This window comes from Halalkalibacter sp. HAAS-P013 (assembly GCF_056619925.1).
Window position 1 is genome coordinate 1 of the sequence record NZ_JBWQTU010000017.1, and the last position, 57,671, is coordinate 57,671.

Genomic DNA, 57,671 nt, shown 5'->3' on the forward strand with positions numbered 1-57,671 from the left:
AACGAAAAAAGAACCCAGTATAAACTGGGTCTCGTTACTCCGAAGAGATATTATTTAGATTATAAAATTGCAGGTTAATGTCGTATTTATCTTTGTCTATTATTAGGGGGCTTGACCACAGGCACTTTAACTCTGTGGTAAACGGCCGTTCTGCAATTGAATGGATTTCAATATCAAGTTAATACAGATAATCCGAATGGTTATTCTGATGATGAAAAATATTTTTTAATTTATTGCTTCGTATAATTAATGTGTCTGTTCAAACTGTCAATTTAGTCAAGAGTTTGTCGGCATTAGAAATAGAAGAATAAGTTGAACTGTCATAGAGCCTACAAATTAGCTCTATATTTTTTTAGTTTATAAAAGGAATTGGAAATAGAGAGAAGAATAATAATATGAAAGGGAGGGGAATAAATGCACTCAATAAAAGATATTATGCTTATTCAAGACTTGTTTAAATTAACTAAACCACTATTAAAGGATATAGCTGCTGATCTTAATATAGATACTTCACTTAACAAAAATGAGTTGGTAATGAGAATTTACCCAGAGCGAAATAGGTTTAGTGATCAAATAATTTCTAAAATTGAAAGTAGAATTTTAGCCACCAAATCAACTGCGGTTACATGGTATAGATTTGATGATGAATTATCAGCTGAAGAATTTCGAAGGCTTATTAGGGACAATTCAAACTTTAACCCATTTACTGAAATGAATGCAATTCAAGAAAGTGATGTTACCACGGCACCAGAATTATTAATTGGGTCATTAGCGATAAACGAATCAGGAACGTTTTTAAGGTATATATATAAAAGTGGTGTAAGGTATGAAACTACACCTACTATGATTAGAACAATTGCCAAATCTGCTATATCAACAGTTTATTATGATGCAAATATGGGGATTTTAGAAATTAGAGGAGACACTAGAAAGGCGCCTGACATCGCAAGAAAGGTTGCACAAACTCTTGGGTTACAAATTACTATGGAGCCAATTGAAGCACCGTTTGAGCAAGAAATGGGGACCATTGCTGATAATTTAGGAGGACAGCTAACAGAAGCCACTTCAAAACCAGAGTTATATTTTGAAGAGTTTAATGAAGAAGAAATGGAATCAGTAGTAAACGTGTTGAAAGCACTTGATGAATACATGCAAACAAAAGATACAGATGTTTTAGAAATGCACTTACAAAATGCAAGTGATTCCTTTATGCAAGGAGAGGCTATAGTTCCTTTTGCTGCCCTAGTATTGTCGGGTATGGAAACTGTAGGTATGGCTGGGAGTAGTGAAATAAGAACCCTCCCATTATTCAGCTATCTAAATCCTTATTTGCAGCATCAAGGTGGATTTATAAAATTTCCATTTACAATTGAGAATGTAGATGAAACTTTTACCATAAGAATAGGAATAACGACTAAGAGTGTAGTTTTTGTATCACAGGTCACAGAGTCCGTTATTGACTTTGTAAGGGCTCGTGTTATTATTTAGGTAATAATGAAAAAGGAGGTGCCCAGATGGTTAATATCTTTGAAATCCGGAAAAGATTAGAAGGTTTTATTGAACTGTTAGCATCAAATAGGGTTGATAGGTTTTATCCTTCAGCTTTAGCAAAACATTTGGGCATATCTTCTAGTGAAGCTTTTAATTACCTGATGGAAAGAACAGGTGTCGGCGATCAATTAATTTTAAAATGGGAACTTAGGTGTCCACATTGTTATAGAACTTTAAAATTAGCAAATGAGAAAGAGTATACTGAGGAATTTCAATGTATTTGTGGAGAAGAATTTGAGCTAAAACCATCGGACTTTTATCCGGTTTTTAAAATTAATCCTGATTATAAAGAGTATTTATCTGCCGAAATTAAAAAAAAAAGCAATCTAAGACGGAAAACCCTCCAACTGATTTAAGAGGAACTCCCGATTCCTTAGAGTCCATCTTACAAAATGGCTTTTTATCTGAAGAGGCATTAAGACACTTAGAAAGTCAGTCACCCAGTGTTATTATTTCTATAGTAAATCAATTTAATGGGGGAGACGGCCAAATGAACCAAAGAAAAATTGAAGGAAGTTTTAACAACTCAAACTTAAAAGGGAATAATGCTATACAAGCTGATAATGTTAATCAGATTCAAAATATAAACATAGATGATTCAGAAAAAGCGTTTAAAGAACTCTTTGAAGAAATAAGAAAAATTCCTGATGAACAACAAAGAGAACAAGCCCAGTTTAATGCTGAACTTTTAAAAGATGCATTTGAAACACAAGATAAAACTAAAGCGCAAAAAATTATAGGTTTTCTAAAAGGTTCCCTAGGTACTGTATCGTCATTAGTAACTATAGCAGGTTTTCTAGGACTGTCAATTTAATTTCTATGAAAAGCCCTTCTAAATTATCGGTAAGGGCTTCTTTATGTGTAAAAGGTTATTTTTTGACAAACTATACTTTTTAGTTACTTAGAAGAAACAGGGTAGGGGAAAGTTCGTGCTAGTTAATAAGAAATGCTCATAATTTTGCTCATAACTGTTTTTTTTTAATCTGTTTTAAAATATTTAAAGTGAAAGCAATAACCCCTGTAATATCAATAACTTTATAAGTCTATTTTCTTCTATTATATATCTTATCTTGATGAATGGGCGCATGATGTAATAATCCCAAAAAACTTTTTTAAATCAAAGTTTTTTGGGGATATAACAATTTAAATTTATCATTTATTTAACGGAGGTCTAAGCCTCAATGACACGAAGCTATCCTTATATGGAAAGGAAGTCATGATTCCAAGCAATCAAGTGTCACTACTAGAGTATCTTATGCGTCATCCAGAAGGGGTTCGACGCGAAAAGATGATTCAAAGGAAAATTCAACAGTCACGGGATCCGGAAAGTACCTTAAGGCAAAACATCCGAAGATTACGAGCGAGATTAGAAGCGTTAGATCTTCTACATGAGTTCATTCAAACGATTGATGGAGGTTATCGCTGGGAAGTGAACCATAAATATCGCATGTTTAAACATAATAGAGACGTTAGTACATATTTGCTTCTGGATTAATCCAGGGGCTTTTTGTTGTGACAGAGGTCAATACCATCTATTAAGTGGGAGGTTTTATAGAAGCAAAGATGTTTTTCTCCCTAATACAATAATGGAGTCATCTTTTTATAATAAGCACGTTTATGGAACGTGTTTGTAATCGTAATCCTTCCTTTAGACTCAAAAGGAGAAAAGGGGGCAACCACTGTCACTGCCGGAATTAGACGCGATTAACTGCCTATACCCAAGTGTATCCAATTCATATCGACAAAGTACAGTGGTGCCAGGCACTAGTATTATTGTTAACTGAATTCTAAGAAATAAGTTTCGTCGTTTAATTTATATATCCTAACGTAGTTTCTACCATAGGAGTTAAGGTCATTAATCGTTATTAAATTTCCTAATCCTACTCCTAAACGCATTCTAAAGTATTTTCCTAACTCACTCGTGTCTCTCGATGTTGTAATAGCTTTTGCATTATCTTGTGACATCATGCAAATAAAGTGGTACCCATCGTCAGTAACTAATGAAAATTTTTCTTTTTGATTTGGGAAAAAGTCAGGATGTGTATTTCGAATATGAGTTGGAACATTTATATACGCTTGATTTTGGTTTCTTCCTGATCTTTGCCCCCAATTCAGTCCACTTTTTAAGGGTACCTTTTTTTCGTCATTAGCTTCAGTTAACTTTAAATCAACGTAAGGTCTTCCACCTATATACTTTATTAGATCTAGGGTATTTATATTACTAGAATTACCTCTATTACTTAAGAATTTAATCTGATTATAAACATTTGGGTCGGTACAGTTAATAGTTTTTTGTAATCCAAGGAGTTCATTTTTTATTTCTAAAGGATTGACTCTTGTCATAACTTCTTTATACTTACTAAAGCTGTTCCTGGTAAATTTTGCAGAACCAATAAAGGCTAATTCTTCATTTTTTGATTTATTTGACCAAATGTAAATATTCGAATGTATCTGAGGAGACCCTAGATAATATTTAACAGATAGACGCCTAGTATTTTGAGACAACTTAACGTACTCGTTATGATCCCAGATAGGAATAGTTTTTTCGATTGCTAACCCAATAATTATCTTTAACTCTAACTTCTCCAATAAATATAACAAATGATGAATAAAAGCCGGCGATGTCTGTCCTGTTACTACAGAAAGTTCTTGTAACCCTTCTCTATAAGGTTTTATAATAATATCTTCTAATAAGTTTTCTGTATAGATCATTTTTAGCCCTCCGTAACTCAAATATTATCCATAAAATAACATTTGCTTCTATGGGTTGCAAATTAAGAAGACATATAATCATAAATTTTATTGAAACGGAACATACGATCGTATATCATTTAAAATATAGGTGAAGTTCCATACTTTAGATTGAATCTTAAACAAGGTGAGATTAGCCGATATAGTTTAGTTACTAAAATGGAGCTTAAGAGGTGATTAATTTGGAGAAATTAAAGGTGGTAGATTTATTTTCAGGTGCAGGAGGCTTAAGTGCTGGCTTTGAACAAACAGGTTGTTTTGAAGTAGTTGCTGCAGTTGAACTTGATAAGTATGCACGAAAGACATACAAAAGGAATCACAACCGGTTAAAAGATGATTTGTTTTTTAAAGACATACGCGATATAAAAGAAGCTCAAATAGAACAATTAAAGGAAACTGGTGTTGAGGTAGTAATCGGAGGACCGCCTTGCCAAGGTTTTTCTAATGCTAATCGTCAGAAAAATACAATTATCTCTAGTAATAACCAGTTAGTAAAAGATTATATAAAGGTTATTGAAAAACTTGAACCCTTAATATTTGTGATGGAAAATGTTAATACTATGCGCTCAGATAAACATAAATTTTTCCTTTCTTATTCTGATAAAGAAGAATTAAAAGATTTGAATTTAATCTATACTACTGAGAAAATAATAATTGGTGATTCTTCAATAGTTTCGGAACCATTCATAAAGTCACTTGATGAGATTAGCAAGATAAAACTTTATTTAATGGATGAGGACGTATTTTCAAAGATAGGTTCTTTATTAAGGCAAGGGTCAATTAATAAGGTGAAAACCTATTTGAAAAAGAAAGGGAACTTTAATTATTTTGAGAATGTAATACAAAAGTGGGAGAATCTGCATCAAGAGTATATTGGACAACATTATAGAGATGAATGGGATTCGCTTGGTAATTGTTTGGGGAAAATACTGCTCGGAGAAGACGAAAATAATATAATTGAACACTTATATTTTATTATCGAGACTCAAAAAACACTCATGAAATTAAGTGAATTACTTCACCATAAAATTGATTTTAAAATTGAAGTTAATGAAGGGAATATAGTAGTTAATCTTAAGACATATAATGTTTTTGAATATGTTAAAAAGAAGTTTAAGTCTATCGGCTACAGAATAAATGAAGATGAAAAGTATATTTTAAATGCAGCTAACTTTGGTGTGCCTCAATTTAGAAAAAGATTATTCATTGTCGGGGCAAAAGAACAATTTTTAAACGAAAACAATCAAATTATTAAGCTTCCATGTGAAATTATTACTAATGAAGAGAACTTTTACCGAATCGGTGATGCGATTCAAGATTTAGAGGAATTAGACACTAGTACGGATGTTAATGCCCCATCAATTTCTATTAAAGCGACTAATGTTAAGACGGGGATTAATAAATATTATAATGAAAACAATACTTACGAGATATACAATCATGTAAGAACTGATACAAGAGATACTGCGTTAAAACGCTTTGAAAAATTGCGTCCTGGTCAAAATTTTCATGATTTAGATGATTCACTTAAAACATCTTACAGTGATCATAGTCGAACTCAGAATACTGTATATAAACGTTTAAATTATAATGAAACTTCTGGGACAGTTCTAAATGTAAGGAAGTCTATGTGGATTCACCCTTCAAAAAATAGAGCAGTTACTATTAGAGAAGCTGCAAGACTACAGTCTTTTCAAGATAATTTTGTATTTGAAGGTACAAAAGATGCACAGTATCAGCAGGTAGGAAATGCTGTTCCTCCTTTATTAGCTAGATTCGTCGCAGAAAGTGTATTGAAAACACTCGGTAGAGATCCTTTAACAAGTGTTAGTGATTTTATTAAACAAGATTTATCTATGAGAAATAAAGAAGTTTTGGCTTTAAAATAAATCCAAGAGTAACGCCTTCCTTTGTAAGGGAGGCTGGCGATGCGTTAATGAATTTTACGTACCTCAAACAGAAACATGTTTTGCATTGGACCAACCTAAAGGGATCAGTACAGGTGTTGATTGTTTTTGCTGGCCATTAACTTGAACAATATAGAAAATTTATGAAAGTTAAACCTAAAAACTTAGTAATAGATGAATTTAGAAATAAGTAAGTTACATTAAGCTTAGAGGCATGGTATACTCTAGGCTTTTTTGTATACAAAACTATTTTCAACAATCATTTACAATTTCCAACATTTTTATAATCCGAAATTAGGTGGTTAAGCTGTATTTCCGTCTTTAACCTGCTAGAATAATATATATGGAATTCAAGTGGAAATAGGTGAACTTTATGGATGAAATAATTACACAACCATCGGCTGCTCCGGTAATCCAAGCTTTACGAAGTATTGGATACAACTCTCAGACAGCGATAGCTGATTTAATAGATAATAGTATTGATGCTAAAGCAACTAAAATTTGTCTCGAGTTTTCATATAACAAAGGAAATGGATCTATTAAAATAATTGATAATGGTATCGGCATGGATGAAATTGAACTACAAACAGCAATGACCGTTGGATCTAAGGACCCAAGAGATAAACGTGAGCGTGATGAATTAGGTAGATTTGGTATGGGGTTAAAAACTGCTGCTTTTTCTTTGGGAAAAAGGTTAACCGTTGTTAGTAAAAAGGACTCTAAGTTGTCTATCAGATGTTGGGACTTGGACTATGTAAGTAAAGAGAATGAATGGTTACTTTATAAATCAATACCTATAGATATTGCGTTAGATTTTAACGAAATACATGGGGATAACGGTACAATTGTGTTTATTGATAAACTAGATAGATTTTGCGGTTATGGGACTAATAATATTGTAAAGTCAGGTAGCTTCTTTAGCAAGGTGAATCGTATTCAGAAGTACCTAGAGATGGTTTTTCACGTCTTATTAGAAAGAGAAATTCTTTTGGAGATTAACGGTAATCAACTTCTACCATGGAATCCATTCTTAGAGGGAAATCCTAGATGTTATGAAGGAGAGATTCAATATCTTCAATCAAATAGAAAAAAGGTAATAGTTACTCCTTATGTACTTCCACACCCTTCAACTTTTAATAAAAGAGAGTATAGGGAGGCTGGGGGTATAAAAGGCTGGAGAGATCACCAAGGTTTTTACATTTATAGGGAGAATAGATTGGTATCATATGGTGATTGGTTTGGATTGTTTCCCAAGGATGCAATCTCAGAATTAGTAAGAATAAAAGTAGACTTTACTAATGAAGCCGATGAAGAGTGGAAGTTAGACGTTAAGAAATCTACTGTCACTATGCCGGAAGATATCAAGGTAGCATTGGAAGCAATAGCTAAATACTATAGACAACTCTCCCATGAAATAATGCTCTATAGAACTAGAGCATCAAGAACAGGGGAAAAAGTTAAAGGCTCATTAAACACATGGGAATTACACTCAGATGAAAATATTAGCAATTATGTGCTTAATAGAAACCATCCTGTTTTAACAAATATTTTGAAACAGTTAGATGATGGGGTGAAAAGGAAGGTAAATCTATATCTTAAGTTAATTGAGTTAGGATCACCCAACAATCTATTAAAGACGGAATCCATGGTTAAACAAGAGAGGCAAAAAATCGATGAGAACCAGAAGAAAACAATTATAGAATATGCAGAAATACTTGTAAATTCTGGTGTGGAAATAAGTTTAGATCAAATTTCCGAGTCCATATCATTAATGAATGGCTTTGAGGGTGTAGAGATTCATACTATAAAAGATATCGTAAAGAAAGAAGTTGTTGCTAGTGTCAAATTTTGATAGAGTTAGCTATTTAATTATGATTGATGAATTATTCAAAATGTACAAAAACTATGGTATGCAAGACCCTTTAATTCGAGCAATCAAGCAAACGGAAGAAAATTTTACTAACAAAGTAGGACAGCTAGAGGAAGATTTAAAAGAAAGTTTGGCCTTGGAAGCATACGCAAAGTACGGTTCTATTGATGTAGAAAAGCCCAATGTCTTAAAAGGGAGTGGATCATTTAATTGGGGTGATTGCTCTAAGGGATATTCATATTTCTGGCCTAGATATGAAAAATATCTTTTAAGTGAGAAGAAATGGGATGCTGATACGGTTAGCTCAATAGATATTTCTACCAATGAGATACTAGATTGTATTGGTAACCCAAAGGCAAAAGAAGATTTTGATAATAGGGGGTTGGTTTTGGGGTATGTCCAATCAGGTAAAACTGCTAACTTTACAGGGCTAATCAATAAAGCATTTGATGTTGGTTATAAGTTAGTAATAGTATTAGCTGGAATGCACAATGATTTAAGGACTCAAACCCAATTTCGACTAGAAAAAGAGGTTGTAGGGACCATAGATCCTATCACAAATGAAAAACAAGGTGTAGCTAAGATAAAAACTGGTGGTACACAAATAGAAACATGGACAACGCCACAAGAGGATATCTCAACAGCAAATGCCATTGGGATTAAGAACTTAGATAAGCCTATATTGGCAGTTGTAAAGAAACATAAAGATGTTCTTCCGAACCTTATCGATTTGATTAGGACAAGTATTAATATGTCAGATATTAATCCACCAACCTTAATTATTGATGATGAGGCAGACCAGGCTAGTGTTGATACAAGTAATAAAACCGCACCAAGTACTATAAATAAGCTGATCAGAGAGTTATTAAGTTTATTCGATAAAAAGGCATATGTGGGTTATACTGCTACGCCATTTGCGAACTTATTAATTGACGCTGGTGCGAATCACAATGATGTTGGAATAGACTTATACCCAAAAGACTTTGCAATATCTTTACCTAAACCTAAGGACTATTGTGGCCCAGACGAATTCTTTAACACATCTGGATATATGGAAGATAATAAGCCGGTGTACATTAGGTATCTTAGTGATATGGATGTTAGTTTACTAGATGATATTAAAAGTAAAGATGATAACGATTTATTCAAAGAAGTTCCACCAACTATGCAGGAGGCTATTCTTTCATTTTTATTAACTATTGCTATTAGAAATTTAAGAGGACAGAAGAGCGAACATAATTCTATGCTCATACACACTAGTAGGTTCACGGATGTCCAAAACTCAATGTGTAGTGTCATTGATAAGTTCTATAAGAAATTGTCTAACGAAGTACTTTACGACTCAGATAGTCAGTTTATAGATAAATTAAGGGTTTTATATGAAGAAGATATTTTACCAATTCAATCATTTAATGATATGTCTAATGAAAAACACGAAATTTATACTTGGATTGAAGTCTATAAAGAAGTTAGAAAGATTATTGGTAAGGTAGAAGTTATGGAAATAAATGGTGAAAGTGAAGATGCACTTGAATATGAAAAGCACAAAGAAAATGGACTAAACGTAATTGCAATTGGTGGTAACAAATTATCTAGGGGTTTAACCTTAGATGGTTTATCTATTTCCTATTACTATCGAAACAGTGCAATGTATGATTCACTAATGCAGATGGGAAGATGGTTTGGTTATAGAAAAGGATATATGGATCTGTGTCGTATATATACTAGTAAGGAATTAGCAGAGAACTTTGAACATCTTGCTTTAGTAATGAGTGAACTAAGAGAAGAATTCAAAAAATATGATAAGTCAACTGTTACACCTGAAGATTATGCTGCGAAAATGAAAGATCACAAGAGTATGAGTGTTACTAGTCCAAATAAAATGAAGGCAGCGGAAAAAACTCCAGATTATTCGAGTAGCCTTCAGCAAACTCGTATTTTTGACAAGGATAAGGCATTCTATGAAAAAAATATGGATGCAACCCTTAAATTAGTCAGAACTATAGCCAATAAATTTAAGATTAAAGAAGGATCTACTCGTTACCATATAGCTAAACAAATACCAAGCGCTACTATTATTGAATTTTTATCTAGTTATCAAACTAGCTCAACTGCTTCAAAGGTAAATAGTAAAAAAATAGCTAACTATATAACTGATTTAAACAATAAAGGTAAGTTGAATACGTTTAATGTAGCTATTGTAGATTTAACGTCTAGTACTTTAAATAGCCAACCAGTAAAAGCAATGGGAATAAAAAAATGGGAAGTCAACTTAGGCCCGATATTAATTCAAAGTGCAGTGTTAAGAAGTATAGACAAAGACAAAGGAAAAGCTAATAAACTGGTAGACTTAGGCGCAATTGTTGCTTCAAATCAAGAGTTTGTTGATATTGAGGGTAGTTCGAATAACAAAGCTAAAAATAAAGCACTACGGAACAAAGAGAACCCCTTATTGATGATATATCCGCTACATCCAGAGGTAGAACCATTTAGTAAATTAAATATAACCTTCAGTGAGAATTTTGTACCGATAGGGATCGCTGTATCATTCCCAGATGTAGAACTAGATTCTTCAATATCAGGTGATAAAACAGAAACTAGCTCTGGATACGTTCATAATCGAACAGTAGGAAAGGAATAATTAAGATGATAAATATATCCAATGGTTTTAATACACTAATGGAACGCGCATCAAAAGAAGAAAGTAAAGATGTGTATCAGCTAGAGCCAATTTATTTTCAAAAACCATACTTGTTGATAGGGTTAGACTTACTAAATAATCAAAAGCGATTATATATAGATATTACCAATGAAAGTTGGAATGTTGAGCAACTAAAGGCATTCCCTAAGTGGAGAGGAATCCACATTAATCAAGAGTACTTTGCCAAAATTGGGCCATTAAAAGAGAAAAACTTCTTAGTAATATCACAAGAAGTAGACGAAAGTGACGACATATTCGAAAATGTGTTGCAGAACATCGCAGATCACATTCTAGTAGACGAAGAATTACCTTTGTATACATCGCTTTATGAAGTACTAGATAGATGGCATAACTTTTTTAAAAAGAAATGGGAAGCAAAACTTTCTGAAGAAGAGGAAGCGGGTTTATTTGGAGAGTTATATTATATTAACAAATGGCTAGAATATTTTCCGTCGGAACCTCCTCTAATTGTTAATGATTGGAAAGGGCCGTTGAGATTTAGGATAGACTTTGTTAGAAAGAAAAGTGGTATAGAAATTAAAACTCTCTCTCCAAAGATAAAGGATGAAGTCAAGATCTCGAGTGAGAAACAGTTAGAGCTTAATCCTGTTATCGACGAGTTATTCTTATATGTACTTAAAATTGAGAAGAACGATACAGTTGGTAGCACTTTAGAAAATATAGCAAAAAGTATTGAAGAGAAGCTTATAAAAAAAGCTCCCTCACTTGCGGTTAAATTTAGAGAAACACTTCTATTTAAGAATATTAAGGTGGAAGAGTATAACAGTAATTATTTTTTTATACATGAAGAATTAGCCTACGAGGTAAGAGGAAAGTTCCCTAGAATAGAATCCAAGCAGCTTCCTAAAGGTGTAAGCAGGGTTTCCTATTCCTTAGACTTATCTCATTGCGAAGAATTCATAGTGGATGTGGAAGAAGTATTTAAGTTGAATAAAAGGAAGTAGAGAAATGATTGAAGAGAAACGAAAACTCGAATTTTTACAAGAATTTTTAGACACTGTTGAGCAGAAGGCAAATTTAATAGGATCAAGACAAACACCGTTTTTACAAGAGGTCCTTCCATATATCAATGTGGAGGACGAGCCTACACTTATATACTTTTCTAAACGAGACTTAAAGCTACAAATAAACGGGTACCTTTACTTTGAAGATACGAATGTCCTTAACCTTTACGTTGTTGATTATGAGCCGTTATTTACAAATGATTCTATACCGGTAGTTAATATGACTACAATAAAAGAGGTGGCAAACAAAGCAAAACGGTTCTTTACCAACGTTGACTCTATCTTTGAAACAGCAGATAAATCAATGGAATTTCTTGATCTAATTAAGTTAATTAGAAGTAATCGAGATGAGATAGAGGAAGTAAATATTTTTGTAGTCACCACTAAGTTTTACCTTACAAATAAACCAATTGATTTAACTATTCCTGGAATTGAAACAGTAAATGTACATGTTTGGGACATGGACAGAGTTTATAAACTCTCAGAAGCAGAGCAAGGTATAAGAGACTTTGATATTCAATTTGAAGAAGAATATAACTCCACCATTCAATTAATGCATGTTCCTAACCCCACAGGAAATGGTTTAATAGATTGCTATATTGGTGCTATCCCTGCAGCTCTACTAGCAAAACTATACGATGACTGGGGGCCAAAATTGGTAGAACGGAATGTGCGTTCATTCTTACAAGCACGCGGAGGAACAAACAAAGGTATACGAGATACGTTAAAAGACTCAGAGCAACGAGAACTATTTGTTGCATACAATAACGGTATTTCTAGTGTTGCTAAGTCTGGTGACATTATTCAAATAGGAGATTCAAATCTATACGAGTTTAAATCGTTAACTGGCTGGCAAATTGTTAACGGAGGTCAAACAACAGCCTCTATCCATCAGGCTTTTAAGAATGAAATTGATCTTGACGGAGTATATGTACAAACTAAATTAACCATTTTAAATACAAGTGAGGCAAACGCTGTTCCTAATGTTGACCGCCATGATTTAGAAGATCAACTAATCACAAAAATATCTGAATATGCAAACACTCAAAACAAGATAAATAAATCTGACCTCTTGGCTAATACAAGGTTTATGTCGGATATAGAAAAACTATCACGCAATACTTGGATACCTACGCTTGATAACCGTAAAGAGGAATCCAAGTGGTATTTCGAACGTGCTAGAGGCCAATACATGGTTGATATTAGCCGTCGTTTAAAAGGAAAAGAACAAACAGCATTTAAGAAGATGTACCCTAAAGAAAACGTTATAACAAAGGTTGAATTGGCGAAATACTTTATGTCTTGGGATGGATATCCTCACGTCTCAAGTAAAGGTGGAGAGGAAGCTTTCAAGAAGTTTATGGACTTAAACAGTCAGTATTGGAAGCAAAGTTTGAATACTAATGATGATGGAGAAGTTACTAAGCCAATACAAAATATTAGCAATGATTTTTACAAGGAACTGATTGCTAGAAGGTTAATTAATGCCTATGTTGCGGAGATAATTGATGAACTGAAACTAAAAGGGTACAGAGCAAATGTTATTTACTACACTGTTGCTATGATTGGTCACTTATACAAGGATCGTATTTCTCTAATTGAAGTCTGGAACAAGCAAGGGCTATCTAATGAATGGAGAGATGTAGTTAGGATTATTGCTACAAATGCATTAAATTATCTACGGGAGTCAGCAGGCGATCAGAATGTTACTCAGTGGGCAAAAAAACAGGATTGTTGGGATGGGTTTATTAAGGAGTCTTCTGCTGTTTTGCGGGCGCTGGTTTAGTTATTTTATTTATAAGTCTTCCCGTAATAGGAAGGCTTTTTGCTTTAGTATTTTTAGAAAGATATTTTTGTGTGTGTTAAATAATGGTAATATATTAATGACTATAATTAATTTTAAGAATGGTGATTTCATGACAGAATCAAATCAAAGGAAAGTACTTATAGTTGCTTATTTCTTATCAAAATATGATAGAAGAGCATTAGAGGTTTTAAATTATAATACTTTTACTTCTGCGTTTAAAGATGTTGGAACTAGGCTAGGAATCAAACCTAATACAGTGAAAAATAGGAGAGACGACTTTGATTCACTTCACGATAATGGTAGAAGTGGTTGGTACCAAAAGGAATTATCCAAAAGTAGCTTACAGATAGTTGACGAATTTAAGGACACTAGCGAAGCTGAGCTAGCTATTATTGTTAAAGAGATAATATATGGATCCACTGAAAATAATTATGTAAGAGAAAAAGAATTAAGACATGACAATAATAAACAGGATATTGATAAGGAAGATTTATTAAAGTTACTTTTAAGAAAAATAACTAAAAAACTTAATGTGTTTAAATCGTTATCAACAGAAGAGTCAATTTTGATAACGAAAGTAGATGAGAAGGGCCTTTATGTTGAAACTGAAACATTTAGACAGAATTATGAATTAGGAGAATCGGAATATCCCTGGGAGCTGTTGAGCTTTGAATTATTATATTTATCTTGGGAACAGCTTATTAAGAATAGGACTATTACAACAAATGATCTTAAAGCAAAAGACCAAATAGCTTCAATTATCATGTCCTTCTTTGCGGTTTTACCTTTTGTAATTGTGAAGAAAAAACCTTCAATTATGCTTTCCTTTAAACGGTTTAAAACTAATGAATTGCCAACTGAGCAAATAAATAAAGTTATATTCTTCTTAGAAGAAGTTGTTAATGAAACATACCTTCCTGAAAAATTAAGTAATGAAATAGAAGGTAACCAATATCGAATAAAATCAAGGTCTCGACAAGATCTACGACTATTGGGTTTTTTAGATGAATCTAATAAGAGGAACGAATCGGCAATTCAAGAATACGTTCAATCAACTAATAAATTATCTGTATTAAAGGATTTGATGCTCCAAAGAGACTATTTTAAGATGTGTTTAATTGTCTTAGAAGTTTTACACAGAGAATCTAAAAGAACTAAAAAAGATGTTCTAGTTAAATTGGGTATGTTAATAGTTGAAAATTCTCGTGGTGAAAACTATATGGTTGAATCGGTTGCAACAGAACGAACTCAAAATCTATTAATGTGGTTGCAACATGTCAATTTAATTGATGACTCTTGGGATCTTATTAATCAAAATAACAATGCTTATAATATTTCAAAAAAGGATGTTGAAATTGTGGTTGAAGAAAAAGCAACATTTTTATCCTCAAAAGAAGTCATCGAGCATGTCCATTCCTACATAACTAGCAAAGGCTTCTACTACGAAAAAGAAGAAGTCACAAACTTCTTTTACTCCTTAAAAACAAAGCCATTCGTCATCCTCTCAGGTATCTCCGGTACTGGCAAAACAAAAATCGTCCAGTGGTTTGCTGAGAGTGTAGGGGCAACAGAGGACAATGGCCAGTTTGCTCTTATTCCGGTACGTCCTGATTGGAGCGATGGTTCGGACTTGCTTGGGTATACGGATATTAAAGGTGAGTTCAAAGAAGGGCCGCTGACGAGTGTGATAAAAAAAGCGATTGATGATCCCAAGCGGCCGTATTTTGTTTTGCTTGATGAGATGAATTTAGCGCGTGTCGAGCATTATTTTAGTGATTTGTTAAGTGTGATGGAGAGTCGGAAATGGGAAGAGGGTAGATTGGTTACCTCGACGGTTCTATCTGAAGAAATGGCGGGGAGAGATATTTATTTGCCTGCGAATGTGTACATCATTGGAACCGTTAATATGGATGAAACGACTCATCCTTTTAGTAAGAAGGTGTTAGACCGGGCGAATACGCTTGAGTTCAATCGGGTGAAGCTTGATTACCTTCAATTTTTACAAGATAGAGAGGAAATGGACCCTGTTGTTTTACATAATGGTGTGTTTGCCACAAAGTATCTTCATTTAAAGGATGTGTATTCAGCTTATCCAGAGCTTGTCGAAGAGGTGACAAGAGTTCTAGTGGAGATTAATAACGTCTTGCAAATCAATGGATCACATGTAGGTTATCGGGTGCGGGATGAGATTTGTTTTTACCTTGCTTATAATGAAGAAAGCAAGGTAATGGAACGAAAAACGGCGCTTGATCATTGCATTTTGCAAAAGATCTTGCCACGGTTAGCAGGCAGTGATACAAGAATTGAACGGGTGTTAAAGGCATTGTTCAAGTTGTTTACTAATAAAGAAATAGAGTATGCACAGGATGCGACGTTGGAGGATGTCACTTATGCGGTGTATCCAAAGAGTGCGGAGAAAGTGTTAGAGATGATAAGGAGGTTAGAAGACGATGGCTTTACTTCCTTCTGGATCAGCTCCTAAGGAAGTCGAGCTGGTTGTGATAGAAACGACGACGTTTTCGCTTGTGATAAAAGGAAGACCTTATCATGAGCGGTATGAGGGGTTGCAGCAGTATCGAACATTGGATTTTCATGATGTGATGCAATTTGATTGGAGTGGGAACTCAGTTGAGAAGATCCTTGTCTATGATGTGGAGCAACAACAACTCGTTGCCCCTTCCGATTTACGACCGATTTTCTTTGAGAATAGTGTCTATCAAGTCATTGTCCATCCTAAAGGAGACAAGGAGCTTTCGTTTTATCATGAACATCCTAGCCTTCGAAAGGCGATTAGCCGGGTGGAGCTTGGCTCGTCGTATTTGTTGATGGGCAGTTTGCAGTTTCAAAATGAGGTAGGGCTCTCGACATTTGAGGTTCGGACTGAGCGAGAGACGTTGCTGCAGGTAACGTTGGAGATCTTCCCATCAAAGCTTGATTACAAGCGAGATTATCAAAAGTTATTAGAAGAAGTGAATGATGAGATCTACAATCTTGCGTATCATTTTTTAAAAAAGACATATTTAGGTGCAAAGGTGAAGCTTGACGGACAGCCTTCTTTAGCGGAGTTTTACCGATTGATCACGGTGCATTTTCAAGCTTTTTTATGGGCGATTGAACGGATCGAGCGGCAGCCTCATCATAAATTGGTGAAACAGCATGAGAAAGCAAGAGGAGATCAGCTGCAGCGTTTGGATTCGAAGGCTCGTAGTTATTTGAGAAAGAACCCACATGTTTTTGTTGAAGTGAAAAATGGAGTCGAGCTAGCGAATCGAAACATGATGCCAAAAGAAGGACTGCGAATTAGGAAAGAGTTAACGTATGATACACTTGAAAATCGCTATGTCAAATGGATGATCGGGCGTTTAATTGAGAAACTCGAGTTTTTATATGAGAAGCTAACGGTTCAAAAATGGCGAAAGACGGAAGCGGATGAGGATCTTTTAGAGAAAGTGAAAGACATGATTCGCAAGCTAACGTTGAAGAAGAAAAATCCGTTTTGGAAAGAAATTGGTTTGTTGGACCGTTCCGTTATGAGTCTTGTTTTGCAAATGGCACCAGGCTATCGCGACGCCTTTCAAATTTATTTAACCGTTTCAAAAGGATTAGCGTTACAAGGGAAACTTTATCAAATGTCGGTAAAAGATGTTGCAGAGCTATATGAAGTGTGGACGTTCTTAAAGCTTGGTCAACTGTTACGTAAGAAATACCATCAGGTAAGTCAGGATGTGGTCAAAGTAAATCGAGACGGATTATTTGTAAGACTCGATATGAATCAATCCGCTAAGCGTGTTTTCAAGCATCCAGTGACAGACGAGAAGATTGTTTTAACGTATCAGCACACGGAACGTAATCCAACAACGACGCAAAAGCCGGATAGTGTACTGAGCATCGCTAAGAAAAGCAAGGATTATTCTTATGACTATGTATTTGATGCTAAATACCGAATTGATTTTGCTGTAGAAGATAGCTATTACGGAAATCGTTATAAAACTCCGGGTCCGTTAGAAGAAGACATCAATACGATGCACCGCTACCGTGATTCAATTGTAGCCAAACAGAAAGGGCCATATGAGCGCACGGCTTTCGGGGCGTATGTGTTGTTTCCATGGGAAGATGAGGCAGGGTATTCAGATCACCATTTTTACAAAAGTATTGATGAAGTAAATATTGGTGGTTTGCCATTTTTACCTTCAGCTACGGATATGGTCGAACAATTTGTCGAGCATTTAACTGAAAAAAGTCCTGAAGAGATTCAAGAGGAAGGGATTTTGCCGAGAGGGACGAAAGCGGACTGGATTTCCTCGTTGGATGAGTATGTCCTACTTGGACTTGTTTCGAGTGAGGATCATTATAGAAGGTGCATGCAGGAGGCGGCGTACGTATTGGATGCAGGTGCGTTAAAACGAGGCTGGCAGGAAGCATCTTATGTAGCGCTGTATGTAAGCAAAGAGGCGAAGATGACTCGAAATGGTGTGTGGAATTACGGGAAAGTTAGAGATGTGTCGGTCGGAGATGATGGATCTGTGCGGTTTGTGGTTGATTCTTGGATGAATTTGGGCTCTGTGATTAAGCCTGTTCATTATGGAATAGCAGGGTATGCGATGACGACACTCACCCTTTTGAAGGAAGCGAAGGAATTACCAGAGTTATTCATGAAATCGAAGGATGAACTGTCGGTTTGGCGAATGCTGCGGCGGGTATCGGACCGGATATTGGTCGATCTTGACTCGGAACAATTAGATGAAGCTAGTAGTGTGCAGCGTTTTCGGTTTAAGGATGTTGAAGTGCGGATGGATGGGTTGAAGAGTAAGATCGAGATTGTGAAAGGCGAATTTGTTAAAGTGGTTGATTATGAGGAGTTGCGGAGGAAGCCGAGCGGGGTGTTTCGTGAGGTGTTGAGGGTGATGGGGGAGTAGGTGGGTCAGGGGGACGGGTACCTCGTCCCACTTTGTTGGCTCAAGTGGACTCACTTAAAATGGTACTATTACGAATTCCTATTGTTCTAAGGAAGATTAGGTTAAGTAGGAAGCAATAAAGGATTTGTCCTGGACAAATCCTTTATTGCTCTTGATTGCTTAATGTTGTTTATTCGGTAATTTCTTTTCTGGATGTCCTTTTCCTTGACGCTGTCTATTTTGTTCATCTTTTTGTTGCTTGTCGTGTAGTTTGTCGATAAATTGTTTTGTATCGTCCATCATGCATCGTCCTTTCTTATCGTTATTTGCTTTATTAGGGGCCCCGATTGAGGGGGAAACATGTATATCTGGGTTGAACTTGCAGCAAAGAAGTTGAGCTCAAAGAAATTAAATGTTTATTAAAACAACAAGTGCTTGTTACTCCCTAAGTCATCTCGAAGTCATCACGACAAAATGCGGGTGGTGGTGGTTGGTATTGTTGTTTTTTGTTGCGGAGTAGACATATACTGCGTAGTAAGAGTCTTAACTTTTAAATGGCTTTGTGAAAGAATGTTCTGCGCGAAACGTTTCCTTATAAGTGCCAAAGCATGAAATAGGAGAATTGCTATTAAGCAATTACAACTGATTAACTAAAATTCGGAATGAAAGCCGTCATGTTGAGCTGAAACGAGTTATCTAATCCTCCTACATGCACACAATGGTAGTAGTCAGAATGTGTATGAAGCTAGGTGAAGTCGGCTGAAATGGACCTAAGTTGCTTCCTTAGAATATGGTTCATGATAGGTCGGGATGCTACAAATTATCTATGGTGAGAATGTCCAAATGGACTGACGAACTTGCGAATGTACGGGTCTAGAAATTAATACGCTCGAAAGACGTATGCTGCGAACGCAGTGTCAAACACCGAAAAGTACGAGTAGTGTATAGGAACTTCGGTATATCTAACAAATGAGGATATAGAGTTGACAGGCTTAAAGTGAGCGCCTACGGGTATATGTAAAGCTAGGTTAATCGGAACGTTGTAAGTAAGAAACATCCACTATAAAACGACTACTATCGGGATGGTGTCTATAAGATAGTATATTTATCGAAGTGACTTTACTCTTGCGAAAGTAGGGACACAGTACCGTTGAAGCGTGTAACGAGCGTGGAGGGATAGTCCCAAGTCTTCTCTTTGAAAACTAACTTAACTAAATGAAACTCACAGGGTCGAGTAAGATGATGGGATTTTCCGCAAGGAAGGAGAAATAATCCATCGGTGAGTACAGCGTTACGACATACAGAATACTATAATATGCAAGATATACTTGATGACCTCTACGAGCGAAGCAGAACCAACGCTACAAAAGGACTCAGGCTATATGAACATATCATATCGAAAGAAAATATCTTATTAGCCTTTCGTAATATCAAGGCAAATACAGGTTCAAAAACTGCAGGAACTGATGGCATCACGATTGATAAATATAAGATTGAAAACGCTGATGAGTTTATCGAGGGAATTCGAAAAACATTAAAGAATTATAAACCTCAAACGGTACGAAGGGTTGAGATACCTAAACCCAATGGCAAGAAGCGTCCATTAGGTATTCCAACTATGAGAGATAGACTAATTCAACAGATGTTCAAACAAGTATTAGAACCAATATGTGAAGCGAAATTTTATCACCATTCATACGGTTTCAGACCAAATAGGTCAACTCATCATGTAATGGCTAGATGTCAGTTCTTAGTAAATAATGTGAAGTTGTATCATGTAGTAGACATTGATATACAAGGTTTCTTTGACAACGTGAGCCATTCAAAGTTAATTAAACAAATGTACAGAATAGGCATACGGGATAAAAGAGTTTTAACGATTGTCTCGAAAATGCTAAAAGCACCAATAAAAGGCGTAGGTGTTCCAATTAAAGGAACTCCGCAAGGTGGCATCTTATCACCCCTTTTATCAAACATTGTTCTAAATGACTTGGATTGGTGGATAGCTAATCAATGGGAATGCTTAAAAACCAAACGTACTTATGCAACTAATTATAAGACAAAAGTGTTAAAGAGAACGAATCTCAAACAAATGTATATCGTTAGATATGCAGATGATTTTAAGATTTTCACAAATTCTCATCAATCAGCTATCAAAATATTTCACGCTACCAAGGAATATCTAAAAAATCAGCTAAGCCTTGATATATCTACTGAGAAATCAGTCACTACTAATCTTAGAAAAAGGAAATCCGATTTTCTAGGTTTTTCTCTTAAAGCAGTAACCAAGCGTAAAAAATACGTAGCCAATACACACGTTATGGACAAAAAGATGAAGGATATACTAGAAAAACTTAGATATTTAATTCGCGAAATCCAAAATAAGCCAATACCTAAAACTATCATGGATTATAATGCTTATATTCTCGGTATAAAAAATTACTTCAAGGTTGCAACTCATATTAATATAGACTTTGGAAAAATAGCCTATCGTCTAATGAGAACCATGTATAATCGTCTAAAACCAATCGGCAAATATGGAAAGCCTATTAAACCATCAGAAACATACAAGAGACTTCATAAGAATAATTTCAGAACATATAAAATTGCTGGTGTATATTTATTTCCCTTAGGAGATATTCAAACAAGCAATGCCATGAACTTCAGTCAAGATATATGTAACTTTACAAAAGAAGGAAGGCTCAAACTTCATCAAAATCTCGGCACTCACATAGCCATAGAAATAAACAAGATGTTGCAAAAGCCTTACGGCAAAAATAACCTAGAAGTTGCAGATAACAGAATTTCAAGGTACTCAATGCAACTAGGCAAATGTGCAGTAACAGGGGGATTTTTAACATCCGAACAGGTACACTGTCACCATAAATTGCCTCGACATATGGGAGGTACAGATGAATTTAGCAATCTTGTAATTGTACATAAAGATGTCCATAGATTAATCCATGCTACAAGTGAAAAGACGATTAAACGATATAGGAACGTTCTTCAATTAGATGGAAATCAATTGATGAAGCTAAACCAATTTCGTAAAGTTTGTAATTTAGTTGATTTAGTCTAAAAGAATAAGATGGAACGCCTAATGCGGTGAAAGTCGCACGTTGGGTGTGGAGCAGGGGAAAAGATGGAGATTACATCAAAGTCTTACCTATTGCTATTAAATTAACTGGAGTTTAGCTTAACAATTTAATTGTTAATGTATTAAAAGGGGTGAGAAATTGTATGAAAGATAGTAAAGAAACTCCTGAAAGACGAAGAGAGAGAATGCGACAAGAAGAGTTAAAACGAAATCCAGGAGGAAATATGAGAGATGCTTCTAACCGAGCTCAATATGGTGGTCTTGTAGATTTGGTTAATAGTCTTGGGTGGAAAGGTACGGGCATACTCATTCTCGTTATAATTATTGGATTTATAATCGTATCTATTTTCCTCAATTAAAGAAGCAGGTTAACAATAATTGATATTGGAGATATACCTAATATCATCTTAAGCATAGTAGGGTTTGGATTTTTATTAGTTGCTGGTTTAGTTGGGAGGTCTAAGAAAGAAATTCAATAAAACGTCTTAAACAAATGGGTGCATTCCTTCAACAAGGGATGCCTTCTAGTTGTCATAAAAAGGAAATTAATGTAATTTTAAAACATTATCAAGAAAAAAATAAATGTTGGAAGTTTGCAGGGTCAATGAATTAATTTATAGAACTAATGGTTCGTTGATCCAAGAAGGATCAGCGCTTCTATTATTAAACAAACGAGGCAGTTTTTAGGTGAATAAATAAGTCATCATTTCTTGGTACGCAGTAGACACATACTGTGCAAAAAGGATTCTGACTTTCAGACGACTTGTGAAAGCAAATGAATTTTCCGGTGAGTTTTGTTGAAAGAGATCCCCCTCAAGGATTGAGGGAGAGGAGGTCGACTTTAGTTGTACAGATTTCGAAAATTAGGCGGGTGTGCGCAACGCTCAAGGTCTAATTTTTGTGCATCTTGGTGCGCTCCGCCGCCGAAATGAAAACCAATTGTAAAAGGAAACAATTTTTGGTTCTTTTAAGTCATGACTTTATAGATATTGAAGATTAATCGTCTATTACAGCTTTTCCTTGTTCACGTAATTTTTTTAAAGATGTAAGCATATGGTTTATTTGTTCATCGGAATGGCTTTCCCACGAACTTAATTCAGCTATTATTTTCAAAGGCGATTTAGACCTATAAGAACGTGTTGGGTTTCCAGGAAACTTTTTGTCAGTTAAGTTCGGATCATTTTCAAAATCACCCAATGGTTCTACAATGTAAATTCTTTCTTTTGAGATAGATGTTGCTAATTCAGCACCCCATTTAGCCGCATCTAATGTTGCAGTGAAATATATATAGTTCGATTTTTTGTTTTGGTAATTTGATAAGTGTTGCGGTTCTAATAGATCTCCAATTTTTAGTTCCGCTTTAGTACCATGAAAGAAAGGACCATTATCTAAGACATCTTTTTTGTCATTCATATTAATACACCTCTTATATTTTTAGATTTGTAATTAACACTATAGTATAGGAATTACAAAAAGAGTAGTCTATAAATACTTTATAAGTAGTAGTATAATGAAACTAGAGAGAATGATATCCAACGACATTTACCTATTCCCAACTATTTAATTGCTCAGGTTTATGGCCTAACATCTGGTTTTGTTTTAAGAAGTGATATGAAACAAAACTAGGTTTTAGTTTAACTAACAAATTGATAACTAAAAGCCCGAAGAACTTCGGGCTTTTTCATTATGATTTGATAGTGAAAGTTCTGTAATTTAGCGTGTGATACTGCTATGTTTTTTCGTTTTGCACCCCATCATTAAACCCGTTAGTCTTGTGCAACGGTCTTCCTATATGTTACGTTTTTTCCCTTATAATAATATCCTTAGAAAACTTTTTTATTCTAGTACCGCTAGTAGGAAATTCTATCAAACTCTTTATTCGCTATAGATAGAACGGATCTGGGATCTGATTTCACGTTCATTTGTTGTTTGAAGAGCAAGAAACTTTGGTGGGTCGGGAATGGAGAAACTTACGTGAGAATGTGACATCTCCATCAGAAGTGTACCGATTTCTACATGCTTTCTATTTTTTATTGAAAGCCAGAATACCCTCTTTTCGTTCAACGGTGTGCCCCACTGTTCTTTTTCAAGAGAATGGCGGAACAGTAGAAAACCGGCTATCACGAAGTCATCCTCTTTTACTTCGGCTACTGAATGGAAACCGGCCTCCTCTACTTGACGCCAGACGGGTACGAGCAGCTTTTCTGCATAAATACCGTAAGTGGCATCTTCATACTCCGGAAATAAGGTTTCAAACTCCTCACGGTTGTCTTCAAGGATTTTCTTCCAGTTTAATTCAACATAGGCATTCAGTGATGTCTCAAGTTCTGATATGGTCATGTTCTGATTAAATAAAGTCATTGGCTAGTCCCCTTTCTTTTTTGTTCACCCTTATCGTACAACCTTAAAGCAAATTGGAATGTTTGATATAATAAATTCAGGATTTGAAAATGATTTGAAGGAAGAACTTTGCAATATAGTGAAGGAGAAAAATAAAATGGATAAGATTAGACCTGCCGACATTGCGGCGAAACTGAATGTAAGTACAAACACACTTCGTAACTATGAAGCAAAAGGACTTGTACCTTCGCCAGAACGGACAGCAAGTGGATATCGTGTTTACTCGGACATTCATCTTGTCTATTTTTCATGCATTAAATCGCTATCCGATGGTTTTGGAATGGATGTAGCAGTGAAAGTTATGGAAAACATCGGGAATAAGAAAATCGATGAAGCACTTTGGATTCTTAACGATGAATTGATCCGTAGAGGAGAGGAAAAGAAGTTCGTGATGGAAGCCGTCGAATTAATTGAATACTCCGAGAAAAAATCGTGTCTTTGGTCCTTAGGGGAAGCCGCAGAAAGAATGAATGTTTCCCGAACAGCAATCAGGTACTGGGATAAGGAAGGGTACATACGGGCGATTCGGGATCCGGAAAGTAGCTATCGTAATTTTGATGGTCTTCAATTGGCTAAAATAAGTCTCCTTAAAGCGATTAACCATCGGTTTTATACGGATGAAAATGCACGGATGAAGGACAGGTTTGGGGGAGCTGAGGGAAGAGCGGCATGTAGAAAACTTGCCGAGGAGGTTCTAACCCTGCTAGGTATCAGAAATAGAAGGCAATTGAAAGCGATGACCGCTCTAGAAAAACTTTTGGAGGTAATTGAATATGAATAATTCAAATTTAATGAAGTTAAATGTAAAAGAACAGAGTAATTTGCTGCGCAGTCATTCATGTATTTTAAAACCAGAGATACACCACCGAGAATGAAAATAAGTATACTTTGTCCATACTGATTCTACGGCTGGCTGAGGAAGGTCGATGTACTGTGGTGCGTGAGAGCCCTTTGCGCAGTCTGACTCCTTCGACCACGGTGCACCACTGACTGTTGCGCCCTTAAGGGAAGCACTCATGGTAGATTAATCCTATTCTGGTTGTTGCACCAGCCTCTAATACTACTGCCGTAGAAAGGATGTTTTCAATGGATATAATCATTGAAAGAGCCTGTGGTATGGATGTCCATAAAGACAACATTACTGTATGTATCATCACACCAGAAGGAAAGGAGATTAAGACTTTTTCAACAAAAACCGCATCTCTAATTCAGTTGATTGACTGGATTAAGGAACATAAGTGCACTCATGTGGCAATGGAAAGTACAGGTGTTTACTGGAAATCTATTGTCAACTTACTTGAAGCTGAGGATATTGAGTTTCTTGTAGTGAATGCTCAACATATTAAGTCCGTCCCTGGACGAAAAACCGATGTAAAGGATGCGGAATGGATTGCCAAACTACTTCGTCATGGCTTACTAAAAGCCAGTTTTATTCCAGACCGAAACCAACGAGAGTTGCGTGAACTTGTTCGTTACCGTCGAAGCATCATAGAAGAACGTGCGAGACAACATAATCGGATTCAAAAAGTATTAGAAGGTGCTAATATCAAACTTGGTTCTGTTGTTTCGGATGTTATGGGAAAGTCTTCCCGTGATATGCTTCGCGCCATCGCTGAGGGCGAAGATGACCTTGAAATGCTGGCAAATTTCGCAAAAGGGAGGATGAAACAGAAGAAAGATGAGCTAAAACTCGCCCTTCATGGTTATATCAATGAGCATCAACGATTCATGATAAAGACGGTTCTAAACCATATTGATTTCCTTACTGAACAAATCGATATGCTGGATCAAGAAGTAGCCGATAGATTGAGTATCCATCAAGATGACATCGATCGCTTAGATTCCATTCCTGGAATCGCAAGAAGAATGGCTGAGCAAATGCTTGCAGAACTTGGAACGAACATAAAAGAACAATTTCCTACCGCACCTCAAATGTGCTCATGGGCCGGATTGGTGCCAGGTAGTAATGAAAGTGCTGGGAAACGGAAGTCTTCTAAAACGAAGAATGGAAACAAATATTTAAAGTCAGCCTTAATTGAAGCAGCTCAATCTATTAGAGGGTCAAAAAACTACCTCGGAGCGCTTTATCGCCGTACTGCAGCACGTAAAGGTAAAAAGCGGGCAGCAGTTGTAGTCGCGCATGCGATATTACGAATCTCCTATTACTTATTGACCCGTAAAGAAATGTACGTCGATTTAGGAGAAGATTACTTCGATAAGCAAAAACAACAATCCATTGTTCGACATTCATTACGAAGGCTTGAAAGTCTAGGCTATACTGTTTCACTTGTGGAACCAGAAGCGTCTTAGAATAACCCATTCAAATGTAATATCCCCTGAAATATGGAGTTCCTCTCTTTTTTTTAAAAAAAGAATGAGCTGCGTCTTCTTAAGTATGGCCTTTTTATCGATACATAAGACGTTAATTTTCATGGTAGTACAACCATACTATGCATTAAAAATATACTTTCACTTAACGTGTTGAGTATACTTTCATAAATAAATATTCTCGAGAGGTCCTGAGCAAAGAAGGTCTGCATTAATGTAGACCTTCTTTGCTTTTAATAAAGTTCCGTTATATCATACTAATCTGTATCGACTACTTTTAAAGTTTCGTTAATGATAACGATGTTGTTTTCCTATTGATTAAGGGATTTCAATTCTTCCAAACTTGTACCAAAACGCTCAGAAAAGGCTCCAAAGCGTATCGTCAGCCACAACCGTATAAGTTCAAACATTACTAACATTTGGACAGTAGATTCTACAACAGGTGCAGTTTCTTTCTTGGATTGCGCTTTCCCATGGATAGAAAGAGTTTGACCTAGATAGATAACATCACTTGATAAAAGGCCTTTTTTTATAGCTATCTCAATAAAGTGCAGAGAATAAAATTTTATTTTACCGCACGATAAAATATGTTGTCAATAAGAAATTTGTAATATATTCAAAAAAATGTTATAATTGTTTTACAATTGTTTTTTGATCGTATTCCGAATTCCGCTTTATTTCTTTGTAGATAAAATCATGGATACGTTTTTTAAATATTTTTTTAAAAACCTAAGAAAAATTTAAACAGTTGTGTGAGCTTTAAAGGTAAGTAAGTTGAATGAAATCATCAATTTACTATCTAAATAGTAACCGAGTTTTTATTCTACAAGGAGGAATAGTATAATGAATCTAATCAATAAGAAAGTTACACACAAGCGTTTTGGCACGGGTAGTATAGTTAAACATAATGATACTATTATTGAAATACATTTCGCATCGGAAAATAAAAAGTTTGTTTTCCCTGATGTATTTGGAAAGCACCTAAAACTGCATGATAAAAGTGATGCTAATTCACTTGGGAAAATTGTACAAAAAAAGGAAATGGAACGAAAGAAGGAAGAATGGAAGAAGGAAGAAGAAAAAAAACTACAACGAAAAAACCAGGAACTTCTCTTGGAACATAAAAAACTTATGAAAAATCATAAACTTCATTCCGAATCACAAATGGTTTTCTGGTGTGATACAGAAGAACAGAATAGTTCTTTAACAGAGTGGAAGGTTTTTTCAGGCGTAATAAAAAGCGGTAATAACAAAGGGAACCCAAACAAACCCATCCGCTTGCACCAAAATAGCGCTGTCCTGTTAACAGCAATAGATTCCAACATGCCTGAAAAAGACAGACGTATTTTAGGTGTCTATATGGTGAATGAAGATTTTATTGGTAAGCTTTGTGAAGATGGATATATTCCTGCTCATTCAAAATACAAACTCCTACTTACAGAACAGGAATCGGATCAGATGTTTTTCTGGAAATATTATGTAAATGAAAAATTCCCCCACAAAATGACATGGAATACAGGTAAATACCGTTATTTTGAAAATTTATGGATGGCTCAAATTTTGCTTGATATAGTTTCATTGAAAAATGACCCAAAAGAACGAGAGCTGGCACAACAATTTTTTGAGCATTTTTGTAAAATGAATCAGTTAACAGATCAAGAGTTACCAAAGCCCAATGGCGCATTAATGCGTATTTAGACGTTAGCTCAAAGGCGAACAGTGCCTGGCACTGTTTGCTCTTGGCTGGTAAAAGAATTCCTTTATCGGGTAAGGTCAACTCTTTGGTAACCACGACTCGTAAATGAAGGCGAATCCCGGCTTTCGTTTTACGAAAAGTCGCCCAAGGATATTGACTGACACTCATGCTCATCGTTGTTGAATCGATCACGTGTAAGCGACCGATCTCACGAATGATCGGGGATTGCTTCATCTTTGCTTGAATGTTCAACACGAGATAATGAAAGATCTTTTCAAATAACGTTGGGGATAATTCACCCAATTTCCTTGAAAGCTGTGACGTGCTAATCGTATCAAATGCGAGTTGAACTTGAAGTTCTTCCTCATCTTTTAGCTTCTTTGACATTTGAGTTAAGCTTTTGGTTTCTTTCAATTGCGAAATGATCAGCAATTGAAGAAATTTATAGGCGGTTAGCTTTTTCACGTATTTATCAAGGTCTATCACATTAATTAGGGTGGAAAAAGTATGTTCATCAATGACTTTTAGTAGTTCATTTATTGTAGATTTTATGGTATTCTTGTCCATGGGAAGGCTCCTTTTAATTGGGATTTGGACAGAACTACCAAACCTAATTATAAGGAGTTTTTTTATGTCTTGATACCATAAATTTCTACTCGAAACTACTTGACAAATTTTTAATAACTGTATGCAAAGCTAATGATAAAAGCTATATTATTGTCTTATTCAACGATGCTTACGTCGAATAAGACAGGGGAAAAAAACAGAGTCATTGTTGCGCAGTACAACCAATCATACTATTCACTAGAATATGATATTCCAATTGGCGTGATTGCGGGAGAACAAAGCCTAATTCCTCGATAAAGATAAGGAGGTTAGGCTTTTTCACTTCAAAATCGTTGACGTTCTTCAATCGTCTTTTTAGATTCAAAAGAGTTGGAGAGTAACTAACAGAGATAAAATATGATTTCTCTATTGATAATAAAGGCACGAAGAACATCTATTCGTACCTTAATTTTATATTGGTGATGCATTCTACTCATCAACATCCAAACCATAATACCAATCAAACCCTTGCTGCTCTGCTTCATCTTCAGTCTTTAGCCACATTCATTTCGTAATAGTTAGATTTGTGAAAAGTCAATTATTTATTTAATGGTTACTATCTTTTGTTTTTGGAATTGATACAGTTATGCTTGCTCCGCCCATATTACTTTTACTGATAAAAAGGTGGCCATGTAAAGAAGCTAGGGTATTTTTAACAATTGATAAACCAATGCCGTTATTTTTTGATGATTTAGTTGTAAAGCCTTCTATAAAAATTTTATTTTCTTCTGTTTCCGTAATTCCCTTCCCGTTATCCTCGATATCAAATATTATGTCAGGTCCTAAATCTGTAAAGGACACATAAACTTTTCCTGACTCTCCATTTTTTGCAAAAGCTGCTTCCATTGCATTATCAATAAGATTACTTATTACAGTCATGACATCTTCTTCATTTAAACTATCTGGGAACACATCCAATTCACTTTCCTCGTCAATAATTAACGAAACTTTTAATTCAGCTGCTCGATTCTTTTTTCCTAATAAGCAAGCAGCAATTAATGGATTTTTCACTGAATCCATTAAGAAATTTGTGAATTCTTGTCTTTGTTCAACTTCTTGAGAGATAAGCTGTAATGCTTGTTCATGTTTATTTAATTTAAATAAGCCATATATTGTATTTAGTTTGTTTTGGAATTCGTGATTTTGCGCTCGCATATTTTCAGTAAACAGCTTAATTTTAGAAACCTCGTCAATTACCTGTTTTAATTCGGAATAGGGGTGAAAAATAAAGACGACTCCTTTTAGTTCATCATCTTGGTAGATAGGTGAACAATTCATGATATAGACTTGATTATCAAGGAATATTTTCCTGTTATTTTCACTGATAGTTTTTGATTTTATAGAATAGATAGTTTCAGTAATGAAAGGAAATTCAAGACTATCTCCTAACTTTATATTTTTAAAGTAGTCCATTTCACGGGCCTTTTTATTTACAGAAACAGTATACCCATTCGTATCTACAGCAATTAAGGGATCGTTAATCGATTCCAACATTGCTTCCTTTTCTTTAAAAAGGTACGAAATTTCTGCTGGTTCTAATCCAAAAATCATATTTTTAACACTTCTTGAAATTAGGAATGATCCAAGGAGACCTAATAATAGAATCATGAAAAAATAAAACAAAATAGAATTATTAAATTTATTAATTTGACCTTGTAGATCATCATAGTAAAAGCCTACTGTGGCTATTCCAATAATTTCGCGATTACGATCATAAATAGGAGTTTTCGCAATTGTAGCTGCACCTTCATATCCTACTCCTTGGAAAATCACGGATTCCTTATCTTGAATAACATTTTTGTGACTATGAGGTGTTTTTGTACCAATTTGACTTCGGATATGGTGTGAATATTGTACGTTTTCTAGGTTTGTAACAATAATATAGCTGGCACCTGTTGTTTTTCTTGTATTTTCAGCAATTGGCTGGATGTATATCTCGGGCTGTTCTTTATAAAACGCTGAAATGATTTCGGAATCGTTAGCTATCATTTTTGCAACTACCATAGCACTTTCTCCGTAGTGTTCATTAACTGCCGTATTAAATCTTTCATTTATAAATACTTTTGCTAAATATAAGCTTAAACCAATAAGTATCGTGACAAGGAGAACTATTTTCCAAAGGAGACTAACTCTTTTTAACAATATAGAACACTCCAAGAGATTAATTAATTTATTAATATGTAACACTATTTTAACATTGTAAATGGAATTCGATGACTATAAGATATAGTAAAAGGATAGATAAGTTCTTGTAATTGTATTGTAACAGGTATGACATCAATAAAGAGATAATCAATCTAGTTTAAAAAGAGGATTTTGCATATATTATAAGAAAGCCTGTTGTTTATAGTGTAGAATGGAAGGGTTTACAAAAAGCATAAGGTTAAATAGTTATCGCTAAGAACAATTGTTAGGCATTAGACATGCTATACAGAGTAATAAATTTCAATGTAAGTTATTTAGAAAGGAGGTATTTTCATATGCGTGGTGGAATTGTGTTGCTATATAAGGGATATTTCCTTTTAAGTATTTTAGGAGTATCTATTTTTTTAGCATCTTGTACTAATCAATATCCGATAGAAAACAAGTCTGATATAGAAAAAGTCGATACTTTCTATGAAAACAAAGACATTGAAATCATTGTTCCTTTTGAAGCTGGAGGGGGAACGGATCTTTTTGCTAGATTCATGGCCCAGTTATTAAGTCAGAATATAGTTGGAAACCCTTCTATTGAAGTGTTGAATATTCCAGGGGATAATACTATTATTGGGACAAACGAATTTGTATATATGAGTGAGTTAAATGGAAAAAGATTACTAGCCTCAAGTGCCTCTGTTCACACTCCGTATCTTCTAGGCTTATGGTCTGTGAAGTATGATCTAAGGGATCTTGAACCTATAATAGGGGTGCCAACAGGAGGGGTTGTTTATACCTCACCTGAAACTGGGATATTAAAGCCTACTGATCTAGAAAATTTCGATGAAGAGCTAGTATTTAAAGGTATTAGTGCAACTGGTTTAGATCTTGTCATGCTTTTAGCATTCGAAGTTCTTGGGTTAGATGTACAGGCTACTTTTGATCATGGGGGAAGGAGATCTGCAAGTTTTTTGTTTGAGGAAGGTGATAGTACAATTGATTTTCAAACTACCTCTTCTTACTTAGAAAATATTTTACCTTTAATTGAAAGAAATGAAGCCATTCCCCTTTTTTCCTTTGGTCAGATAAATGAAAAAGGTAATTTAGTACGTGATCCAATGTTTCCCGATCTTCCAACACTTGAAGAAGTGTATATTGATATACATGGTAAAGCGCCTATAGGGAAAGCCTGGGATGCTTATAAAACTTTTGTGAACTCATCATATAGCATTCAAAAAATAATTTGGGCACATGGAGATGCTCCTGAAGTATCTAAAGAAGCGCTACATAAGGCAACAGAAAAGGCTGTACGAGATTCTAGTTTTCATCATTTAGGACAAGGAGCACTTGAGCAGTATGAACCATATACTGGCGAAGAACTAAGAATGATGATTGATAATGCATTCAACACCTCACCTACAATACTTAATTGGGTTCGAGAATTACTGCAGGAAAAGTATGGTCTAGAAACTTAATATATGAATGTAGACCTATAAACGGCAAATCCCTCCACTTAAAAAAAGTGGAGGGATTTGCCGTTTATTTATAAAAATTTTTTATTACCTTCCATAAATAATAGATATTTTATAGTTCTCTAAAAATGAATTATATTTACAATAAATTTAGCTCAAGAGTTTTAGAAAATAATAATAAAAAATTATCTATTATGGAGAAGATAAATTATGGTTGAATTTATTTTGTTTATGATTATTTCATTTCTTGGTGGAATAATAGGTTACATGTTGAAAATCCCACTTGGTTCTATGATTGGAGCGATGATTTTCGTTGGGTTCTTTCATTCCATCGGAGTAATGTCATTGTCGGTTTCTAGTGAATTTTTATTTCTATTGCAAATTTTATTAGGAGCTATGCTTGGGGTAACGTTTATTGATTTTAAGAAAGAATACATTCAAAAAGTTGGATTTGCTCTAATTTTTATATTTAGTGGGGTTATCCTTATTGTTACTAGTATTTCAGGAGTATTGGTATATCTTTTTAATTTTAACGGAGCGGTTTCAATATTAACTTCAACCCCTGGTGCGATTTATGAAATGGCAATGATTGCTGAAACAATAGGTGTGGAAGCACCAATTATTGTTTTGGCTCATTTTGCAAGAATACTTATTATTATGACATTGTTTTCTATATTGATGAAGTTTCTGTATAAGCAATTTGTTACAAAAGGAGAGGAAAAAGTATCGTGAAGTCATGGATCTTATTGATAGTTATTTCATCCTTGGGAGGAATGATCGGGCTTTGGTCGGGGGTGCCAGTAGGAGCTTTGTTAGGAGCATTATTAGTTGTAGCCATCGTGCAATTATTTTCAGGTAAACTACCAACCTTTTCACCAAAAGGAAAAAGAACAATCCAAATTTTGCTTGGTGGTAACATTGGATTATCCTTTTCCGCAGAATCTTTATATCTTATTCATCAAATATGGCTGCCAATTCTATTAATCCCCATTATCCAATTGGCAATTGGTGTATTTATTGGCTTTTTGCTCATGCAAATATTGAAGTATGATTATGCAACTGCATTCTGCAGTGCAGTTCCGGCCGGTATGAGTGAAATAACATTTATAGCTGAAACTTATCATGCCAACGTCCCTTTAGTGATAACCATTCATATTTTAAGAGTATTCTTTATCGTTTTTATGATCCCTTTTAGTGTTTTGTTATTACTATAGTGTAAAGGAGTATGGTGTTTACATGGATTTATCACTTTGTTTGTAACTGTATTTTCTTTCTGGTCTTCCAACAGTCCCATGATGGATAGAGATCTCAACGATTCCTAAAGTAGCTAAATATTCTAAATAGCGTCTAGCCGTGGAATGACTTATACCTACCGTTTGTGAGAAATCAGTTGCGTTAACGCTATGCTTTAGGGTAATAAGTTTATCTTTAATACGCATAAGCGTAAATTTATCAATTCCTTTTGGTAACTCTACTTCATTATCAGTATGCGTGGGTGCATATTCAGAAGATAAAAATAAGGAATCTACATCTGATTGTTTAACAATTTTCCTTTTGTTTAATACTTGTGTAGTTTCTTCATATTTGTTTAAAGTGTTTAATAGTTTATTCATCATTACTGGTTTAATGAGATAATTAAATGCACCGCCTCTAATAGCTTCCTTTACTGTGTCTACTTCATTCGAAGCAGTAACTAAAATAATATCGAGATCACGATAAAGCTTTCTTATTTTCCATAATAGATCGATTCCATTAATATCGGGTAAATAGATATCAAGGAGGATTAGTTGAGGCTTATACTTGTCAAGTATACTCAATGCTTGTTCCCCATTATTTGCTATGTAGGTTACTTTGAAAGATTCTACCTGATTAATAAACTCGGAGTATATACCTGCTGCCAGCTCATCATCCTCAATTATCATGACCTCAATAGGCATTGTTTCTACTTTCATTTGACCTTCAACTCCTTTATAAAAGGATTCCTAGCGAAAAATCACTTTTATTGAAACAAAAGTAACTCTTCCGAGGCGGTAAAGCGTTTTCATCAATTTGAAAATAAATACTTATTAGTCATTTTACACAACTTTATTAAGAAAAGGAAGATCAGAGGCCTCTTTTTTAATGGAAAAATCCATAATATGTAAAAAAAGAAATAATGAAAAAAACTATATTTATAGAAAAAATAGAAAGAATTTTAATAATATTTAAACATTTTTTGTTTGAGAGTATGATTTAGACAAATGAATTGGTTGCGTTTTCATAAACCAAATTGGAGAAAATTTTGATTAGAAAAGTGGGGGTGGTACTTAATTTCTCCTTATACTTCATTATTTAAGCATGTGTGGAGGCAAGCTATGGATGAACAAGATTGGATTCTCTTAAAAACACTTCATAGAGAAAAGAATATTACACGTACTGCTCAGAAACTATATATTACTCAACCTGCTTTAACGTATCGAATAAAGCATCTTGAAGAACATTTCAGAGTAAAACTTGTTTTACGTACAAGGCGTGGGATTGACTTTACGCCAGAGGGTGAGTACTTATTAGGCCATGCTCAAACTATGTTATCTAGATTACAAGAAGTTAGGGATACGATATTAGACATGGGCCATGAAGTACGGGGTTCATTACGCCTTGGTGTATCTAGTAACTATGCATTATATCGCCTGCCAAAGCTATTGAAGTTGTTTTTAGAAGATTATCCTGAAGTAAAAGTAAACGTAAAAACTGGATGGAGTTCTAGGATAGTGAAACTTAAGGAGAGTAAAGAAGTACAAATAGGGATCATTCGGGGAGAGCATAATTGGCATGGGCAAAAATTATTACTTAATGAAGAAAAGCTCTGTATCATCTCAAAAACACCTATAGAAATGGAGATTCTACCTAGTCTGCAGAGGATTAGCTATAAAACAGATATTTCCTTAAGAAATAATATTGAGACTTGGTGGCGTGAGAAATTCAAAGAGCCTCCCATTGTTTCAATGACTGTTGACAGAATTGAAACGTGCAAGGAAATGGTTCGTTTTGGATTAGGTTATGCCATCATCCCCAAGATGGTATTAGAAAATACAGAGAACCTTTTTACCATTGATATTGAAGAGGATAGAACATTTAGAAAGACATGGTTAATTTATGATCAAAGTGCATATGAACTTACAACTCTAAAAGCATTTTTGAACTTTATGAAGCAATATGCTACTTTAAGCCATTCTAAAAATTGAACATCAACAAAAAGCATTTTACATTAGGAGGTTATTATGAAAAAGGTGAATTTATTATTTGTAATAATGATAGCGCTGTCAATGGTGTTAGCTGCTTGTGGCAATTCTTCTTCCACTACAGGTACTTCAGATTTAACGAAAGAGAATTTTTATGAGGATAACGGAATTGAAATTCTTGTCCCATTTGGTGCAGGTGGAGGAACTGATTTATTCGCTAGATTTATGGCACCCTATATTGCAGAAAACTTAGCTGGCAACCCAGCTGTTCAAGTAATAAATGTACCAGGTGGTCAAACAATAGTAGGAACGAATGAGTTTGCGCATATGCGTGAAAACGATGGCTATAATTTACTCCAGTCTAGTGCATCTGTTCACACACCTTATTTACTAGGGGAGAGTGCAGTAAAGTATGATTTGAAAGATCTTGAGCCTATCTTCGGTGCTCCAACTGGTGCAGTAGTGTATGTTTCTCCTGACACTGGTGTAACAGAGCCAACAGATTTAAAAAACCTAGAAGAACAATTAGTTTTTGCAGGAATTAGTGCCATAGGTCTTGACTTAGTAACGTTGCTTTCTTTTGAAGTTTTGGAATTAGATGTACAGTCAATCCTTGGGTATGAAGGTAGAGGACCTGCACGTGTTGCTTTTGAGCAAGGAGAAGTTAACATTGACTTTCAAACGACATCTGCTTATTTGCAAAATATTGAACCGTTAATTGACAGCGGGGATGCTGTGCCTCTTTATTCATTAGGACAAATTAATGAAGAAGGAGATCTAGTACGAGATCCAGTATTCCCTGACTTACCAACTTTGGAGGAAGTTTATATCGACATCTACGGTGAAGAGCCATCTGGTGATGCATGGGAAGCGTATAAAGCATTTGTAAATTCTTCATATACAGTTCAAAAATTGATTTGGACTCATGGTGATGCACCAGAGGCAGCTATTGAGGCTCTACATGAATCTGCAGAAAAAATAGCAAAAGATCCAGAGTTTTTAGAAGCAAGTAAAGAGGTTCTTGAAAACTATGAACCTTATACTGGACAGGAATTAAAGAATATGATCGATAATGCGTTAAACACAAGTCCAGAGATATTAGATTGGGTCCGCGATTTATTAGAACAAAAATATGATGTAGTTATCGAGTAACAACTAGATTTTGGACTTCATTTACTGAAGGGAGGTAATGTTTTTGTTTGAAGTAGCATTAGAGGCACTAGTTATGGTTTTAGACCCCTCTAGAATTGGATTTATGCTTCTTGGAATTTCAATTGGTATTTTAGTAGGTTTGTTGCCAGGGTTAAGTGGGACTGTAGGAATGTCGCTTTTATTACCGTTTATATTTGGAATGGATCCATTTACTGGAATGGCATTGCTGATAGGGATGGTAGCTGTTATCCATACTTCTGATACATTTCCTTCTATATTACTTGGGATACCGGGTTCTTCCGGTTCCCAAGCAACCATAATGGATGGTCATCCATTGGCAAAGCAAGGACAGGCAACGAGAGCATTAGGTGCAGCTTTTTTCTGTTCTATGATTGGTGGGATTATTGGGGGAATTGTATTATTTATTACGATTCCTATTGCACGACCAATGATATTAACTTTTAGTTCACCAGAGTTATTTATGCTCTCATTACTAGGGTTAAGTATGGTTGGTATATTATCTGGAAAATCTCCAATGAAAGGAGTTATTTCTGGTTTACTCGGATTAGCGGTTGGTTCAATTGGGAGTGCACCAGCAGTAGCTGAATATCGTTTTACTTTTGATTTTCTATATTTATCAAATGGGATTCCATTAGCGGTTGTTGCACTAGGTTTGTTTGCTTTTCCAGTTATGATTGAAATGTTATCTACTAACAGCGCCGTTTCAAAAAATAGCAAAATTGAAGGCGGAGCCACACGTGGCATATTTACAGGAATCAAAGATGCCCTAAAAAATAAATTTTTAGTAGTAAGAAGTTCAGTTTTTGGTGCAATAATTGGCTTTATTCCAGGTTTAGGTGGTAGTGTAGTCGATTGGTTAAGTTATGGTGCTGCACAAAAAACAGTTAAAAATAATAAGTTCGGTGAAGGGGATATTCGAGGCGTGATCGCCCCGGAAAGTGCAAATAATGCTAAAGAAGGTGGGGCGCTAATCCCTACATTAATGTTTGGTATCCCAGGAAGTGGAACAACTGCTATTTTATTAGGTGGATTAACGCTAATGGGATTACAGGCTGGACCGACTATGCTTACTACTGGTTTGCCAGTAACATTATCAGTTATATGGACACTTGTTATCGCTAATATATTTGGAGTCATTCTTTGTTTGTTGTTAATCAAACCAATCTCACGAATTAGTACGATACCAGCCAACAGGCTTGTCCCATTTCTTTTTATCATTTTGCTAATTGGTTCTTTTCAAAGTACACGGTCTTGGGGTGACATTATCTTCTTTGTATTAATTGGATTACTTGGTCTTGTCATGCATTCTCTTGATTGGCCTAAACCGCCATTTTTAATTGGTTTTGTCCTTTCTCTATCTGCGGAGCGTTATTTATGGATTTCAATGGATAGGTATGAACTAGCATGGCTAGGTAAACCAGTTGTCATAGTCATTGGGGTTATGATTATTTTATTCCTATTCGGAGGATATTTTGTAAAGCGTATTAGTCAAAGATATGAAAAAAGTAGGGATGTTGGATTATGAATAAATTAGTTGGGTCAACAATATTTACGTTTTGTTTATTTTTGCTTTTTGCAGGGCTTGCATTGGAAGCAGCTACATTTTCAAGACTTGCTAAATTCTTCCCCCTCTATATTACAATCGCTGGGGCGATCCTATGTTTTATTTACACTATTGTTCAAATAAGAACAATTATCAAAGAAGAAGGATTACCAGAAGAATTGAAAAAGCTACAATTTAAAACACCATTAAAATATCTCGGTTGGCTATTGGGCTATGTCGTTTTGGTTTATATCGTTGGCTTGTTAGTCGCAACAGGTATATTTCTAGCAACTTTCTTATTCTTTGAATCTAAGTTTACGATTGTTAAAACAGCGATTTCCATTTCAACTGTTATCGTTTGCTTACTTTTATTTAGCAATATTATGAACCTATTTTGGCCTAGAAGTTTATTAGGATTATAAATTTTGTTTGGAGGTACTGAAATGAGAGATAATGAAAGAATTAGCGCGACGATTATGCGAGGCGGAACAAGTAAAGGAGTCTATATTTTAGAAAATGAGTTACCCAAAGATCCAAAGGTGAGAGACAATGTCATTTTATCGATTTATGGGAGTCCAGATAGCCGGCAAATTGATGGTTTAGGTGGAGCAAATCCGTTAACGAGTAAATTTGCAATGGTACGAATTTCAGATAGAAGTGATGCAGATATTGATTATACGTTTGGACAAGTAAGTATTGCTGATCAATTTATTGATTATAGTGTAAATTGCGGGAATATTCTGTCGGGTGTAGGCCCATTTGCAATCAATAAAGGTCTTGTTAGGGTAGAAGAGCCAATAACGAAGGTTCGAATTTACAATACGAATACTAAGAAAATTATTGAAGCAGAAGTACCTGTTTTACATGGAAAAGCTAAAACAGAAGGTGACTTTCAAATTAATGGGGTGCCTGGAACAGGTGCAAAGATTTTGTTGAATTTTCTTAATGCAGACGGTGCTCGTACAGGGAAGTTACTTCCAACAGGGAATGTGAGGGATAAACTATCTTTATCGACAGGTGTAGAAATTGAAGTAAGTATTGTCGATGTTGCTAATTTGTGTGTGTTTGTTAAGGCATCAGATATTGGGTTAAAAGGGACAGAATTACCAAAAGAGTTAAATCACTATGCTACAAGTATACTAGAAGAGATTCGTTCGATAGTGGCATATGAGCTAGGATTTGTTAATTCAATAAGTGAGGCATCAACTAAGTCACCGGCTACCCCAAAAATTATGTTTATTGGGGAAAAGAATAATTATATAACGATTAATGGTTCAGAGATTAACAAGAACGATGTTCATATTTTAAGTCGTGCAATTGCCATGGAAACCATGCATGAGGCTTACCCAGTTACTGGAGGAATTTGTACGGCAGTTGCGACACTACTCAACGGAACGATAGTTAACGAAATTTATAGAAGTTCTAATAATAATTTCTTTCAAGAAGGTGATATCTCACAAGGTGTGGTTATAGGACATCCTTCTGGTTCATTAGAATTGTCAATCGGAATTGAATATATGGAAGGGGAAGTAAAACTAAAGCGTGCCGCTGTAGCTAGAACGGCAAGAACAATAATGGAGGGATTTGTGTTTGTTCCAAGTGATATTTATTGGGAAAGTGAAAAAATAAATAGCCAACTTAACGACTATAGTCTCAAATCATCTGTTTAATCGTTCACACCTAGTTATTGTGCTCCTAGATACAACAAAGTTGTTGTCGTATTTAGGAGTTATTTCTTTAATGAAAGGAAGAAGAGATGGTTACTTATAGAACAATAGAATCTAAACAATTTTTTAGTGAAAAAACTAAGAGTAATTATTACGTGGTTTTAGAAGTAATTGAAATTTTTCATCATATTATCATTCAGGATCATTGTGTCCAAGAGGATAGTACAGGGGTAAAAGAGATAATTAAAATTTATGTAGAGCATGGAGAGGGTAGCTCCCTAAAAATGGATTCTATTTATGAAATAGGTAAGCGTAGCATCGACGACATTATTGAAATGATACAAATGGAAAATAACCATATTTTTCAGGAGGAATACAGTGTAATTTGAGATAAAAGGAGAATCAGAAATGAAGGTAGTGCTATTAGATGATTGGGAATATAGTTCAAAAAATAGCTTGGCTATACAATTGTTGAAAAAGGATTTTAATGTTGAAACTTACCATGATAGACCAACAAAAGAACAGCTTTATGAACGAATTAGCGATGCTGATGCTATTATACCAATTAGAGAAAGGACAAAATTCTCTCATGAAACTTTACAAAATATGAAACATGTAAAGTTTATTGCCCAAACGGGTTCCGGTGTAGCACATATTGATATGAAAGCTGCAAAAGACTTAGGGATAGTAGTTGCAACAACAGCTGGTGGCTCCAAAGCAGTTGTCGAATTAATTTTTGGTTATATCTTGAGTTTCTCTAGAGAATTATCAAAGTTAAATAATGAAGTAAAGGAAGGTGTTTGGAAAGATACATTTGGTAAGAGTTTAGATAATAAGACAATTGGTATAATTGGTTTGGGTAAAATTGGTTCTAATGTAGCGAATATTGCAAAAGCATTTGGCATGAATGTTCTTGCATGGGGGCCGAGGCTTAGAAAAGAAAGAGCCTATGAGCAGGGGGTCATCTATTCATCTCTAGAGAATTTACTTCGCAACTCTGATTATATCTCTGTCAATGTAAGGCGTACCTCAGAAACAGTAAATTTAATACGTGCAGAACACTTCCAATTAATGAAAAAGGAAACCTTTTTCATTAATACCTCAAGAGGGGATATTGTTGCGGAATCTGCATTAGTTGAAGCGCTTGAAAAAAAACAAATTGCTGGTGCTGGATTAGATGTCTTTACAAACGAACCCATACAACAAGGACATCCTTTAACAAAAATGAACAATGTGCTACTAACACCTCATATTGGTTGGAAGACTGATAGAATGATAGAAAATTTCTTTACTGAAGCAGTTGAAAATATTAATTCATATTTTTTGAAAAAAGATGATAGTGATGTAAATATCCGTTAATTAGCGATTAGGTATAGGTACAAAGGAATATAATGAGAGGTTGGTGTGACAATGAAAGTACTACAAAAAACAAAGACGATAGTTCGCTATCAAAGATGTGACGGAAATGCATATTATGGAATTGTTGAAGATGACGAGATATTACAATTATGTAGTAGTACTTTTGCTGAAGTAGTAAGCAATGATTTAAAACTTGATGGAGAAAGAGTTAAATATAATGATGTGAAGATTTTGGAGCCAGTAGTACCCTCGAAAATTGTTAATTTCGGATGGACATATGCTGATCATGCAAAAGAAACTGGTGGGAAAGCAAATCTTAAAGAACCATTTTTGTTTTTGAAACCGGCGTCTTCCGTGATTCCCGATCAGGCCAACATCGTTCTGCCGTCAAATGATTTATCTAAGCAGGTGGAAATGGAAGGTGAAGTGGCCAAATACGAATCAGATGTCACTTTCAATTCCTTATCTTATCAGTTGGATTTCACAGGTAATGACACTGGAACCAGGTGATGTTTTGGCTACTGGCTCTCCTTCTGGAAGTTGTCCAATGAAGTCGGGGGATATTGTAGTGGTTGAAGTAGAACAGATAGGTAAACTTTGTAACTATGTAAATTAAAAATGATTAGAAGTCTCACTAAAGCGTTATATACATGTTTGTTGTATTTGTATTTGATGCTTATTTTTTATGTTGCCACTAAAAACATAAGTCTTAAACAGAGTGCTGCCTTTTAACGGAAATAGAAATGAAAAGATATTGTCGCAATATAGGGGGAATTTATTGACAAATTTTAGAATTCTATTAAACTGAAAATAGTTCTCCCTTTAAATTCTTCCTTAATTTTCTTATTATATTAGCCCCTCCAATTTAAGACACATAATAAATTCTCCTGATTACTCGTATTACCGCTCATTAATTTCAAAAAACTTTCCTGAGTTCGAATCAATTAATAATGGAGATGATTCATTTATGTCATGGAATATGTATAAAGATTAAATGCTCATGGTTTTCGATCATCTTTCTTACTATTTGGCAACCTACCTGTAAATTAATATTTATCCTATGAAGAGTATCAATTAAATGGCAAAAGACATGATCATTAGATAGGAGGAGGGATGCTATGGGATTTGAAGAAGAATACCAGATCTTTATAAATGCTCACTTGCAGGCAAGAACCGGTGAACGGTTGCGGCGTTTACAAGAGGGTCACAAACATGCTGAAATGTTGTTTTTGAAGGAAGTGTGGTGGCCTTTATTCCACCATTTTCGGTATCTGTATCCAGAATATGAAGTCAATGATTTCAAAGATGGTACAAGGTATTTGGATTTTGCTTATATCCGGCCCACCATTCGAATTTGCTTTGAGATTGATGGATATGGCCCTCATTTAAAGGAGATAAGCAGATGGCAATTTTCCGACAGCCTAGAACGTCAAAACCAGTTGGTGATTGACGGATGGACCGTGATACGCTTTTCTTATGACCAAGTTAAAGAGAAGCCTCGTCGATGCCAACAAATTGTTCAGCAAGTGATTGGCCGATGGCTGGGGGATGAACTGGACCTGACCACTTTATCCTTAGTAGAAAAGGAAGTGCTGCGTCTAGCAATTCGAAAAGGAGAAGCCATATCCCCTATAGAAGTCCAGAAGTATTTGAAGCTAAGTGACAAGACGGTAAAAAAAGTGCTTTCTCAACTAGTCGATAAAAAGATGCTGATTCCTGCATCTGGGGTCGTGAGAATCCGCTCTTATCGGCTGGGGGATCAGCTTAAGAACCCGATCTGATAAATAAAAGTAGAAATTTCTTTTATTTAGTAATTAGCATTAAAAATAGCTTAAATAGACGGAGATATTCCGCCTATTGACTCAAAAAATCTGAAAATGGGTAACTTTTCTTTGCATAAACGGAAAACCTCCGCCTATATACCCCGAAACGAGCTCTATTCTGCATCTAACCGAAAAATGTCCGTTTATTTTACTATCACTACTTACTCGATTATTGACAAGACTTCTTATTCAAAGGCAGAGAGATGAACGGAGTAGTTAGTTAGCTCTTTGTTTTCTCTAGTTGATAAATAAGTGATATCATCATTATATAAGGAGGGCTATGAGAATGGATACGATAATTTTTGACGTCGATGATACACTATATGATCAAGCACAATCTTTTCATAAAACGGTGAGGAAGCTTTTTCAAGAACCATTTTCAGACGAAGAAATCGATCAATTATATAAAGCTAGTCGTAAGTATAGCGAGATTTTATTTGATCAAAGTGAAGCAGGTGAAATATCCCAATTTGAATGGCAAACCGGACGAATCATGGCTGCCTGTAAGGATTTTAACATCCCTATAGATACGGAAAAAGCGACTATTTTTCATGAAACGTATGTGACTGAACAAAAAAACATTACCTTGTTTCCAGAAGTCGAAGAACTACTAAATGTACTTTACAAAGAAGGGAAACAGCTTGGGATTCTTACAAATGGTGAAGAAAAACATCAAGCAATGAAAATTAAACAGCTCAACCTTAGTCGTTGGATTCCGGCAGAAATGACGTTTATTTCTGGAACGATTGGTCATGCAAAACCGAAAAGAGAAGTATTTGATTTTATTGAACAGAAAATGGACCTTGACCAAACCAAAACCGTGTATATCGGGGATAATTTTGAAAAAGATATTATCGGAGCAAAACAAGCAGGCTGGCAAGCGATCTGGATGAATCATCGTAAGAAAGATTTACCGACTAATGCTACCTATAAACCAGATAAAGAAGTGCATAGTGCCAAAGAGTTATTAGAATTATTTGTGAAAAAGGCTTAGGTCGTTATGGTAGGAGTCAGCGATTGTCATCCTGGTTCCTATTTAGGCTTCATTGAAATTCTTATTGGTTTAATGCATAGCATTGAGCGGGTTTTTAAACAAAACGGAAGGATTAGTTTTATAAGAACTGTCATCTATATTGACTCAAAGGTAAAAGCTATATGTTTTGGAAAATGGGTCTATACGTTTGAAGAGTGGCCGGTGTAGAAGGAACAGATTTGTAAACCCATCCCAATTCAATTTGGATGGGTTTTAAGGTTGTAGGTACCAAGGAAATAAGGACGTTTAACGATTGTTAAGATAAGGGGACTGCGGAAAATTAACTATATTAGAGTCAAAATGCGACAAATGTATAAAGAAAGCAGCTGAAATAACTAGGTCTAACTAACTTGTTTTGGATGAGTTAGAAAAGTAGGAATAATATGAAAAATACATACTTCGTCTGACGGATAAACAAAGTGTGGGTTGCTATAATTAACGAGTGTTCATAGAACATACAAGGTTTTAGCTACGATTAAATGAAAGCCTTTTCCTATTTAATCCGCTGAATAAATTGAAAGGAGAATTTGTTAGAAAGTAAATAATCTATTAAAAATTACTTTTTATTCGAAAGGATGGTCGTGTTGAAAAAAGTGTATATGTTGTTTCTTGCTTCCTTACTTTTAGTAGTTTCTACTAATAACTTTATAGAGGCAGCGCCTAAAAAATCGACAAGCGTAGAAATTCCTGTTTTGTTATATCATGTCGTTAAACCCGACCCTGATCCGACCAATCCATGGCAATTAAGCCTTGAAGAATTTGAGAAACATATGGCTTACTTGAAAGAAAATGGGTATCTAACTTTAACGATTAAACAATATTTTAACATCCTTGATAAAAAAGCTGCGATGCCTAAAAAAGCTGTACTGCTGACATTTGATGATAATTCAGATGATTTTTACCCATATGTATATCCTGTTTTGCAAAAATATGGGATGAAAGCAACTCAGTTTACCGTTTCCGATTGGGTAGATGGAAGCTGGAACATGACGAGTAATGAAATCTTGACCGTAATGGAAGATGGAATTGATATCCAAAACCATACTGTAACACACCCTTTTCTAACGAGTTTAAGTAAAGCAGAACAATACGCCGAAATTAATGATGCAACTATAGCGCTCAAAGAGTTAACGGGTAAGACGACGAATGTTTTCGCTTATCCTTACGGAGATTATAACGTTGATACGATCTCAGTCCTTGAAGAATTAGGATTTAAAGGTGCCTTTAAAGTTGGCGGTGGAATAAGTACAAGTGAAAGTGATCGTTTTGAATTGCCTCGTATTATGATTCTTCAAGAACATACATTGGACGACTTTAAAAGAATGGTGAAAACAGGGTATTAATAAATGTGTTAAAAACACATCAGAACCTGAACTTCAAGTTTCCAGGAGGAAAATAAATTGAATCTAAAAAAGAACATTCTGTTAGTTATTGTAACTGTCATGATCGGATTATGTATCAGTTCCATTGGTTCCTCTGTATTTGCAAAAGAGACTAGTCAAACGGGTCATTGGGTTGGTGCTTGGTCTTCTAGTCAAATAGCAGCACATGAAGGTGGAATTTCGAATGAAAGCTTTAACAATCAAACCATTCGTATGATTGTCAATCCAAATGCATCTGGTTCAAAGGTACGAATTCGCCTATCTAACGCATTTGGAGAACAACCGTTAACGTTTGATAAAGTAACAGTAGCTCATACATTAGAGGGAGCGGATGTAGTTGCTGACTCTGTTAAATCGTTAACTTTTGATAATGAGGAATCTGTTACGATTCCTGCTGGAGAAGAAATGTTTAGTGATCCAATTTCTTTTGACGTAAAAGACGGTTCTGATTTAACGATTAGCGTATATGTTGCTTCTGAAAGCGGACCGACTACATGGCATTTTATTTCAAACCAAACGACGTATATTTCAAAACAAGGTAATTTTGCTGATGTAAATAATAAGAGCGCATTCAACCAAACAGCCGGCGCATGGTTTTGGTTATCAGGTGTTGATGTTCTTACCCACTCAAATAATAAGTCTCGAGTAATTGTAGCGTTAGGAGATTCAATAACGGATGGATATTTATCAACTTTAAATGAAAATCGTCGTTGGACTGATGTACTAAATGATCGGCTAGACAAAGAAATAAAAAATCAAACGTTCTCGGTACTTAATCAAGCAATCACGGGTAATCGCATCCTAACAGATTCTCCTATCTTTGGAGAAAAAGCACTTTCACGATTAGAAAGAGATGTTTTTTCTCAAACTGGTGTAACGGATATTATTCTGTTAGAAGGAATCAATGATATTAGGCATCATCCACATGTTTATGATGCAAACGAAATTATAGCCGGAATAAAAGAAATTGCTTTACAGGCTCATGAGCGTGGGTTAAGAATTTATGCAGGTACCTTGACTCCATTTAATGCATACGATCTTGGAAATTATTTCACTGAAGAAGGTGAACAGACACGCCAAGAAGTGAATAAGTGGATACGAAATAATGATATTTTAGATGGATTCATTGATTTTGATCGTGTATTAGCTGACCCTAGCAACCCTGAGAAAATTCTCCCTGCTTATGATAGTGGAGATGCATTGCATCCAAACGATTTTGGGCTAAAAGCTATGGCTGAGGCTATTGATCTTTCAATCTTTCACCAGCCCTTAAATAGAGGGTTAGGTCACGTGAAATAATGTTTTATATCAAGTGATGGGGAGCAGGTTAAGGTGCTCCTCTGTTGCATTTATCCTAAATAACGTTCTTCACTTTGTTTCACATATGAGTAGCAAAACAATGTCTTAGGATAATGAGCATAAAAAAAGGAATTTTGCTAGTAGCATTGAACATTTACTTGGTAACGTATAATTACAATTAATTGTTTTAAGATTAGCGGAGGTGGAAAAATGAAAGCGTTATTTATTGGAGGGACGGGAACGATTAGTTCTGCCATTACGAAGCAGCTAGTAGAAAAGGGATGTGAGCTCTATCTTCTGAATAGGGGGAATCGAAAGCACCGCTTGCCAGAAGGGGTATACTTATTTCAAGCTGATATTAATGATGAAGACCATGTCTCCAAACTAATTGAAGATTTAGAGTTTGATGTCGTTGCTGATTTCATCGCGTTTGAAACGGAACAGCTTGAAAGAGATTATCGCTTATTTAAGGGGAAAACGAAACAGTTTGTTTTTATTAGCTCTGCTTCTGCATACCAAACTCCTTTGTCCGACTATCGAATTACAGAAGGAACGCTATTATCAAATCCATATTGGCAATATTCGAGAAATAAGATTGCCTGTGAAGAGTATTTGCTGAAGCTCTATCGAGAGGAAGACTTTCCGATTACGATTGTAAGACCAAGTCACACCTATGATGAACTTTCAATTCCACTTGGAGTACATGGTAGCAAGGGCACATGGCAGGTAGCAAAACGAATGTTGGAGAATAAACCCGTTATCATTCATGGTGATGGTACATCCTTGTGGACGATGACGCACAATAGTGATTTTGCTAAAGGTTTTATTGGTTTGATGGGCAATATCCATGCAATTGGTGAGTCTGTTCATATCACGTCAGATGAAAGTGTTACCTGGAATCAAATTTACGAAACAATTGCAGACGCACTCGGAGTAAAACTCAATGCAATCCATGTGTCATCGGAATTTTTGGACGCATGCAGTAAGGAGGATTACAGGGGTGGATTATTAGGCGATAAGGCGAATTCTGTCGTTTTCGATAATTCTAAACTAAAAAGGCTTGTTCCCGATTTTGTTGCTACGACCCGAATTGACCAAGGGATTAGGCAAACGGTCGAATACATATTAGCTCATCCTGAACTACAAATACCAGATGAGGAATTTGACAATTGGTGTGACAGGGTTGTTGACGTATTAAATTCGGCATTAAAGTTAATTAATGAATAGATTCTTTAAAAGGATGTTTTTTCAAAATGAATATGAAAAAATGTTTACTAATAATTTTGTATAACGAAAATTGGCTGCTTCGGCAGCTTTTTTGCTTGTTACACTAAACGGTCAGCATACCTGTTGAAGAATTGGCTCGCTCTCTCTTAGTTTGTGAAGAAATTCACTTGAGTTAAAGGGAGCGATAGCTTAATATGGGCTATCGCCGTTCTACTACGAAGCAGGATTATTCAAAGAAAAAAGGAAATTTGGTAGGATTTTTAAAAGTAAAGTTTAATTGTAATCCGATCGTAGCAAAGGTGGTAAACTTTATTTATAAATAAAATAATGTTTAATATATGAAAATGGAGGAGTTATACAATGTTCAAAAGTGGTAATGTGACTGTCATGGTAGCTGATTTAAAAAAGACCTATGGTGATTTTAGTTACGTTGATGATGCCATTATTAGAATGCATTCCATTTGTCATAGTGGTGATATTTTTAGAAGTAAGCGATGTGGTTGTGGTTATCAATTAAAACAACCCATGAAAATGATAGTAGAACATGGTACTGGTGCTATTTTATTTAGCAAACTATGAAGGAAGAGGGATTGGACTATTCAGTAAAGCGATGGCTTACCATTCCGTACACATACGTGGATATGTGCATTTGCTTTCTCTATCCGTTTTCTTGAACTTATCTGGGAATGAGTGAGGTCCATCGTATGAAAATAATAAAGGTACTCCAGAGTCAACAGATGAAGTGCAGGCATTGCTTGATGACTTTGAGTTAAAGAATGTTGATACTCGTATATAAGAAAAGGTTCCTGATGAGGTGGTGAGGGTCCGCTCTAATCGGCTAGGGGATCAGGTTAAGAACCCGATCTGGTAAATAAAAGTAGAAACTTCTTTTAAATAGTAATTAGCATTAAAAATAGCTTAAATAGACGGAGATATTCCTCCTATTGACTCAAAAAATCTGGAAATGGGTAATTTTTTCATTGCATAATCGGAAAACCTCCGCCTATATACCCCGGAACGAGCTCTATTCTGCATCTAACCGAAAAATCTCCGCTTATTTTACTATCACTAAGTACTCGATTATACGGAGGTATTCAACAGAAAAAAGGGTCTAGATTTTTGAATCGCGTTAAAAGAAAAATATACAACCATAATTGCTGCGATAGCCGAATATGTTCGACATGAAGAATTTCTATCTTTAACTGGGGAAAGCGGGGGACGGACCTAGGCTTTCAAATCAGTTACAATTCTGTAATAAACGAAACGGAAGACCCGTCCCCATGCTTTAAATTAAGGAAGTATGTTTCCTGCGGAACGATAGATGCTATACCACTCTTCACGGGTGAGGTGGACATCGCTAGCTTTAATACAGTCTACTAATCGGCCTTCATTCATCGTTCCGATTACAGGTTGCATGTTCGCAGGGTGGCGCAGCAGCCATGCAATAGCAATCGTTGTATTTGATACCTCATATTTTGCAGCAACCTCATCAATTTTTTTGTTCAATTCCGGAAACTTTTCGTTTCCGAGGAATACGCCTTCAAAAAAGCCATACTGGAAAGGTGACCAAGGCTGGATTGTAATATCGTTTAACCTGCAGTAATCAAGCACACTGCCATCGCGATTGACTGCAGCTTCATTTTCCATATTGACATTGATCCCACTGGAAATCATCGTTGTGTTTGTAATACTTAATTGAAGCTGGTTAGCAACGATCGGTTGTTTTATGTATTTCTTTAAAAGCTCCATTTGCATCGGATTCTGATTGGAAACTCCGAAATGTCTTACTTTTCCTGAATTTTCGAGAATGTCGAAGGCTTCTGCAACCTCTTCAGGCTCCATTAGTGCGTCCGGACGATGAAGAAGGAAAACATCCAAATAATCTGTTTTCAAACGCTTTAGGATTTTGTCAACGGAATTTAAAATATGTTCTTTGGAAAAATCGAACGTGCCTATATCTGGTCGAATACCGCATTTAGACTGGAGAATCAACTTTTCCCGGACATCATCATTCATGTGAACAGCGTCAGCAAATATTTCCTCACATTCACCTGCACCATAAATATCAGCATGCTCAAAATAGTTTGCACCATTTTCTAATGCTGTCTGTACAAAGCTTTCTGCCTCATTTTTAGCGAGTGAATTAATCCGCATACAACCTACTGCAACAACAGGTACTTCTAATTCACTAGTTCCAAGCTTTATTGTTCTCATCCTTCTCGTCTCCTTTTGAAAAGTAATTGGTCTTTTTTTTATGTGAATAATGGGCTAAAACTAATTCAATTATATCAATATTTATAGTGGATGTCTTTCTTTCAGTGCTTGGCCTCTACTAGTGGACTGGGAGTCAGCAGATTATTTGGGAATGAAATGCTATTATAAAATGACAGATTAATGGAATTAACGTTACAGCCAGTGGAAGTACAACGAGTGAAGTGGGCGACAAAAGAGGAAATCTTACCGATGATCGATCAAGAAATATTAATACCATACCATAAGAGTTTGATAGAAAAATACATGAGTAGTCATAGGTAACCGTGGGTTATGGTCCCCCGCTTATTTAAAGCGTTAGTGGATGGGGGACAGGCACTGTTTCACACTACAAAGTTTCTACCGGTATAATGTCTGAAATGAGCGGAGATTCTATTGAAAAAAGACAATACAAGTCAGTAACCCCATTTTGTAGTTTGCAATTTTGAATGACAAAGCCTTCATACCCCTGACGAATAAGGCTGTTACGAAATTTCTCATTGGCTTCCTCCATGTTTAAAAGGATAGCCTCATCTTTCCAGGTAAAGTTTCTTTTTCTGGCATGAATATATTCACAATATTTGTCACGTTCATTCATAAACAACTCATACGAATCCACGGTATTAGAATCATATATTTTAAGGTTTGGTTCATCTATAAATATTTTATAAATGAAGCCAGTTACTCGCCTTTCAACTTGAATAACCTTAGGTGCTCCATCTTCCCAAAATTCCGTTTCGGACTTTTGATAAACCGTCTCCGTTCCTGTTGCATAGGGTTTAGCAGACTGAATATCAGATGTAAGCCAAAAGCCAATTGTACCAATAACGTTATTGACGTTTTGAACCTTTGCTTCACTAGTAAAATCTTCAATTTTATTCATAGTACCAAAATAAGCGATCATTTTCATACCTCCCATTTTTAGATTACCCAATTCTGAGTTTATCATTTATGGATAAGTTGAGTAGTTACGAAATATGAATAGAAAAAACATATGATTTCAAAAAAGGGACAAACTGAAGAAAGAATTAAGAAAGGAGATGTGAAATATGACCAAAAAATACAATAAAGGCAGCCGTAATCAAAATGCACCAGAATTACACGGCAAAGTTCCAGCTAGCGGTGATAACAATAAAGGGAATAAAAGGAAGTAAAGGTTGGGTGGGTCGGGTGCAGGGTCGCGGGGACAGGTGCCACGGCCCACTTCTTTCCTAGTTCTAATAAATGGGAACTGAAAAAAGTTTTTAAGGTGTTTATAAGCTTTGGTTCCAATTCCAAATTAAACACAGTTTGCTTTTCTGTATCTTATCTGTTATTCTAAAGAAGAATTATTTTTGTTCGATCTGTAGGAACGAATAAGTGGTTAAACTTTTCGCCTTTGATAACTGAACATCTATAGTAATAAATGGTGGACGTAATCCACCGCAGGAGGAAACAAACATGCAAGAAGGTACAGTAAAATGGTTTAACGCAGAAAAAGGATTCGGTTTCATCGAAATTGAAGGTGGAGATGATGTATTCGTACATTTCTCAGCTATCCAAGGCGAAGGATTTAAATCTTTAGATGAAGGCCAAAAAGTTACATTTGATACAGAGCAAGGTCAACGTGGACTTCAAGCTGTTAATGTAAACAAGGCATAATGGAAAAAGGACTCTAGATTAGAGTCCTTTTTTTTATGCAAACAAACAATACAAAAAAGGCTGACTAATGAATGCCTACCCTTTTAGCAATTTGATATATAAACCATCTGGTAAAAGTCTATCTTCTCGAATTGACGGATTTGGCATTTTACTTAGTCAGCCTCGGGGCAAACATGATACAAATGGTAAAATGGTTAGATGAAGCATAACACACAATGCCTAGAATACCTAATGTTTATTGCAATTTGTTGATGAAAACGGGTTATAGTATTGATTTGTCACAACTACAAATGAATAAAAGCAGCTAAGAAACCTAAATATTGTGTAGATACAGGGTCCCTTTTATGTTGAATTCTTTTCGAAGCAAGGAGACGAAATTCTCTATCATTTGATAAAAAGTCCCAAAGCGTGGTATAAGAGTAAAAGGTAAGAGGAATCAGAGACATTCTTGCTTTTTATTTTTGGGGTTTTGGTGTCCCGTTATGAGAGGATTTGAATTTTGATTATGACAGATAATTTTTGGCGTGATTTACCACGGCCGTTTTTTATATTAGCACCAATGGAGGAAGTGACGGATGTTGTTTTCCGGCATGTCGTAAGTGCGGCAGCTAGACCTGATGTGTTTTTTACAGAGTTCGCAAACTCGGTAAGTTATTGTCATCCAGAAGGGAACCATAGTGTGCGTGGGCGTCTGACTTTTACAGAAGATGAACAACCGATTGTGGCTCATATATGGGGGGATGAACCCGAGCATTTTCGGCAAATGAGTATTGGAATGGCGAAAGAAGGTTTTCGCGGTGTGGATATCAATATGGGTTGTCCTGCACCTAATGTGGTATCAAACGGGAAGGGGTGCGGTCTGATCCGTCGTCCGGACGTTGCAGCAGAGTTGATCCAAGCAGCAAAAGCAGGAGGGTTGCCCGTAAGTGTGAAGACAAGGCTTGGGTACACAGAGGTAGATGAATGGCGCGGCTGGCTTACACACGTATTGAAACAAGATATCACTAATCTTTCTATTCATCTACGTACAAAAAAGGAAATGAGTAAAGTGGCTGCCCATTGGGAACTGATTCCTGAGATTAAAAAGCTTCGTGATGAAGTGGCTCCAGATACGCTTTTGACGATTAATGGGGATATTCCTGACCGTCAAACTGGCTTGGATCTCGTACACAGGTACGGGGTTGATGGAGTTATGATTGGGCGTGGTATTTTTAAAAATCCATTCGCCTTTGAAAGGGAATCCAAAGAGCATAGTAGTAAGGAATTGCTCGATCTCTTAAGGTTGCACCTTGACCTCTATGATCACTATTCAAAGGAATATATCACACGTCCATTCAAATCTCTTCATCGGTTTTTTAAGATCTATGTCAGTGGCTTTCGAGGGGCGAGTGAATTAAGAAATCAATTGATGAACACAGGGTCAACAGATGAAGTTCGTGTATTGCTTAATGACTTTGAGTCAAAGAATGTTGATACTCGTATATAAGAAAAGGTTCCTGACCCCGGTACTTTAAAGTATTGGGGGATGGGAACCTTTTTTCTGTTATTCAAAAATCGTGATCTTCCCAACGAAATTCAACCTATCTTCATATATACAGTATGAAGACATACATACGAAATATTAATTCAAACAATGCCAATATTTTTAGCATCTGAGTTAAGATTTTTAGTAGCATCTCTTATATTAGTACCCTTACTAATTTTCAAAGAGGGGATTCCTTCATTAAATAAAAAAGATATTGTTATTCTCTTTTCCCAATCTCTAACCGGAGTGTTTTTATTTAGTATCTTTATGTTGTATGGCTTAAAATTTACCTCTGCATTGGAAGCAGGAATAATTACTAGTAAGCCAATCCTTTAACTTATAAGTAGGCTGTGGAGGTACCGACCCCCAAAAAGTTAGAGTTGAAAACTAACTTTTGTGGGTGTTTTTATGGCCAATATAGCGAGGAATTTAAAATAAAGCTTGTTACTGAGTATTTACATGGAAATCTTGGATATAAATTATTGGCGCAGAAATACAATATGCCCTCTCAAACACCATTACACAATTGGGTAAGAGCCTATAAGGCCCAAGGGATGGAGGGATTAAAGCAAGAAATGTATTATGGGGAAGGATTAGTAAGCTATGAAGAATTAAAAAGACGGATTAAAGAATATATCTATTGGTACAACCATGAAAGATCAAAAGACAAACTGGCAGGATTGAGCCCAGTTGAATACTGAACTCAATCCTGCCAATCAGCTGCATAATAAAACTCTAACTTTTAGGGGGAAGCACCACTGTGAATTAGCAGTCTGCTCTCTTTTTTACTCGTTGTAGACCTATAAGAATGAGAGGTCAGCCTACCTTTTGGGTTTTAATCCTTTTATTAGTATGTTAGTAATGATTTTAAACATCAGCTAATGCGAAACAAGGATCATTAAAGTATACAACTTCGGAAATAATTCTGTAGCCTTGAATGTTCTCAAAAGCTTCTCTTGCTTCTTTTTCTGTGTCAAATTCAAACATCGTAGTGTTTCCCTTTGAATAGGTAGTGATGATCCACATAAAAAGTTGGCCTCCTTTTTCCATAGATTGATAATGTTTGTACTCATATCTTATCCCCTCTCTAATGTGTTCGCCAACCCATGTGTAATATTTTCTGGCAGAAAATTATATTTTTCAAAAAATAAATATAGTTGCTTATTTTTGATGACTCATTACGAATACTGTCACTTTAAAATAAAGTCACGGTGTTTATAAAAAAAAACCGCGATGTTTGTGCGCCTTTGGATCTGGTGTTTTTATAGTGGAAAGTGAAAAGAAGATCTGAAATGATAGGTGGATTAAGGAACTGTTGAGTGGCAATAAAGTTACTCCACTAAAGAGCAGATAGTTTAATAAGGCATTTGGGTATAAATGCAAAAACGTAGATGGTTTTGCGAAAAGATACTTAAGTAAAGGCAATAAGTAATAGTAATACGGAAGAAGAGGTCATTATAATTACTACGTAACTATTAAATTCGTTTTTGAATGGATATCCCTCTAAAGGATTAGAGGGAGGAGTTCGGTTTAAATTTGTACAGATGTCAAAAGTTGGGCGGGTGTGGGCGACACTTAAATTCCAACTTTTGCGCTTTTTGGTGCGCTCCGGTGCCGAAACGAAAACCAATTGTAAAAGCAAGTTGATTATTGGTTTTTTTTAGTCATAATTTTATAGATGTTGAAGGTTAATCATCTATTACAGCTTTTCCTTGTTCACGTAACTTTTTTAAAGATGTAAGCATATGATTTATTTCTTCATCGGAATGTCTTTCCCATGAGCTTAATTCAGCGATTATTTTCAAAGGAGATTTAGACCTAAAAGAACGTGTTGGGTTTCCAGGAAATTTTTTGTCAGTTAAGTTCGGATCATTTTCAAAATCACCTAATGGTTCTACAATGTAAATTCTTTCTTTTGAATTAGAAGTTGCTAATTCAGCACCCCATTTTGCCGCATCTAATGTTGCAGTGAAATATATATAGTTAGATTTTTTGTCTTGGTAATTCGATAAGTGGTGCGGTTCTAATAGATCTCCAATTTTTAGTTCTGCTTTAGTACCATGAAAGAAAGGACCATTATCTAAGACATCTTTTTTGTCAGTCATACTGATACACCTCTTATATTTTTAGATTTGTATAAAACAGTATAGGACAGGAACTTTAGAAAGTGTAGTCTATAAATAATTTATAATTGAGAGTATAATGTAAGTAGAGAGAATGTTCTCGAACGATAAATACCTATTATCTACGCTTTAATTAGCAATCAAAGTTTATGGTTGCAGGGGTTTTATGGACTGACATATATGTTTTGTATAAAAAAACGGTATTTAAACAATCTGCCCCTATAATTGAAGAACGTTATTAAATTTTTCTTTTGATCATCTTTACTTGGTTTTGAAAATATAGGGGATAATTAAGTGAAAAGAATAAGAGGAAAAAAGTCACCTTTAATCAGGTGGCTTTCAGTTTATATACTAAGATTAAGTGATTGGGTGCTATTATTGCAAAGAAGAGAAAGAGGGTCGCGGGGACGGGTTCCTCGTCCCGGATACACGTTCGAAATAATTTATAATAAAATAAGACTATTAGTCATAATATAGGAGTACCGAAATCTGTGTTGATCTTGTGATGTAATAACTGTGGATGCAAGTTGATTATAGAAGAAGTTACTGTGTCAGCTGTTTTAAAAGAGCAGCTTATGAGTTGGGCAATGTTGTATGGTGAGTGAATTGCCAGGTCAGGTTCCTGAAAGATGATGGAGTTCAATTTGATGACCCTGATTATGGCGGGGGGGCAAATATCCCTTCTTTAAGGCAAGCACAGAAAAACTATATTTCATTTGGGGCATGTGAGGAAAGGTGTATCGAGTTTGTAAGAAAACCAAAATGATGTTAAAGACTCTAATTGGAAACCGTTATAGCTTTTTATTGTAATGGGTAGCGTCCCTTCAACAAGGGATGCTTTTTTCTTTGACAATAAAAAGGAAATTAATGTTAAAGTAAAGGGAAGAAACAGAACAGTTTAGTGTAAGAAGGCAATATAGATTGTTTCATTATTATTATAACGGTGCGTTTTATTGAAGGTGATTTCTTGACATTTGTTATTCCCGCATGGCTAGACTCAATTCTTCGGATATTACGATCATTCTTTTAATAATATTATACAGTTATATAGTTTTTAAGACATTTGAAAGATTTAAGATAAAGGCAAATCAATGGGTAATTTACTTGCGTTAATTGGTACGCAATTCATTCTTGAAAAACAATACAAACATTTTTATCCCCATGAAGGTCCCATTGTGATTAAAGGGAACGGTGAAATAGTAGAAAACGCTACAAATAAACGTCTAATTACTACTGATAATGATTTATTTATATTTATTGGTGGTGGTTTACCATTTCAGGATACAATGTCATATTCATTTGATACAAAAGACGAAAAAAGACAAGGTGTAGAAATACTACTATCTTTTCATGAACCGGACGTTGTAGCAATTATGACGACGTTTCAAGTGTTCAAAGAGGTAGTAAAGCCATATGATCGTTCTCTAATAGATTTCTTTTAATTTTTCATCTACTACGATGAAGTAATAGATGAAAAATTAAAAGCCGAAGTTAGCCAACAGATAGGCATGCTTACCAAGGAAGAAATAACGAAAGAATTAATGATACAAATGATTGAAACTTTTGAATCTCAAGTCATGGATGAACATGAAAAGAAACTGTTTTCGATAGTGTTGAATTAATTGTTACTATTTTTTGTTATTCAAGTAACGGTGTGCAATTGTCTGTATTGCTCACTGTATAAACATTAACTAAGTAGGGGGGATACAGCCGATATGATCAAGGAAAGCATCCGCTTACCCTTAATCTCTTTTATAGCAAGTACTGCTTGGCAATTATTTGCTAATAAAGAGGTTAATTGGATTGAAAATATATCGATCTCTTTTATCATGTTCTTGATTATTATTTTTTATAATTGGTCTAAAGTTCCATATGAATGGAAGAAGCCAAACAATGAGTAAGATAAGGAATTCAAGTTAAGGGGGAGTTGGAGGGGGCGGAGACGGTTCCTTGTCCCACCTTGGCGGTTACCAATCGTCTCAAGTGGACTCACGTTCCCTTATCTATGACAAAAACAGTGTTTTGGGGGTGTTTGAGGACTGTGGTTCCGCTATTTTTGTTAGAAGGGTGTTAATGATAGCAAATTTCTGAAAATAGCGGATTCTGTGTCCACCAAACCCTTAAAAATGCTAGATTTTGATGAAATAACGGAACTGGAGTCCG

The 57,671-nt window shown here is 35.4% G+C and carries 51 protein-coding genes and 3 pseudogenes; 43 read left to right on the top strand and 11 right to left on the bottom strand.

Annotation, left to right across the window (positions count from 1 at the left end):
• The first annotated feature begins 414 nt into the window (after positions 1–414).
• The 4 genes from AC1FXP_RS19560 (at position 415) to AC1FXP_RS19575 (ending at position 3,046) form a co-directional block, all read left to right on the top strand.
• Positions 415–1,488: a hypothetical protein gene (locus AC1FXP_RS19560; protein WP_480063670.1), complete on the top strand. Its 1,074-nt coding sequence runs from the start codon at positions 415–417 to the stop codon at positions 1,486–1,488.
• Positions 1,489–1,514: 26 nt separating this feature from the next.
• A complete protein-coding gene (locus AC1FXP_RS19565; protein WP_480063671.1) occupies positions 1,515–1,907 on the top strand; it encodes a hypothetical protein in 393 nt (130 codons plus the stop codon).
• 134 nt (positions 1,908–2,041) lie between these two features.
• Positions 2,042–2,365: a hypothetical protein gene (locus AC1FXP_RS19570; protein ID WP_480063672.1), complete on the top strand. Its 324-nt coding sequence runs from the start codon at positions 2,042–2,044 to the stop codon at positions 2,363–2,365.
• Positions 2,366–2,767: 402 nt separating this feature from the next.
• A complete protein-coding gene (locus AC1FXP_RS19575; RefSeq protein ID WP_480063673.1) occupies positions 2,768–3,046 on the top strand; it encodes a helix-turn-helix domain-containing protein in 279 nt (92 codons plus the stop codon).
• A gap of 281 nt (positions 3,047–3,327) precedes the next feature.
• On the opposite strand, the gene AC1FXP_RS19580 is transcribed toward AC1FXP_RS19575, so the two are convergent.
• Positions 3,328–4,263, bottom strand: a complete 936-nt coding sequence (locus AC1FXP_RS19580; protein ID WP_480063674.1) for a restriction endonuclease PLD domain-containing protein — start codon at positions 4,261–4,263, stop codon at positions 3,328–3,330.
• Between the two features lie 221 nt (positions 4,264–4,484).
• Between AC1FXP_RS19580 and AC1FXP_RS19585 the strand changes: the two genes are divergently transcribed.
• The 7 genes from AC1FXP_RS19585 to AC1FXP_RS19615 all read left to right on the top strand — a co-directional run bounded on the left by AC1FXP_RS19585 (position 4,485) and on the right by AC1FXP_RS19615 (position 18,528).
• Positions 4,485–6,191, top strand: a complete 1,707-nt coding sequence (locus AC1FXP_RS19585) for a DNA cytosine methyltransferase (protein WP_480063675.1) — start codon at positions 4,485–4,487, stop codon at positions 6,189–6,191.
• Positions 6,192–6,582: 391 nt separating this feature from the next.
• Positions 6,583–8,061, top strand: coding sequence for an ATP-binding protein (locus AC1FXP_RS19590; protein ID WP_480063676.1), 1,479 nt, complete (start codon positions 6,583–6,585; stop codon positions 8,059–8,061).
• Positions 8,048–10,720 (top strand): Z1 domain-containing protein, encoded by a 2,673-nt coding sequence (locus AC1FXP_RS19595; protein ID WP_480063677.1) that lies wholly within the window; start codon positions 8,048–8,050, stop codon positions 10,718–10,720. The genes AC1FXP_RS19590 and AC1FXP_RS19595 overlap by 14 nt, the downstream gene beginning before the upstream one ends.
• A gap of 5 nt (positions 10,721–10,725) precedes the next feature.
• Positions 10,726–11,745, top strand: coding sequence for a PD-(D/E)XK motif protein (locus tag AC1FXP_RS19600; RefSeq protein ID WP_480063678.1), 1,020 nt, complete (start codon positions 10,726–10,728; stop codon positions 11,743–11,745).
• A 4-nt stretch (positions 11,746–11,749) separates the two neighbouring features.
• On the top strand, positions 11,750–13,591 hold the full coding sequence (locus tag AC1FXP_RS19605; RefSeq protein ID WP_480063679.1) for an AIPR family protein: 1,842 nt from the start codon (positions 11,750–11,752) through the stop codon (positions 13,589–13,591).
• A gap of 130 nt (positions 13,592–13,721) precedes the next feature.
• Positions 13,722–16,094, top strand: a complete 2,373-nt coding sequence (locus AC1FXP_RS19610; RefSeq protein WP_480063680.1) for an McrB family protein — start codon at positions 13,722–13,724, stop codon at positions 16,092–16,094.
• Positions 16,063–18,528, top strand: coding sequence for a DUF2357 domain-containing protein (locus AC1FXP_RS19615; RefSeq protein WP_480063681.1), 2,466 nt, complete (start codon positions 16,063–16,065; stop codon positions 18,526–18,528). The genes AC1FXP_RS19610 and AC1FXP_RS19615 overlap by 32 nt, the downstream gene beginning before the upstream one ends.
• A 159-nt stretch (positions 18,529–18,687) precedes the next feature.
• On the opposite strand, the gene AC1FXP_RS19620 is transcribed toward AC1FXP_RS19615, so the two are convergent.
• Positions 18,688–18,810 (bottom strand): DUF4023 domain-containing protein, encoded by a 123-nt coding sequence (locus AC1FXP_RS19620; RefSeq protein ID WP_431308878.1) that lies wholly within the window; start codon positions 18,808–18,810, stop codon positions 18,688–18,690.
• Between the two features lie 976 nt (positions 18,811–19,786).
• Between AC1FXP_RS19620 and ltrA the strand changes: the two genes are divergently transcribed.
• The 3 genes from ltrA (at position 19,787) to AC1FXP_RS19635 (ending at position 22,083) form a co-directional block, all read left to right on the top strand.
• On the top strand, positions 19,787–21,586 hold the full coding sequence (gene ltrA, locus AC1FXP_RS19625; protein WP_480063682.1) for a group II intron reverse transcriptase/maturase: 1,800 nt from the start codon (positions 19,787–19,789) through the stop codon (positions 21,584–21,586).
• Positions 21,587–21,747: 161 nt separating this feature from the next.
• Positions 21,748–21,963: a DUF6366 family protein gene (locus AC1FXP_RS19630; RefSeq protein WP_480063683.1), complete on the top strand. Its 216-nt coding sequence runs from the start codon at positions 21,748–21,750 to the stop codon at positions 21,961–21,963.
• A 33-nt stretch (positions 21,964–21,996) separates the two neighbouring features.
• Entirely contained in the window at positions 21,997–22,083 is an 87-nt protein-coding gene (locus tag AC1FXP_RS19635; RefSeq protein ID WP_480063740.1) for an LPXTG cell wall anchor domain-containing protein, read from the top strand.
• 517 nt (positions 22,084–22,600) lie between these two features.
• Here the strand turns inward: AC1FXP_RS19635 and arr (AC1FXP_RS19640) are convergent.
• Positions 22,601–23,017 carry an NAD(+)--rifampin ADP-ribosyltransferase gene (gene arr, locus AC1FXP_RS19640; RefSeq protein ID WP_250097634.1) on the bottom strand — a complete coding sequence of 139 codons (417 nt, stop codon included), beginning with the start codon at positions 23,015–23,017 and terminating at the stop codon, positions 22,601–22,603.
• Between the two features lie 462 nt (positions 23,018–23,479).
• Positions 23,480–23,965: a DUF6022 family protein gene (locus AC1FXP_RS19645; protein WP_480063684.1), complete on the bottom strand. Its 486-nt coding sequence runs from the start codon at positions 23,963–23,965 to the stop codon at positions 23,480–23,482.
• A gap of 136 nt (positions 23,966–24,101) precedes the next feature.
• On the opposite strand from AC1FXP_RS19645, the gene AC1FXP_RS19650 reads away from it, so the two are divergent.
• From AC1FXP_RS19650 to AC1FXP_RS19660, 3 genes are all read left to right on the top strand, one after another.
• Positions 24,102–24,785 carry a MerR family DNA-binding transcriptional regulator gene (locus AC1FXP_RS19650; protein ID WP_480063685.1) on the top strand — a complete coding sequence of 228 codons (684 nt, stop codon included), beginning with the start codon at positions 24,102–24,104 and terminating at the stop codon, positions 24,783–24,785.
• Between the two features lie 305 nt (positions 24,786–25,090).
• A complete protein-coding gene (locus AC1FXP_RS19655; protein ID WP_480063686.1) occupies positions 25,091–26,314 on the top strand; it encodes an IS110 family RNA-guided transposase in 1,224 nt (407 codons plus the stop codon).
• Positions 26,315–27,175: 861 nt separating this feature from the next.
• Positions 27,176–28,030 (top strand): malate synthase, encoded by an 855-nt coding sequence (locus AC1FXP_RS19660; protein WP_480063687.1) that lies wholly within the window; start codon positions 27,176–27,178, stop codon positions 28,028–28,030.
• 364 nt (positions 28,031–28,394) lie between these two features.
• On the opposite strand, the pseudogene AC1FXP_RS19665 reads toward AC1FXP_RS19660, so the two are convergent.
• Positions 28,395–28,595: pseudogene (locus AC1FXP_RS19665) on the bottom strand (DUF4372 domain-containing protein); the annotation flags it as partial.
• A gap of 132 nt (positions 28,596–28,727) precedes the next feature.
• On the opposite strand from AC1FXP_RS19665, the gene AC1FXP_RS19670 reads away from it, so the two are divergent.
• The gene (locus AC1FXP_RS19670; RefSeq protein WP_480063688.1) at positions 28,728–28,892 is read left to right on the top strand and encodes a hypothetical protein; all 165 of its coding nucleotides are present in this window, start codon (positions 28,728–28,730) and stop codon (positions 28,890–28,892) included.
• Between the two features lie 288 nt (positions 28,893–29,180).
• Here the strand turns inward: AC1FXP_RS19670 and AC1FXP_RS19675 are convergent, their stop codons facing one another.
• Positions 29,181–30,776, bottom strand: a complete 1,596-nt coding sequence (locus AC1FXP_RS19675) for a sensor histidine kinase (protein WP_480063689.1) — start codon at positions 30,774–30,776, stop codon at positions 29,181–29,183.
• 338 nt (positions 30,777–31,114) lie between these two features.
• Here AC1FXP_RS19675 and AC1FXP_RS19680 point away from each other — a divergent pair, with 338 nt between their 5' ends.
• The 3 genes from AC1FXP_RS19680 (at position 31,115) to AC1FXP_RS19690 (ending at position 33,456) form a co-directional block, all read left to right on the top strand.
• A complete protein-coding gene (locus tag AC1FXP_RS19680) occupies positions 31,115–32,245 on the top strand; it encodes a type 2 periplasmic-binding domain-containing protein (protein WP_480063690.1) in 1,131 nt (376 codons plus the stop codon).
• A 207-nt stretch (positions 32,246–32,452) separates the two neighbouring features.
• Positions 32,453–32,974, top strand: coding sequence for an AbrB family transcriptional regulator (locus tag AC1FXP_RS19685; protein ID WP_480063691.1), 522 nt, complete (start codon positions 32,453–32,455; stop codon positions 32,972–32,974).
• A complete protein-coding gene (locus AC1FXP_RS19690; RefSeq protein WP_480063692.1) occupies positions 32,971–33,456 on the top strand; it encodes an AbrB family transcriptional regulator in 486 nt (161 codons plus the stop codon). Before AC1FXP_RS19685 ends, AC1FXP_RS19690 begins: the two co-directional genes overlap by 4 nt.
• Positions 33,457–33,474: 18 nt before the next feature.
• Here AC1FXP_RS19690 and AC1FXP_RS19695 read toward each other — a convergent pair whose 3' ends face one another.
• The gene (locus AC1FXP_RS19695; RefSeq protein WP_480063693.1) at positions 33,475–34,194 is read right to left on the bottom strand and encodes a response regulator; all 720 of its coding nucleotides are present in this window, start codon (positions 34,192–34,194) and stop codon (positions 33,475–33,477) included.
• A 402-nt stretch (positions 34,195–34,596) separates the two neighbouring features.
• On the opposite strand from AC1FXP_RS19695, the gene AC1FXP_RS19700 reads away from it, so the two are divergent.
• The 15 genes and pseudogenes from AC1FXP_RS19700 to AC1FXP_RS19770 form a co-directional block, all read left to right on the top strand.
• Positions 34,597–35,466 (top strand): LysR family transcriptional regulator, encoded by an 870-nt coding sequence (locus tag AC1FXP_RS19700; RefSeq protein ID WP_480063694.1) that lies wholly within the window; start codon positions 34,597–34,599, stop codon positions 35,464–35,466.
• A 36-nt stretch (positions 35,467–35,502) separates the two neighbouring features.
• Positions 35,503–36,615, top strand: a complete 1,113-nt coding sequence (locus tag AC1FXP_RS19705) for a type 2 periplasmic-binding domain-containing protein (RefSeq protein ID WP_480063695.1) — start codon at positions 35,503–35,505, stop codon at positions 36,613–36,615.
• Between the two features lie 37 nt (positions 36,616–36,652).
• Entirely contained in the window at positions 36,653–38,161 is a 1,509-nt protein-coding gene (locus AC1FXP_RS19710; RefSeq protein ID WP_480063696.1) for a tripartite tricarboxylate transporter permease, read from the top strand.
• Positions 38,158–38,601: a tripartite tricarboxylate transporter TctB family protein gene (locus tag AC1FXP_RS19715; protein ID WP_480063697.1), complete on the top strand. Its 444-nt coding sequence runs from the start codon at positions 38,158–38,160 to the stop codon at positions 38,599–38,601. Before AC1FXP_RS19710 ends, AC1FXP_RS19715 begins: the two co-directional genes overlap by 4 nt.
• A gap of 21 nt (positions 38,602–38,622) precedes the next feature.
• Positions 38,623–39,849, top strand: a complete 1,227-nt coding sequence (locus AC1FXP_RS19720; RefSeq protein WP_480063698.1) for a PrpF domain-containing protein — start codon at positions 38,623–38,625, stop codon at positions 39,847–39,849.
• A gap of 86 nt (positions 39,850–39,935) precedes the next feature.
• A complete protein-coding gene (locus tag AC1FXP_RS19725; RefSeq protein WP_480063699.1) occupies positions 39,936–40,235 on the top strand; it encodes a hypothetical protein in 300 nt (99 codons plus the stop codon).
• A gap of 19 nt (positions 40,236–40,254) precedes the next feature.
• On the top strand, positions 40,255–41,205 hold the full coding sequence (locus AC1FXP_RS19730; RefSeq protein ID WP_480063700.1) for a D-2-hydroxyacid dehydrogenase family protein: 951 nt from the start codon (positions 40,255–40,257) through the stop codon (positions 41,203–41,205).
• Between the two features lie 51 nt (positions 41,206–41,256).
• Positions 41,257–41,715, top strand: a complete 459-nt coding sequence (locus tag AC1FXP_RS19735) for a DUF2437 domain-containing protein (protein WP_480063701.1) — start codon at positions 41,257–41,259, stop codon at positions 41,713–41,715.
• The gene (locus AC1FXP_RS19740) at positions 41,651–41,821 is read left to right on the top strand and encodes a fumarylacetoacetate hydrolase family protein (RefSeq protein WP_480063742.1); all 171 of its coding nucleotides are present in this window, start codon (positions 41,651–41,653) and stop codon (positions 41,819–41,821) included. Before AC1FXP_RS19735 ends, AC1FXP_RS19740 begins: the two co-directional genes overlap by 65 nt.
• A 502-nt stretch (positions 41,822–42,323) precedes the next feature.
• On the top strand, positions 42,324–42,986 hold the full coding sequence (locus AC1FXP_RS19745) for a DNA-binding response regulator (RefSeq protein ID WP_480063702.1): 663 nt from the start codon (positions 42,324–42,326) through the stop codon (positions 42,984–42,986).
• 328 nt (positions 42,987–43,314) lie between these two features.
• Positions 43,315–44,022 (top strand): HAD family hydrolase, encoded by a 708-nt coding sequence (locus AC1FXP_RS19750; protein ID WP_480063703.1) that lies wholly within the window; start codon positions 43,315–43,317, stop codon positions 44,020–44,022.
• A gap of 632 nt (positions 44,023–44,654) precedes the next feature.
• Entirely contained in the window at positions 44,655–45,404 is a 750-nt protein-coding gene (locus AC1FXP_RS19755) for a polysaccharide deacetylase family protein (RefSeq protein ID WP_480063743.1), read from the top strand.
• A gap of 57 nt (positions 45,405–45,461) precedes the next feature.
• On the top strand, positions 45,462–46,742 hold the full coding sequence (locus tag AC1FXP_RS19760; RefSeq protein WP_480063704.1) for an SGNH/GDSL hydrolase family protein: 1,281 nt from the start codon (positions 45,462–45,464) through the stop codon (positions 46,740–46,742).
• A gap of 210 nt (positions 46,743–46,952) precedes the next feature.
• On the top strand, positions 46,953–47,969 hold the full coding sequence (locus AC1FXP_RS19765) for an SDR family oxidoreductase (protein WP_480063705.1): 1,017 nt from the start codon (positions 46,953–46,955) through the stop codon (positions 47,967–47,969).
• A 411-nt stretch (positions 47,970–48,380) separates the two neighbouring features.
• Positions 48,381–48,588: pseudogene (locus AC1FXP_RS19770) on the top strand (GTP cyclohydrolase II); the annotation flags it as partial.
• Positions 48,589–49,259: 671 nt separating this feature from the next.
• On the opposite strand, the gene AC1FXP_RS19775 reads toward AC1FXP_RS19770, so the two are convergent.
• Entirely contained in the window at positions 49,260–50,183 is a 924-nt protein-coding gene (locus tag AC1FXP_RS19775; protein ID WP_480063706.1) for an aldo/keto reductase, read from the bottom strand.
• A gap of 385 nt (positions 50,184–50,568) precedes the next feature.
• A complete protein-coding gene (locus AC1FXP_RS19780) occupies positions 50,569–51,123 on the bottom strand; it encodes a hypothetical protein (protein ID WP_480063707.1) in 555 nt (184 codons plus the stop codon).
• Between the two features lie 536 nt (positions 51,124–51,659).
• Here AC1FXP_RS19780 and AC1FXP_RS19785 point away from each other — a divergent pair.
• The 4 genes from AC1FXP_RS19785 to AC1FXP_RS19800 all read left to right on the top strand — a co-directional run bounded on the left by AC1FXP_RS19785 (position 51,660) and on the right by AC1FXP_RS19800 (position 54,086).
• The gene (locus AC1FXP_RS19785; RefSeq protein WP_317123950.1) at positions 51,660–51,860 is read left to right on the top strand and encodes a cold-shock protein; all 201 of its coding nucleotides are present in this window, start codon (positions 51,660–51,662) and stop codon (positions 51,858–51,860) included.
• A 505-nt stretch (positions 51,861–52,365) separates the two neighbouring features.
• A complete protein-coding gene (locus AC1FXP_RS19790) occupies positions 52,366–53,346 on the top strand; it encodes a tRNA dihydrouridine synthase (RefSeq protein ID WP_480063745.1) in 981 nt (326 codons plus the stop codon).
• 138 nt (positions 53,347–53,484) lie between these two features.
• Positions 53,485–53,721 carry an EamA family transporter gene (locus AC1FXP_RS19795; protein WP_480063747.1) on the top strand — a complete coding sequence of 79 codons (237 nt, stop codon included), beginning with the start codon at positions 53,485–53,487 and terminating at the stop codon, positions 53,719–53,721.
• 14 nt (positions 53,722–53,735) lie between these two features.
• A complete protein-coding gene (locus tag AC1FXP_RS19800) occupies positions 53,736–54,086 on the top strand; it encodes a transposase (RefSeq protein WP_480063709.1) in 351 nt (116 codons plus the stop codon).
• 166 nt (positions 54,087–54,252) lie between these two features.
• On the opposite strand, the gene AC1FXP_RS19805 is transcribed toward AC1FXP_RS19800, so the two are convergent.
• Together AC1FXP_RS19805 and arr (AC1FXP_RS19810) are read right to left on the bottom strand one after the other, a co-directional pair.
• Positions 54,253–54,411, bottom strand: a complete 159-nt coding sequence (locus tag AC1FXP_RS19805) for a hypothetical protein (protein WP_480063710.1) — start codon at positions 54,409–54,411, stop codon at positions 54,253–54,255.
• A gap of 662 nt (positions 54,412–55,073) precedes the next feature.
• A complete protein-coding gene (gene arr / locus AC1FXP_RS19810; protein WP_480063711.1) occupies positions 55,074–55,490 on the bottom strand; it encodes an NAD(+)--rifampin ADP-ribosyltransferase in 417 nt (138 codons plus the stop codon).
• Positions 55,491–56,136: 646 nt separating this feature from the next.
• Between arr (AC1FXP_RS19810) and AC1FXP_RS19815 the strand changes: the two are divergent.
• The 3 genes and pseudogenes from AC1FXP_RS19815 to AC1FXP_RS19825 all read left to right on the top strand — a co-directional run.
• A pseudogene (locus AC1FXP_RS19815) lies at positions 56,137–56,305 on the top strand (CPCC family cysteine-rich protein); the annotation flags it as partial.
• A gap of 294 nt (positions 56,306–56,599) precedes the next feature.
• Complete coding sequence (locus AC1FXP_RS19820) at positions 56,600–56,950, top strand: hypothetical protein (protein ID WP_480063712.1); 351 nt, start codon at positions 56,600–56,602, stop codon at positions 56,948–56,950.
• 273 nt (positions 56,951–57,223) lie between these two features.
• Positions 57,224–57,409, top strand: coding sequence for a hypothetical protein (locus AC1FXP_RS19825; protein ID WP_480063713.1), 186 nt, complete (start codon positions 57,224–57,226; stop codon positions 57,407–57,409).
• Positions 57,410–57,671: the final 262 nt, after the last annotated feature.

Coding starts and splice junctions, on each gene's coding strand:
- AC1FXP_RS19765 (WP_480063705.1), top strand. CDS start 46,953: ATGAAAGCGTTATTTATTGGAGGGACGGGAACGATTAGTTCTGCCATT.
- AC1FXP_RS19650 (WP_480063685.1), top strand. CDS start 24,102: ATGGATAAGATTAGACCTGCCGACATTGCGGCGAAACTGAATGTAAGT.
- AC1FXP_RS19805 (WP_480063710.1), bottom strand. CDS start 54,411: ATGTGGATCATCACTACCTATTCAAAGGGAAACACTACGATGTTTGAA.
- AC1FXP_RS19660 (WP_480063687.1), top strand. CDS start 27,176: ATGAATCTAATCAATAAGAAAGTTACACACAAGCGTTTTGGCACGGGT.
- AC1FXP_RS19825 (WP_480063713.1), top strand. CDS start 57,224: ATGATCAAGGAAAGCATCCGCTTACCCTTAATCTCTTTTATAGCAAGT.
- AC1FXP_RS19735 (WP_480063701.1), top strand. CDS start 41,257: ATGAAAGTACTACAAAAAACAAAGACGATAGTTCGCTATCAAAGATGT.
- AC1FXP_RS19790 (WP_480063745.1), top strand. CDS start 52,366: ATGACAGATAATTTTTGGCGTGATTTACCACGGCCGTTTTTTATATTA.
- AC1FXP_RS19570 (WP_480063672.1), top strand. CDS start 2,042: ATGAACCAAAGAAAAATTGAAGGAAGTTTTAACAACTCAAACTTAAAA.
- arr (WP_250097634.1), bottom strand. CDS start 23,017: ATGAATGACAAAAAAGATGTCTTAGATAATGGTCCTTTCTTTCATGGT.
- AC1FXP_RS19775 (WP_480063706.1), bottom strand. CDS start 50,183: ATGAGAACAATAAAGCTTGGAACTAGTGAATTAGAAGTACCTGTTGTT.
- AC1FXP_RS19695 (WP_480063693.1), bottom strand. CDS start 34,194: ATGAAAGTAGAAACAATGCCTATTGAGGTCATGATAATTGAGGATGAT.
- AC1FXP_RS19710 (WP_480063696.1), top strand. CDS start 36,653: ATGTTTTTGTTTGAAGTAGCATTAGAGGCACTAGTTATGGTTTTAGAC.
- AC1FXP_RS19685 (WP_480063691.1), top strand. CDS start 32,453: ATGGTTGAATTTATTTTGTTTATGATTATTTCATTTCTTGGTGGAATA.
- AC1FXP_RS19670 (WP_480063688.1), top strand. CDS start 28,728: ATGATAAAAGCTATATTATTGTCTTATTCAACGATGCTTACGTCGAAT.
- AC1FXP_RS19720 (WP_480063698.1), top strand. CDS start 38,623: ATGAGAGATAATGAAAGAATTAGCGCGACGATTATGCGAGGCGGAACA.
- AC1FXP_RS19645 (WP_480063684.1), bottom strand. CDS start 23,965: ATGACTTTATTTAATCAGAACATGACCATATCAGAACTTGAGACATCA.
- AC1FXP_RS19725 (WP_480063699.1), top strand. CDS start 39,936: ATGGTTACTTATAGAACAATAGAATCTAAACAATTTTTTAGTGAAAAA.
- AC1FXP_RS19785 (WP_317123950.1), top strand. CDS start 51,660: ATGCAAGAAGGTACAGTAAAATGGTTTAACGCAGAAAAAGGATTCGGT.
- AC1FXP_RS19575 (WP_480063673.1), top strand. CDS start 2,768: ATGATTCCAAGCAATCAAGTGTCACTACTAGAGTATCTTATGCGTCAT.
- AC1FXP_RS19610 (WP_480063680.1), top strand. CDS start 13,722: ATGACAGAATCAAATCAAAGGAAAGTACTTATAGTTGCTTATTTCTTA.
- arr (WP_480063711.1), bottom strand. CDS start 55,490: ATGACTGACAAAAAAGATGTCTTAGATAATGGTCCTTTCTTTCATGGT.
- AC1FXP_RS19565 (WP_480063671.1), top strand. CDS start 1,515: ATGGTTAATATCTTTGAAATCCGGAAAAGATTAGAAGGTTTTATTGAA.
- AC1FXP_RS19700 (WP_480063694.1), top strand. CDS start 34,597: ATGGATGAACAAGATTGGATTCTCTTAAAAACACTTCATAGAGAAAAG.
- AC1FXP_RS19750 (WP_480063703.1), top strand. CDS start 43,315: ATGGATACGATAATTTTTGACGTCGATGATACACTATATGATCAAGCA.
- AC1FXP_RS19780 (WP_480063707.1), bottom strand. CDS start 51,123: ATGATCGCTTATTTTGGTACTATGAATAAAATTGAAGATTTTACTAGT.
- AC1FXP_RS19705 (WP_480063695.1), top strand. CDS start 35,503: ATGAAAAAGGTGAATTTATTATTTGTAATAATGATAGCGCTGTCAATG.
- AC1FXP_RS19600 (WP_480063678.1), top strand. CDS start 10,726: ATGATAAATATATCCAATGGTTTTAATACACTAATGGAACGCGCATCA.
- AC1FXP_RS19820 (WP_480063712.1), top strand. CDS start 56,600: ATGGGTAATTTACTTGCGTTAATTGGTACGCAATTCATTCTTGAAAAA.
- AC1FXP_RS19615 (WP_480063681.1), top strand. CDS start 16,063: ATGGCTTTACTTCCTTCTGGATCAGCTCCTAAGGAAGTCGAGCTGGTT.
- AC1FXP_RS19580 (WP_480063674.1), bottom strand. CDS start 4,263: ATGATCTATACAGAAAACTTATTAGAAGATATTATTATAAAACCTTAT.
- AC1FXP_RS19590 (WP_480063676.1), top strand. CDS start 6,583: ATGGATGAAATAATTACACAACCATCGGCTGCTCCGGTAATCCAAGCT.
- AC1FXP_RS19605 (WP_480063679.1), top strand. CDS start 11,750: ATGATTGAAGAGAAACGAAAACTCGAATTTTTACAAGAATTTTTAGAC.
- AC1FXP_RS19745 (WP_480063702.1), top strand. CDS start 42,324: ATGGGATTTGAAGAAGAATACCAGATCTTTATAAATGCTCACTTGCAG.
- AC1FXP_RS19680 (WP_480063690.1), top strand. CDS start 31,115: ATGCGTGGTGGAATTGTGTTGCTATATAAGGGATATTTCCTTTTAAGT.
- AC1FXP_RS19740 (WP_480063742.1), top strand. CDS start 41,651: ATGTCACTTTCAATTCCTTATCTTATCAGTTGGATTTCACAGGTAATG.
- AC1FXP_RS19730 (WP_480063700.1), top strand. CDS start 40,255: ATGAAGGTAGTGCTATTAGATGATTGGGAATATAGTTCAAAAAATAGC.
- AC1FXP_RS19655 (WP_480063686.1), top strand. CDS start 25,091: ATGGATATAATCATTGAAAGAGCCTGTGGTATGGATGTCCATAAAGAC.
- AC1FXP_RS19630 (WP_480063683.1), top strand. CDS start 21,748: ATGAAAGATAGTAAAGAAACTCCTGAAAGACGAAGAGAGAGAATGCGA.
- AC1FXP_RS19560 (WP_480063670.1), top strand. CDS start 415: ATGCACTCAATAAAAGATATTATGCTTATTCAAGACTTGTTTAAATTA.
- AC1FXP_RS19715 (WP_480063697.1), top strand. CDS start 38,158: ATGAATAAATTAGTTGGGTCAACAATATTTACGTTTTGTTTATTTTTG.
- AC1FXP_RS19620 (WP_431308878.1), bottom strand. CDS start 18,810: ATGATGGACGATACAAAACAATTTATCGACAAACTACACGACAAGCAA.